General features: G+C 62.6%; 39 protein-coding genes, 5 tRNA genes and 1 pseudogene (1 of these 45 running past the window's edge). 12 read left to right on the forward strand and 33 right to left on the reverse strand.

The features are described from left to right. Positions 1–162: the start of an assimilatory sulfite reductase (NADPH) flavoprotein subunit gene (locus C7I36_RS10120; RefSeq protein WP_106453605.1), read on the reverse strand. 1,638 nt of this gene lie to the left of the window's left edge; 162 of the gene's 1,800 nt are visible here — the first part of the coding sequence; the start codon lies at positions 160–162; the stop codon falls past the left edge of the window. A gap of 125 nt (positions 163–287) precedes the next feature. Next, positions 288–740, reverse strand: coding sequence for a copper chaperone PCu(A)C (locus tag C7I36_RS10125; protein WP_106453606.1), 453 nt, complete (start codon positions 738–740; stop codon positions 288–290). A gap of 84 nt (positions 741–824) precedes the next feature. Here C7I36_RS10125 and C7I36_RS10130 point away from each other — a divergent pair, with 84 nt between their 5' ends. Then, on the forward strand, positions 825–1,577 hold the full coding sequence (locus tag C7I36_RS10130) for an enoyl-CoA hydratase-related protein (protein ID WP_106453607.1): 753 nt from the start codon (positions 825–827) through the stop codon (positions 1,575–1,577). A 63-nt stretch (positions 1,578–1,640) separates the two neighbouring features. Here the strand turns inward: C7I36_RS10130 and rpoC are convergent, their stop codons facing one another. The 14 genes from rpoC to C7I36_RS10200 form a co-directional block, all read right to left on the reverse strand. Continuing rightward, positions 1,641–5,852, reverse strand: coding sequence for a DNA-directed RNA polymerase subunit beta' (gene rpoC, locus C7I36_RS10135; RefSeq protein ID WP_106453608.1), 4,212 nt, complete (start codon positions 5,850–5,852; stop codon positions 1,641–1,643). An 87-nt stretch (positions 5,853–5,939) separates the two neighbouring features. Beyond that, positions 5,940–9,968 (reverse strand): DNA-directed RNA polymerase subunit beta, encoded by a 4,029-nt coding sequence (rpoB, locus tag C7I36_RS10140; RefSeq protein WP_106453609.1) that lies wholly within the window; start codon positions 9,966–9,968, stop codon positions 5,940–5,942. 223 nt (positions 9,969–10,191) lie between these two features. Then, positions 10,192–10,557 carry a 50S ribosomal protein L7/L12 gene (gene rplL, locus C7I36_RS10145; RefSeq protein ID WP_106453610.1) on the reverse strand — a complete coding sequence of 122 codons (366 nt, stop codon included), beginning with the start codon at positions 10,555–10,557 and terminating at the stop codon, positions 10,192–10,194. A 54-nt stretch (positions 10,558–10,611) separates the two neighbouring features. Continuing rightward, positions 10,612–11,115: a 50S ribosomal protein L10 gene (rplJ, locus tag C7I36_RS10150; protein WP_014291231.1), complete on the reverse strand. Its 504-nt coding sequence runs from the start codon at positions 11,113–11,115 to the stop codon at positions 10,612–10,614. 240 nt (positions 11,116–11,355) lie between these two features. After that, positions 11,356–12,054 carry a 50S ribosomal protein L1 gene (rplA, locus tag C7I36_RS10155; protein ID WP_106453611.1) on the reverse strand — a complete coding sequence of 233 codons (699 nt, stop codon included), beginning with the start codon at positions 12,052–12,054 and terminating at the stop codon, positions 11,356–11,358. 4 nt (positions 12,055–12,058) lie between these two features. After that, entirely contained in the window at positions 12,059–12,487 is a 429-nt protein-coding gene (gene rplK, locus C7I36_RS10160; protein WP_106453612.1) for a 50S ribosomal protein L11, read from the reverse strand. A 129-nt stretch (positions 12,488–12,616) separates the two neighbouring features. Continuing rightward, a complete protein-coding gene (gene nusG, locus C7I36_RS10165) occupies positions 12,617–13,159 on the reverse strand; it encodes a transcription termination/antitermination protein NusG (RefSeq protein WP_106453613.1) in 543 nt (180 codons plus the stop codon). A gap of 9 nt (positions 13,160–13,168) precedes the next feature. Next, positions 13,169–13,540 carry a preprotein translocase subunit SecE gene (gene secE, locus C7I36_RS10170; RefSeq protein ID WP_106453614.1) on the reverse strand — a complete coding sequence of 124 codons (372 nt, stop codon included), beginning with the start codon at positions 13,538–13,540 and terminating at the stop codon, positions 13,169–13,171. Between the two features lie 65 nt (positions 13,541–13,605). Further along, positions 13,606–13,682, reverse strand: a tRNA-Trp gene (locus C7I36_RS10175). Between the two features lie 52 nt (positions 13,683–13,734). After that, positions 13,735–14,919: an elongation factor Tu gene (tuf, locus tag C7I36_RS10180; protein WP_106453615.1), complete on the reverse strand. Its 1,185-nt coding sequence runs from the start codon at positions 14,917–14,919 to the stop codon at positions 13,735–13,737. A 98-nt stretch (positions 14,920–15,017) separates the two neighbouring features. Then, positions 15,018–15,093: transfer RNA gene (locus tag C7I36_RS10185), tRNA-Thr, on the reverse strand. A 2-nt stretch (positions 15,094–15,095) separates the two neighbouring features. Further along, positions 15,096–15,170: transfer RNA gene (locus tag C7I36_RS10190), tRNA-Gly, on the reverse strand. Positions 15,171–15,236: 66 nt separating this feature from the next. Next, a tRNA-Tyr gene (locus C7I36_RS10195) sits at positions 15,237–15,321 on the reverse strand. 10 nt (positions 15,322–15,331) lie between these two features. Continuing rightward, positions 15,332–15,407 (reverse strand) — tRNA-Thr (locus C7I36_RS10200). 218 nt (positions 15,408–15,625) lie between these two features. Between C7I36_RS10200 and coaA the strand changes: the two genes are divergently transcribed. After that, on the forward strand, positions 15,626–16,567 hold the full coding sequence (gene coaA, locus C7I36_RS10205; protein WP_106453616.1) for a type I pantothenate kinase: 942 nt from the start codon (positions 15,626–15,628) through the stop codon (positions 16,565–16,567). Positions 16,568–16,592: 25 nt separating this feature from the next. On the opposite strand, the gene birA is transcribed toward coaA, so the two are convergent. The 9 genes from birA to C7I36_RS10250 form a co-directional block, all read right to left on the reverse strand. After that, positions 16,593–17,567: a bifunctional biotin--[acetyl-CoA-carboxylase] ligase/biotin operon repressor BirA gene (birA, locus tag C7I36_RS10210; protein WP_106453617.1), complete on the reverse strand. Its 975-nt coding sequence runs from the start codon at positions 17,565–17,567 to the stop codon at positions 16,593–16,595. Next, positions 17,555–18,583 (reverse strand): UDP-N-acetylmuramate dehydrogenase, encoded by a 1,029-nt coding sequence (gene murB / locus C7I36_RS10215; protein ID WP_106453618.1) that lies wholly within the window; start codon positions 18,581–18,583, stop codon positions 17,555–17,557. Before murB ends, birA begins: the two co-directional genes overlap by 13 nt. Before the next feature lie 54 nt (positions 18,584–18,637). After that, positions 18,638–20,569 carry a DNA topoisomerase III gene (locus C7I36_RS10220; RefSeq protein ID WP_106453619.1) on the reverse strand — a complete coding sequence of 644 codons (1,932 nt, stop codon included), beginning with the start codon at positions 20,567–20,569 and terminating at the stop codon, positions 18,638–18,640. Between the two features lie 55 nt (positions 20,570–20,624). Further along, a complete protein-coding gene (locus tag C7I36_RS10225; protein ID WP_106453620.1) occupies positions 20,625–21,086 on the reverse strand; it encodes a hypothetical protein in 462 nt (153 codons plus the stop codon). Between the two features lie 56 nt (positions 21,087–21,142). Next, positions 21,143–21,733, reverse strand: a complete 591-nt coding sequence (locus C7I36_RS10230; protein ID WP_106453621.1) for a protein-methionine-sulfoxide reductase heme-binding subunit MsrQ — start codon at positions 21,731–21,733, stop codon at positions 21,143–21,145. After that, positions 21,733–22,743, reverse strand: a complete 1,011-nt coding sequence (msrP, locus tag C7I36_RS10235; RefSeq protein WP_106453622.1) for a protein-methionine-sulfoxide reductase catalytic subunit MsrP — start codon at positions 22,741–22,743, stop codon at positions 21,733–21,735. The genes C7I36_RS10230 and msrP overlap by 1 nt, the downstream gene beginning before the upstream one ends. A 62-nt stretch (positions 22,744–22,805) precedes the next feature. Next, positions 22,806–24,146, reverse strand: coding sequence for a sigma 54-interacting transcriptional regulator (locus tag C7I36_RS10240; protein WP_106453623.1), 1,341 nt, complete (start codon positions 24,144–24,146; stop codon positions 22,806–22,808). Next, positions 24,143–24,640 carry a hypothetical protein gene (locus tag C7I36_RS10245; RefSeq protein WP_106453624.1) on the reverse strand — a complete coding sequence of 166 codons (498 nt, stop codon included), beginning with the start codon at positions 24,638–24,640 and terminating at the stop codon, positions 24,143–24,145. The genes C7I36_RS10240 and C7I36_RS10245 overlap by 4 nt, the downstream gene beginning before the upstream one ends. After that, complete coding sequence (locus tag C7I36_RS10250; RefSeq protein ID WP_425445045.1) at positions 24,633–26,075, reverse strand: sensor histidine kinase; 1,443 nt, start codon at positions 26,073–26,075, stop codon at positions 24,633–24,635. Before C7I36_RS10250 ends, C7I36_RS10245 begins: the two co-directional genes overlap by 8 nt. Before the next feature lie 496 nt (positions 26,076–26,571). Here C7I36_RS10250 and C7I36_RS10255 point away from each other — a divergent pair, with 496 nt between their 5' ends. Then, positions 26,572–26,979, forward strand: coding sequence for a CBS domain-containing protein (locus C7I36_RS10255; protein WP_106453625.1), 408 nt, complete (start codon positions 26,572–26,574; stop codon positions 26,977–26,979). Between the two features lie 73 nt (positions 26,980–27,052). On the opposite strand, the gene asnA is transcribed toward C7I36_RS10255, so the two are convergent. After that, the gene (asnA, locus tag C7I36_RS10260) at positions 27,053–28,045 is read right to left on the reverse strand and encodes an aspartate--ammonia ligase (RefSeq protein ID WP_106453626.1); all 993 of its coding nucleotides are present in this window, start codon (positions 28,043–28,045) and stop codon (positions 27,053–27,055) included. 142 nt (positions 28,046–28,187) lie between these two features. On the opposite strand from asnA, the gene asnC reads away from it, so the two are divergent. Beyond that, on the forward strand, positions 28,188–28,658 hold the full coding sequence (gene asnC / locus C7I36_RS10265) for a transcriptional regulator AsnC (protein ID WP_106453627.1): 471 nt from the start codon (positions 28,188–28,190) through the stop codon (positions 28,656–28,658). Between the two features lie 28 nt (positions 28,659–28,686). Here the strand turns inward: asnC and C7I36_RS10270 are convergent, their stop codons facing one another. Then, the gene (locus tag C7I36_RS10270) at positions 28,687–29,157 is read right to left on the reverse strand and encodes a hypothetical protein (RefSeq protein ID WP_106453628.1); all 471 of its coding nucleotides are present in this window, start codon (positions 29,155–29,157) and stop codon (positions 28,687–28,689) included. Positions 29,158–29,339: 182 nt separating this feature from the next. Here C7I36_RS10270 and C7I36_RS10275 point away from each other — a divergent pair, with 182 nt between their 5' ends. From C7I36_RS10275 to C7I36_RS10285, 3 genes are all read left to right on the forward strand, one after another. Further along, the gene (locus C7I36_RS10275; RefSeq protein ID WP_106453629.1) at positions 29,340–30,065 is read left to right on the forward strand and encodes a response regulator; all 726 of its coding nucleotides are present in this window, start codon (positions 29,340–29,342) and stop codon (positions 30,063–30,065) included. Further along, a complete protein-coding gene (locus C7I36_RS10280) occupies positions 30,055–31,422 on the forward strand; it encodes an ATP-binding protein (RefSeq protein WP_106453630.1) in 1,368 nt (455 codons plus the stop codon). The genes C7I36_RS10275 and C7I36_RS10280 overlap by 11 nt, the downstream gene beginning before the upstream one ends. 65 nt (positions 31,423–31,487) lie before the next feature. Beyond that, the gene (locus tag C7I36_RS10285; RefSeq protein WP_106453631.1) at positions 31,488–32,756 is read left to right on the forward strand and encodes an O-acetylhomoserine aminocarboxypropyltransferase/cysteine synthase family protein; all 1,269 of its coding nucleotides are present in this window, start codon (positions 31,488–31,490) and stop codon (positions 32,754–32,756) included. A 28-nt stretch (positions 32,757–32,784) separates the two neighbouring features. Here the strand turns inward: C7I36_RS10285 and C7I36_RS10290 are convergent, their stop codons facing one another. After that, positions 32,785–33,399 carry a LysE/ArgO family amino acid transporter gene (locus C7I36_RS10290; protein ID WP_219899637.1) on the reverse strand — a complete coding sequence of 205 codons (615 nt, stop codon included), beginning with the start codon at positions 33,397–33,399 and terminating at the stop codon, positions 32,785–32,787. A 97-nt stretch (positions 33,400–33,496) separates the two neighbouring features. Here C7I36_RS10290 and C7I36_RS10295 point away from each other — a divergent pair, with 97 nt between their 5' ends. Both C7I36_RS10295 and C7I36_RS10300 read left to right on the forward strand, forming a co-directional pair. Continuing rightward, positions 33,497–34,420: a LysR family transcriptional regulator ArgP gene (locus tag C7I36_RS10295; RefSeq protein WP_106453633.1), complete on the forward strand. Its 924-nt coding sequence runs from the start codon at positions 33,497–33,499 to the stop codon at positions 34,418–34,420. Positions 34,421–34,613: 193 nt separating this feature from the next. Next, on the forward strand, positions 34,614–36,869 hold the full coding sequence (locus C7I36_RS10300; protein ID WP_106453634.1) for a zinc/cadmium/mercury/lead-transporting ATPase: 2,256 nt from the start codon (positions 34,614–34,616) through the stop codon (positions 36,867–36,869). Positions 36,870–36,883: 14 nt separating this feature from the next. Here C7I36_RS10300 and glcF read toward each other — a convergent pair whose 3' ends face one another. Genes glcF through C7I36_RS10315 form a run of 3 tightly spaced genes read right to left on the reverse strand, consistent with a single transcriptional unit; the run spans position 36,884 to position 40,274 of the window. Then, positions 36,884–38,098 (reverse strand): glycolate oxidase subunit GlcF, encoded by a 1,215-nt coding sequence (gene glcF / locus C7I36_RS10305; RefSeq protein WP_106453635.1) that lies wholly within the window; start codon positions 38,096–38,098, stop codon positions 36,884–36,886. Between the two features lie 11 nt (positions 38,099–38,109). After that, the gene (gene glcE / locus C7I36_RS10310; RefSeq protein ID WP_106453636.1) at positions 38,110–39,168 is read right to left on the reverse strand and encodes a glycolate oxidase subunit GlcE; all 1,059 of its coding nucleotides are present in this window, start codon (positions 39,166–39,168) and stop codon (positions 38,110–38,112) included. Further along, entirely contained in the window at positions 39,168–40,274 is a 1,107-nt protein-coding gene (locus C7I36_RS10315) for an FAD-linked oxidase C-terminal domain-containing protein (RefSeq protein ID WP_245880090.1), read from the reverse strand. Before C7I36_RS10315 ends, glcE begins: the two co-directional genes overlap by 1 nt. Between C7I36_RS10315 and C7I36_RS10320 the strand changes: the two are divergent. Further along, positions 40,273–41,982, forward strand: a pseudogene (locus C7I36_RS10320) (L-lactate permease). The gene C7I36_RS10315 and the pseudogene C7I36_RS10320 overlap by 2 nt on opposite strands. 72 nt (positions 41,983–42,054) lie before the next feature. Here the strand turns inward: C7I36_RS10320 and metF are convergent. Continuing rightward, positions 42,055–42,951, reverse strand: coding sequence for a methylenetetrahydrofolate reductase (gene metF, locus C7I36_RS10325; RefSeq protein ID WP_106453637.1), 897 nt, complete (start codon positions 42,949–42,951; stop codon positions 42,055–42,057). 414 nt (positions 42,952–43,365) lie between these two features. Continuing rightward, on the reverse strand, positions 43,366–44,055 hold the full coding sequence (gene csiR, locus C7I36_RS10330; RefSeq protein ID WP_106453638.1) for a DNA-binding transcriptional regulator CsiR: 690 nt from the start codon (positions 44,053–44,055) through the stop codon (positions 43,366–43,368). Between the two features lie 164 nt (positions 44,056–44,219). Here csiR and glaH point away from each other — a divergent pair, with 164 nt between their 5' ends. Continuing rightward, a complete protein-coding gene (glaH, locus tag C7I36_RS10335; RefSeq protein WP_106453639.1) occupies positions 44,220–45,188 on the forward strand; it encodes a glutarate dioxygenase GlaH in 969 nt (322 codons plus the stop codon). Between the two features lie 109 nt (positions 45,189–45,297). Then, positions 45,298–46,509 carry an L-2-hydroxyglutarate oxidase gene (gene lhgO / locus C7I36_RS10340; RefSeq protein WP_106453640.1) on the forward strand — a complete coding sequence of 404 codons (1,212 nt, stop codon included), beginning with the start codon at positions 45,298–45,300 and terminating at the stop codon, positions 46,507–46,509. Positions 46,510–46,648: the final 139 nt, after the last annotated feature.

The raw sequence follows: 46,648 nt of genomic DNA on the forward strand, positions 1-46,648 counted from the left end.
TGCAGCCAGCGGCACACCCTGGGCCTGCTGGCTGATACCGTAGAAATAACCGCTGACCCAGGCCAGCTGGGTGGCACTCAGCTCGGCAGCCACCTGAGTGAGCTTATGGACTTGTTGTTCATTGAGCGGGCTGGCGGCCGCCGCGAGTTCCTTTAAAAGCATGACATTGACTTCCACTTTTCCAGATAAGGGATAGCTTATGCCAGGTCAACGAACAACAATAAAGAATAAAAGATGATTTTTTATATCATCTGGTAATAACGAGCCTGGCTCGCCGGCCCGCGTCCTTAATGGTGCTGGCCATGGGCCGCTTGTGCCTGGTGCCGGATATCCTTCACCGGCAAGGTCAGCTGTTCGGTGTCGCCGTTGTCCCAGCGCAGCTCCAGGCTGACCTCGTCGCCCTCCGCCAAGGGCTGCTTCACGCCCAGCAGCATGATATGCAGGCCACCCGGTTGCAGGCTGACCGTTTCGCCCGCGGGCACGGCTATGCGTTCCACCTCCCGCATCTGCATCACGCCGTCCTGCTCCAGCACGGTGTGCAGCTCCACTTTTTCCGCCTGGGGCGACAGGACGGCAACCAGGGCCCGTTCCTGCTCGCCGCTGTTCTGCAGCCGCATAAAGGCGGCGGTGTTAGGCCCCATGGGCGGAGTGGCCCTGACATAGCCTTCGCTGACGCCCACCTGTGCCCAGCCGGCGCCGCTTAACAAAACCAGGCCAAAGAAGTATCCGAGTTTTTTCATCTGTGATTTCCTTGTGCAGCATAGAGTCCAAAGCTTACCCCAAGGGGAAGGCTCAAACCATGATATAACGCATAAGGAGTCGTGATGAACACAGTGCTCGGACACGATGGCGGCGGAGTCCGCCAGATCCGCCTCAACCGCCCGGAAAAACGCAATGCCCTGGATCTCGCCCACTATCGTCGGCTTGGTGAGCAACTGCACGCCGCCATCGGCGACCCCGAGGTCCGGGTTGTCGTCTTTGCTGCCGAAGGTCCCGACTTTTGCGCCGGCAACGATCTGGCCGATTTTCTCCAGGGCCCCGAACTCGGCCCCGGGCATCCCGTGGTCGAGCTGCTGCATGCGCTGGCGAGCTGCCCCAAGCCGCTGCTGGCCGGGGTACAGGGCAACGTGGTCGGCATTGGCGCCACCCTGCTGCTGCACATGGATCTGGTGCTGCTGGCCGAAGACGCCCGCCTCGCCTTCCCCTTTATCGACCTGGGGCTGGTACCGGAGTTCGCCTCCAGCCTGCTGCTGCCCCGACGTCTGGGCCATGTACGCGCCTGCCAGTTGCTGCTGCTGGGCGACCGCCTTGATGCCGCTACCGCCCTGGACTGGGGCCTGGCCAACCAGTTGGTGGCCACCACCGAGCTGCCGGCAAGGCTGGAGGAGACGGCGCGCCGGCTGGCGGCCAAACCCGCCGCCGCCCTGCTGGCCGGCAAGGCGCTGCTCAAGGCCCCGCTGCAGGCGCAACTGCACAACACCATCGACCGGGAAATCGAGGTATTCCGCCAGGCCCTGGCCGGTGACGAGGCCCGGGCGCGTATCGCCGCCCTGCTGGCTCGGATAGGCGAGCGCTGAACGGCGGACATAAAAAAGGGCTCCCTTGCGGGAGCCCTTGCCTTATCAGCGAGTCGAGACAGCTTATTCGTCGTTGCCGCCGGCGGCGTTCAGCAGATCGGCCAGGCTCTGCTCGGCTTCGTCCGCCGAGATTTGCACCGGCTGCTCCGGCTGACGCCGGGACTGACGGCCCTGATGGTAGGCAAAGCCGGTTCCGGCAGGAACCAGGCGACCCACGATCACGTTTTCCTTCAGGCCACGCAGATCGTCGACCTTGCCGGACACCGCCGCCTCGGTCAGCACCCGGGTGGTCTCCTGGAAGGACGCCGCCGAAATGAAGGATTCGGTGCTCAGAGACGCCTTGGTAATCCCCATCAGCACATGACGGTAGCCAATCAGGCGCTTGCCTTCGGCTTCCAGGGCTCGGTTGGCCTGGCGGATGCGCACCACTTCGGCCTGTTCGCCTTCGATAAAGTCGGAATCGCCGGCGTCCATGATCTCGGCACGACGCAGCATCTGCCGGACTATGGTCTCGATGTGCTTGTCGTTGATCTTAACGCCCTGCAGGCGGTACACCTCCTGCACCTCGTTGACGATGTAGTTCGCCACCGGGCTGATACCGCGCAGACGCAGGATATCGTGGGGAGACTCCGGACCATCGGCCAGGACTTCGCCCTTCTCGACCTTTTCGCCCTCGAACACGTTGAGGTGACGCCATTTCGGGATCATCTCTTCGTAGGCCTCGCCCCCTTCCAGCGGGGTGATCACCAGGCGGCGCTTGCCCTTGGTCTCTTTCCCGAAGGAGATGGTGCCGGAAACCTCGGCCAGGATGGCCGGCTCTTTCGGCTGGCGGGCTTCGAACAGGTCGGCAACCCGCGGCAGACCACCGGTGATGTCCTTGGTACCGCCGGACTCCTGCGGGATACGCGCCAGGGCGTCACCCACGTTGAGCTGGGCACCGTCTTCCAGGCTGACGATGGCGCGGCCGGGCAGGAAGTACAGGGCCGCCAGGTCGGTACCGGGGATGAACACTTCCTTGCCGGACTCGTCCACCAGTTTCACGGTCGGACGCAGTTCCTTACCGGAGCTGGGACGCTCGTTCACGTCCATCACCACTATGCTGGACAGACCGGTCAGTTCGTCGGTCTGGCGGCTGATGGTCACGCCATCGATCATGTCGATGAACTTGATGCGGCCCGCCACCTCGGTAACGATGGGGTGGGTGTGCGGATCCCAGTTGGCCACGATCTGGCCGGCCTGCACGGTTTCGCCGTCGGCTTTTTCCAGCAGGGCACCATAGGGCAGCTTGTGGTTTTCCCGGGTCTGACCCATCTCGTCGATGATGGTCAGTTCGGAAGAACGGGACACGATCACCGTCTTGCCGTCGGCGTTGGTAACGAACTTGGCGTTCTGCAGCTTGACGGTACCGCTGTTCTTGACCTGGATACTGCTCTCGGCCGCCGCCCGCGACGCCGCACCACCGATGTGGAAGGTCCGCATGGTCAGCTGGGTACCGGGCTCGCCGATGGACTGGGCGGCGATAACACCGACCGCCTCGCCCTGGTTGACCAGGTGGCCACGGGCCAGATCACGGCCGTAGCAGTGGGCGCAGACGCCGTGGTCGTTGTCACAGGTGATGACGGAGCGCACCTTGACCCGGTCGACGGAGTTGGCTTCCAGCACGTCACACCACTTCTCGTCGAGCAGGGTATTACGGGAGACCAGCACCTCGTCTTCGCTACCCGGCCTGATCACGTCCTCGGCCACCACCCGGCCCAGCACGCGCTCGCGCAGGGGTTCGACCACGTCACCGCCTTCGATCAGCGGAGTCATCCACAGACCTTCGTAGGTACCACAGTCGTCAGTGGTGATCACCAGATCCTGGGCCACGTCCACCAGACGGCGGGTCAGGTAACCGGAGTTGGCGGTCTTCAGGGCGGTATCGGCCAGACCCTTACGGGCACCGTGGGTGGAGATGAAGTACTGCAGTACGTTCAGACCTTCACGGAAGTTGGCGATGATCGGCGTCTCGATAATGGAACCGTCCGGCTTGGCCATCAGGCCCCGCATACCGGCGAGCTGACGGATCTGGGCGGCACTACCCCGGGCACCGGAGTCGGCCATCATAAAGATGCTGTTGAAGGAATCCTGCAGCTCTTCCTGACCGTCGCGATTGACCACCACGTCCTTCGACAGGTTTTCCATCATCGCCTTGGACACCCGCTCGTTGGCGCTGGCCCAGATGTCGATAACCTTGTTGTAGCGCTCGCCCGCGGTCACCAGACCGGACTGGAACTGGTCCTGGATCTCGCTGACTTCGGCTTCGGCTTCCTCAATGATGTGTTTCTTGGCATCCGGAATCACCATGTCGTTAATGCCGACAGACACGCCGGACAGGGTGGCGTAGTGGAAACCGGTGTACATCAGTTGGTCGGCGAAGATAACGGTGTCCTTCAGGCCCAGGCGGCGGTAGCAGCCGTTCAGCAGCCGGGAGATCTGTTTCTTGCCCATGGCCTGGTCGATCATGCTGAAGGGCAGACCCTTGGGCACGATCAGGGACAGGATGGCACGGCCGATGGTGGTGTCACGGATAGCGGTTTTCTCCACCACGCTGCCGTCTTCCATCTTTTCGAAGTCGGTGATACGCACCTTGACCCGGGCGTGCAGCTCGGCATGGCCGGCACGGTACACCTTTTCGGCTTCCTTGGCGCTGGTCAGCAGCATGCCCTCGCCCTTGCCATTGATCTTTTCCCGGGTCATGTAGTACAGACCCAGTACCACGTCCTGGGACGGGACGATGATCGGCTCGCCGTTGGCGGGAGACAGGATGTTGTTGGTGGACATCATCAGCGCGCGGGCTTCGAGCTGGGCTTCCAGGGTCAGCGGCACGTGCACCGCCATCTGGTCACCGTCGAAGTCGGCGTTGTAGGCCGCACACACCAGGGGGTGCAGCTGGATGGCCTTGCCTTCGATCAGCACCGGCTCGAACGCCTGGATACCCAGACGGTGCAGGGTCGGCGCCCGGTTCAGCAGTACCGGGTGCTCGCGGATGACGTCGTCCAGAATATCCCAGACCACGGCTTCCTCGCGCTCGACCATTTTCTTGGCCGCCTTGATGGTGGTGGCCAGGCCGCGGGACTCCAGCTTGCCATAGATGAAGGGCTTGAACAGCTCCAGCGCCATCTTCTTGGGCAGGCCGCACTGGTGCAGGCGCAGGGTCGGGCCCACGGTGATCACGGAACGGCCGGAGTAGTCGACCCGCTTGCCCAGCAGGTTCTGACGGAAACGACCCTGTTTCCCCTTGATCATGTCGGCCAGGGACTTCAGCGGGCGCTTGTTGGAACCGGTGATGGCACGGCCACGACGGCCGTTGTCCAGCAGGGCGTCGACGGACTCCTGCAGCATCCGCTTTTCGTTGCGCACGATAATGTCGGGCGCGGCCAGATCCAGCAGGCGCTTCAGACGGTTGTTGCGGTTGATCACCCGACGATACAGATCGTTCAGATCCGAGGTCGCGAAGCGGCCACCGTCCAGGGGCACCAGCGGACGCAGGTCCGGCGGCAGCACCGGCAGCACCGTCATCACCATCCACTCGGGCTTGTTGCCGGAGAAATGGAAGGCTTCCATCAGTTTCAGACGCTTGGTGATCTTCTTGCGCTTGGTTTCGGAGTTGGTCTGATCCAGCTCCTCGCGCATGGTGTTGATCTCGCCTTCCAGGTCGATGGCGCGCAGCAGGGCCAGCACGGCCTCGGCGCCCATCTTGGCGTCGAACTCGTCACCCCACTCTTCCAGGGCGTCCAGGTACTGTTCTTCGGACAGCATCTGGCTACGCTCCAGGTTGGTCATGCCCGGTTCGATCACCACGTAGGATTCGAAATACAGTACCCGCTCGATATCGCGCAGGGTCATGTCCAGCAGCAGGCCAATGCGGCTCGGCAGGGACTTCAGGAACCAGATGTGGGCAACCGGGCTGGCCAGCTCGATGTGGCCCATGCGCTCGCGACGCACCTTGGTCTGGGTCACTTCCACGCCGCATTTTTCACAGATCACGCCACGGTGCTTGAGGCGCTTGTACTTGCCGCACAGGCACTCATAGTCCTTGACCGGACCGAAAATCCGGGCGCAGAAAAGGCCGTCACGCTCCGGCTTGAAGGTACGGTAGTTGATGGTCTCAGGCTTTTTGACTTCGCCATAGGACCAAGAGCGGATCATGTCCGGCGAGGCCAGACCGATTTTGATACCGTCAAACTCTTCAGTCTTACTCTGCGCTTTCAAAAACTTAAGCAAGTCTTTCACGTTAGTCTCCTGTGAGGAGTTCTACCTGGGCGCCCCGCCCTTCCGAAGAATGAAGGGGCGCCATTATTTCCGAGGCAGCCTGGTGCCTTAACTTTCTTCCAGCTCGATGTTGATACCGAGGGAGCGGATTTCCTTCAACAGTACGTTGAAGGACTCGGGCATGCCCGGCTCCATGCGGTGATCGCCGTCCACGATGTTCTTGTACATCTTGGTACGGCCGTTCACATCGTCCGACTTGACGGTGAGCATTTCCTGCAGGGTATAGGCGGCGCCGTAGGCTTCCAGCGCCCACACTTCCATCTCCCCGAAACGCTGACCGCCGAACTGGGCCTTACCGCCCAGGGGCTGCTGGGTGACCAGACTGTAGGAGCCGGTAGAACGGGCGTGCATCTTGTCGTCCACCAGGTGGTTCAACTTCAGCATGTACATATAGCCCACGGTGACCGGACGCTCGAAAGCATTGCCGGTACGGCCGTCATACAGGGTGATCTGGCCGGACTCGGGCAGATCCGCCAGTTTCAGCAGGCGCTTGATTTCGTGCTCGCGGGCACCGTCGAAGGCCGGGGTGGCGATCGGCATGCCCTTGCGCAGGTTCTCGGCCAGCACCCGAACTTCGGCGTCGGAGAAGGTGGACAGATCCACTTTCTGGCGGGCGCCTTCACCCAGATTGTAGACTTCCTGAATGAAGTCGCGCAGCCGGGCCAGCTCCTGCTGCTCCTTGATCATGCGATCGATCTTCTCGCCGATGCCCTTGGCCGCCAGGCCCATATGGGTTTCGAGGATCTGACCGATGTTCATCCGCGAGGGTACGCCCAGCGGGTTCAGCACGATGTCGACCGGGGTGCCGTATTCGTCGTGAGGCATGTCTTCAATCGGCACTATGGTGGAGATAACACCCTTGTTACCGTGACGACCGGCCATCTTGTCACCGGGCTGGATGCGACGCTTGACCGCCAGGTACACCTTGACGATCTTCAGCACGCCCGGGGCCAGATCGTCGCCCTGGGTGATCTTGCGACGCTTGTTCTCGAACTTCTTGTCGAAGTCGGCCTTCAGCTCGGCGTACTGCTCGGCGATCTGCTCCAGCTCAATCTGCTTGCCTTCGTCGTCCAGGGCCTGCTCAAGCAGCCTGGCATTGGCCAGCTTCTCGACCTTGTCGGCACTCATGCCGGCGGCGATCAGCACGGAGCGGGCGCGGGCGAAGATGCCGTCCTCGAGGATGCTGAACTCTTCGGTCAGGTCTTTCTTGGCCTGCTTGAGCTGCATCTGCTCGATGTCCTGGGCGCGCTTGTCCTTCTCCACACCATCGCGGGTGAAGACCTGCACGTCGATAACGGTGCCGTATACTGAGTTCGGCACCCGCAGGGAGGAGTCCTTCACGTCGGAGGCCTTCTCGCCGAAGATGGCGCGCAGCAGTTTCTCTTCCGGCGTCAGCTGGGTTTCACCTTTCGGGGTTACCTTGCCCACCAGAATGTCGCCGGGCTTCACTTCGGCACCCACGTAAACAATACCGGACTCGTCCAGCTTGCTAAGGGCAGCTTCACCCACGTTGGGAATGTCGGCGGTGATCTCTTCCGGACCCAGTTTGGTGTCACGGGAGATACAGGACAGTTCCTGGATGTGGATGGTGGTCAGGCGATCTTCCATCACCACCCGCTCGCTGAGCAGGATGGAGTCTTCGAAGTTGTAACCGTTCCAGGGCATGAAGGCCACGCGCAGGTTCTGGCCCAGGGCCAGTTCACCCAGATCGGTGGAGGGGCCGTCGGCCAGTACGTCGCCGCCCAGCACCAGCTCGCCCGGCATCACGCAGGGACGCTGGTTGATGCAGGTGTTCTGGTTGGACCGGGTGTACTTGGTCAGGTTGTAGATGTCGATACCGGCTTCGCCCGGCAACATCTCTTCCTCATTGACCTTGACCACGATGCGGGACGCGTCGACATAGTCGACCACACCGCCACGCTTGGCCACCACGGTTACGCCGGAGTCCACCGCCACGGCACGCTCGATACCGGTTCCCACCAGCGGCTTGTCCGCCTTCAGGGTCGGCACCGCCTGACGCTGCATGTTCGAGCCCATCAGGGCCCGGTTGGCGTCATCGTGCTCCAGGAAGGGGATCAGCGAGGCGGCCACAGACACGATCTGCTGCGGGCTCACGTCCATGTACTGGACCTGATCGGCATTCATGTAGGTCGCTTCGCCCTTGTGACGGGACGGCACCAGCTCGTCCAGCAGGCGGCCTTCCTCATCGGTGGCGGCGTTGGCCTGGGCGATAACAAAGTGGCCTTCTTCGATGGCGGACAGGTAATCCACCTCGTCGGTGATCTTGCCATCCACTACCCGGCGGTACGGAGTCTCGAGGAAGCCATACTCGTTGGTGCGGGAATAGCAGGCCAGGGAGTTGATCAGGCCGATGTTCGGACCTTCGGGGGTCTCGATGGGGCACAGACGACCATAGTGGGTCGGGTGTACGTCGCGCACCTCGAAGCCGGCGCGTTCACGGGTCAGACCGCCCGGGCCCAGGGCCGAAATACGGCGCTTGTGGGTCACTTCCGACAGCGGGTTGTTCTGGTCCATAAACTGGGACAGCTGGCTGGAACCGAAGAATTCCTTCACCGCGGCGCTGATCGGCTTGGCGTTGATCAGGTCCTGGGGCATCAGGGTATCCAGGTCGCCCAGGGACAGGCGCTCCTTCACCGCGCGCTCGACGCGAACCAGGCCCACACGGAACTGGTTTTCGGCCATTTCGCCCACGGAACGGATCCGGCGGTTGCCCAGGTGATCGATATCGTCCACTTCGTCGTTGCCGTTACGAATCGCAATCAGCTGTTTCATCACGTCGACGATGTCGGACTTGGTCAGGGTACCGGGACCATTCAGTTCTTCGCGGCCCAGGCGACGGTTGAACTTCATCCGGCCGACGGTGGACAGGTCGTAACGGTCTTCGGAGAAGAACAGGTTCTCGAACAGGGTCTCGGCCGCTTCGCGGGTGGGCGGCTCGCCCGGACGCATCATGCGGTAGATTTCCACCAGCGCCTCGAGGCGGCTGGAGGCGGAATCGATACGCAGGGTCTCGGACATGTAGGCGCCGTGATCCAGTTCGTTGGTGAACAGGGTCTCGAACTGTTTGAAGCCGGCCACAGACAGGTTGGCCATGGCTTCCAGGCTCAGTTCGCTGTTGGCGGCGACGATCACTTCACCGGTATCGGCGTTGATGTAATCCTTGGCGGAGACCTTGCCGACAGCGTATTCCACCGGCACTTCGATCTGCTCGACACCGGCCTTTTCCAGCTGGCGGATATGGCGGGCGGTAATGCGCCGGCCGGTCTCGACCACGGTCTCGCCGTCGATCATGATATCGAAGGAGGCGGTTTCACCACGCAGGCGCTCGGGCTTGAGCTCCATCATCAGCTTGCCGTCGACCACTTCGAACCTGGTGGTATCGAAGAAGGTGGCCAGGATGTCTTCGGTGGTGAAGTCGAGCGCACGCAGGATAATGGACGCCGGCAGTTTGCGGCGGCGATCGATGCGCACGAACAGGTTGTCTTTGGGATCGAACTCGAAATCGAGCCAGGAACCACGGTAAGGGATCACGCGGGCGTTGTACAAGACCTTGCCGGAGGAGTGGGTCTTGCCGCGATCGTGATCGAAAAACACACCCGGGCTGCGGTGCAGCTGGGAGACGATTACCCGCTCGGTACCGTTGATCACGAAGGTACCGTTCTCAGTCATGAGCGGGATTTCGCCCATGTAGACTTCTTGCTCCTTGATGTCCTTGACAGTGCCGGCGGCGGCTTCTCTGTCGTACAGGACCATCCGCAACTTGACGCGCAGCGGCGCCGAGTAGGTCACGCCACGGATTTGACATTCCTGCACGTCAAACACGGGCTCACCCAGACGATAGCTGACATATTGCAGCTCGGCGGTGCCTGAATAGCTAGTGATAGGGAAAACGCTGCGGAAAGCCGCTTCCAGACCGTACTCGCCTTGAGGATCTGCTTCAATAAACTGTTTGAAGGAGTCAAGCTGGATTGACAGCAGGTAAGGCGTGTCCAAGACCTGGTCACGCTTACCGAAGTCCTTACGAATGCGTTTTTTCTCTGTGTAAGAGTAAACCATAGGGTTCCTCAGCTCGCTGATAAGTGACCCACTCTGCCCAAATGGGACAGCTCTAAAAACACCGTTTTATTCTGATCGGGTCTCTCGACAACACCCGATGGCTGGTACAACGAAGGTCGCAAACGATGTGAAAATTACCTTCATCCCACAGCGCAAAAGGGCCGGTGAATAAAGATTCACCAGCCCTAGCCCGATTGCTCAGGCCGCTAAGCTATAGTCTAGCTTATTTGAGCTCAACAGTAGCACCGGCTTCTTCAAGCTCTTTCTTCAGTGCTTCGGCTTCGCCTTTGCTCAGTTGCTCTTTAACGGCAGTCGGAGCGGCTTCAACCAGAGCCTTGGCTTCTTTCAGGCCCAGACCGGTAGCGCCACGTACGGCCTTGATAACGGCAACCTTGTTGGCACCGGCAGCAGTCAGCATAACGTCGAACTCGGTTTGCTCTTCTACGGCAGCAGCGGCTTCACCGGCAACGGCAACAGCAGCAGCGGCAGAAACGCCGAACTTCTCTTCCATGGCTTCGATCAGTTCAACAACCTGCATTACAGACATTTCTGCAACGGCTTCGATGATTTGGTCTTTAGTGATAGACATGACTCAAATTCCTAATGTTCTGAAGTAGACGGTAATCAAGCAGCCAAACGCGCCTTAGGCGGCTTCGGCTTCTTTCTTGTCGCGCAGGGCAGCAAAGGTACGCACCAGCTTGCCAGCGGAGGCTTCTTTCATGGTCGCCATCAGCTTCGCAATTGCTTCGTCGTAAGTCGGCAGCTTGGCGAGGCGGTCAATGTCGGCCGCGGGGATAAATTCGCCCTCGTAAGCCAGACCTTTCACCTCAAACGCGCTCTGCTCTTTGGCAAAGTCCTTGAACAGACGAGCGGCAGCGCCCGGATGTTCGTTGGAGAACGCGATCAGGGTAGGACCAACAAACACCTCTTTCAGGCATTCGTAGTTGGTCTCTTCCACTGCCAGGCGAGCCAGAGTGTTACGGACTACCTTGAGGTAGATACCGTTTTCACGGGCTTGCTTGCGCAGGGTGGTCATGGCAGCCACAGTCACGCCGCGAGAATCGGCAACGACTGCAGACAGGGCGCCCTTGGCAGCTTCGTTGACTTCAGCAACAATTGCTTTTTTGTCGTCGAGTCTTAATGCCATTGGCTAAACTCCTGGATTCCACCTGGGAAATTCCCAGATTAAACACACGCCTCAGTAACTGAGGCACCAAGGTGGCGAATTCCAGAAGAAAGAAAAATGCTTTCTAACTGGGTCCCGGCACCATCTACGCTGGAAGATTAAGCCTTTCGGCTCCAGCGGTCTTGGACGGGAGTCGAAGCCCCCAACCAAATAACAAGGCGCAAAATTCTACGAGAATCCCTGCGCCTTGTAAATGCTTAATTAAGCAACATCCAGACCGGACTGTTCGATTGCCACACCGGCGCCCATGGTGGTGGACAGGCTGACTTTCTTGATGTACTGGCCTTTGGAAGAAGCGGGCTTGGCGCGCTTCAGCGCCGCCAGCAGGGCTTCCAGGTTGCCTTTCAGCTTGTCGGTATCGAAGTCGACCTTGCCGATGGTGGTGTGAATGATACCGTTTTTATCGTTACGGTAGCGCACCTGACCGGCCTTGGCGTTTTGTACGGCTTCGGCTACGTTCGGGGTCACGGTACCCACTTTCGGGTTCGGCATCAGACCACGGGGACCCAAGATCTGGCCCAGTTGGCCGACAACGCGCATCGCATCCGGAGAAGCGATTACCACGTCGAAATTCATTTCGCCTTTCTTCACCTGCTCGGCCAGGTCGTCCATACCGACCAGGTCGGCACCGGCGGCCTTGGCGGCATCGGCGTTGGCGCCCTGGGCGAACACGGCAACACGCACGTCACGACCGGTGCCGTGGGGCAGCACGGTGGCGCCACGCACGTTCTGGTCGGATTTACGGGCGTCGATACCCAGATTAACGGCTACATCAATGCTTTCGACGAACTTGGCGGTAGCCAGCTCTTTCAGCAGGGCGATGGCTTCGTTGATTTCGTACTCGCGAGTGGCATCAACACGCTCACGGATGGTACGCATACGCTTGGTCAGTTTTGCCATTGTCTTAGCCCTCCACTACCAGGCCCATGGAACGGGCAGAACCTTCGAGGCAACGCACGCGGGCGTCAACGTCAGCACCGGTCATGTCGGGCTCTTTGGTCTTGGCAATCTCTTCCAGCTGAGCGCGGGTGATGGTGCCCACTTTCTCTTTGTTGGGCTTGCCAGAGCCGGACTTGACGCCGGCCGCCTTCTTCAGCAGGTAGGCGGCAGGGGGAGTCTTGGTCTCGAAAGTAAAGGAGCGATCGCTGTACACGGTGATCACCACCGGAGTGGGCGCGCCCTTCTCCAGGCTTTCGGTACGGGCGTTGAACGCCTTACAGAATTCCATGATGTTCACGCCGTGCTGACCCAGGGCAGGGCCTACGGGCGGGCTCGGGTTAGCTGCACCAGCTGCAACCTGCAGCTTGATGTAGGCTTGTACTTTTTTAGCCATTGATAATTACCTCAAAAATGGGTGTTAGCGCCTCGGAGCAGTACTCCTCTAACGGCTCCCCAAGAATAAAAGGGCGGCAAATTGTAGTTCAATTTACCGCCCGTCTCAAGCTCGATGATGGAATAGTACTCAGGTTTTTTCAACCTGGCCGAACTCAAGCTCCACCGGAGTGGAACGGCCGAAGATCAGCACGGATACCTTGACCCGGCTCTTCTCGTAATCCACCTCCTCCACCACGCCGTTGAAGTCGGCGAAGGGGCCGTCGGACACCCGCACTACCTCGCCGGGCTCGAACAGAGTCTTGGGTTTCGGCTTGTCCACCGCGTCCTGCAGACGATTGAGGATAGCGTCGGCTTCCTTGTCGGAAATCGGCGCCGGACGCTCGGGAGTACCACCGATAAAGCCCATTACCCGCGGAATGCTGCGCACCAGGTGCCAGGTGGCATCGTTCATCTGCATCTGCACCAGCACATAGCCGGGGAAGAATTTACGCTCGCTCTTGCGCTTTTGGCCGGCGCGCATTTCCACTACTTCTTCGGTGGGTACCAGTACCTCACCAAACTGATCTTCCATGCCGTGCATCTTGATATGTTCGCGCAGCGACTTGGCAACGCGGCCTTCATATCCGGAAAACGCCTGGACTACATACCAACGCATTCTTTGTTCAGACATGGTGAATCCTTATACTCCGGTAACCAGGTTGACCAGCCATACCAGCAGGCCATCCAGCAAAAACAGGAAGAGGCCTACCAGGGCGGTCACGGCCAGTACGATCAGGGTGGTCTGGATCGCTTCCTGACGGGTGGGCCACACCACCTTGCGCATTTCCAGACGGGACTCCCGGGCGAAGGCAAAGCTGCTCTTGCCCTTTTGGGTCTGATAGGCCAGCAGACCAGCAATACCTACCGCCACTACCACGCCGGCAGCGCGAATGAATACCGCCAGATCACTGTAGAGATAATTGGCGACCACGGCCGCGATCAGAATAATGAAAACCAGACCCCACAGCAGGGTATCTTTCGCCCCGCCCTGGCTCTCGGTGTGTGCACTCATAAGCTACCTGTCTAAATATTCCGAGTCCGTTACAGACGCAAAAACCCCGCTGACGGCGAGGTAAGTGGCAGGGGCGGAGGGACTCGAACCCCCAACCGTCGGTTTTGGAGACCGCCGTTCTACCAATTGGAACTACGCCCCTAATACAACAAAGCCCCTATTATAGGGGCTTTGCAATATGATTGTAAGCGCTATTACTCGACGATTTTGGCAACAACGCCGGCGCCAACGGTGCGGCCGCCTTCGCGGATGGCGAAGCGCAGGCCGTCTTCCATCGCGATGGGAGCAATCAGGCTCACTACCATCTTGATGTTGTCGCCGGGCATCACCATCTCAACGCCTTCCGGCAGTTCGATGGTGCCGGTCACGTCGGTGGTACGGAAGTAGAACTGCGGACGGTAGCCCTTGAAGAACGGGGTGTGACGACCACCTTCTTCCTTGGACAGTACGTACACTTCGGACTCGAACTTGGTGTGCGGCTTGATAGAGCCCGGCTTGGCCAGAACCTGACCACGCTCAACGTCTTCACGCTTGGTGCCACGCAGCAGCACGCCCACGTTCTCACCGGCACGGCCTTCGTCCAGCAGCTTGCGGAACATTTCAACGCCGGTACAGGTGGTCTTGACGGTATCCTTGATACCGACGATTTCAACTTCTTCACCCACCTTGACGATACCGCGCTCAACACGGCCGGTCACCACGGTACCACGACCCTGGATGGAGAATACGTCTTCGATCGGCATCAGGAAGGCGCCATCGATGGCACGCTCGGGATCCGGAATGTAGGTGTCCAGGGCGTTGGCCAGTTCCAGGATTTTCTCTTCCCACTGGGCATCGCCTTCCAGGCCTTTCAGGGCGGAACCCTGGATCACCGGCGTGTCGTCGCCCGGGAAGTCGTACTCGGACAGCAGCTCGCGCACTTCCATTTCTACCAGCTCGAGCAGCTCTTCGTCATCCACCATGTCGCACTTGTTCATGAACACGATGATGTAGGGTACGCCTACCTGGCGGGCCAGCAGGATGTGCTCACGGGTTTGCGGCATGGGGCCGTCGGTGGCAGCAACCACCAGGATGGCGCCGTCCATCTGGGCTGCACCGGTGATCATGTTTTTCACGTAGTCGGCGTGACCGGGGCAGTCAACGTGGGCGTAGTGACGGGCTTCGGTGTCGTATTCAACGTGGGAAGCGGCGATGGTGATACCACGTGCCTTTTCTTCCGGAGCGTTGTCGATCTGATCGTAACCGCGCGCAGTACCACCCATTTTCTTGGCCAGAACAGTGGTGATGGCAGCGGTCAGCGTCGTTTTACCGTGGTCAACGTGGCCAATGGTACCAACGTTAACGTGCGGTTTTGTACGTTCAAATTTTTCTTTAGACATGCTCGTCCCTCTAACTGGTTGGGTGGTGAGCTATACCACGCGAGTCGCAAGTAGGAAGTATATAACAAAAAAGGCTTGAGGGTGCCTGGGCAAAGAAGTGGTGCTGATACCCAGAATCGAACTGGGGACCTCACCCTTACCAAGGGTGCGCTCTACCATCTGAGCTATATCAGCACTGGAGCGGGCAGCGGGAATCGAACCCGCATCATCAGCTTGGAAGGCTGAGGTAATAGCCATTATACGATGCCCGCGATTTTCTTTACTTGAACGACCTCAAACCACTTTTTCAATGCCCGCCATGGGCGACCACTGGAAACTGGTGGAGGGAGCTGGATTCGAACCAGCGAAGGCTGAGCCGTCAGATTTACAGTCTGATCCCTTTGGCCACTCGGGAACCCCTCCGAATTTTAACTGGTGCCGGCAGAAGGAGTCGAACCCTCGACCTACTGATTACAAGTCAGTTGCTCTACCAACTGAGCTATGCCGGCACACGAGCGAGGCGAATTCTAGGGCAAGGCCATGGCCGGATGCAACACCTTTACCGCAAGTTTTTACCTCACCCGGCTCGAACGGGCAAAAAAACGGCAGCCAACCGTACCACCAGCCTCTGTCTTCTCACGACCACAGCCACAGAGGAGGCAGCCACTGCCTTGTTCAGCACCACATATTTGGTGTATCGTCGCCCGGCGACCCACAGGACATTCTGATGAAGACAGACAAATACTCCCCCTATCTGGCCTTTTCCCGCGATACCTGGTCAGAGCTGCGCGACGCCGTACAGCTACCGCTGAGCGAAGACGAACTGCTCCGGCTACGAGGCATGAATGACCGGGTTTCGCTGGCCGAGGTAAGGGATATCTACCTGCCCTTGTCCCGCCTGCTCAATCTGTATATCAAGGCCAAACAACGACGCAACCGGGTACTGGATCAGTTTCTCGGCAAGGAGCCCCACCACGTTCCCTATGTGATCAGCCTCGCCGGCTCGGTGGCGGTGGGCAAGAGCACCACAGCCCGCATCCTGCAGGCCCTGCTGGAGCGCTGGCCCCAGCATCCGCGGGTGGCCCTGGTCACTACCGATGGTTTCCTTTATCCCAATGCCGTACTCGAACAACGGGGCCTGATGCAGAAAAAGGGCTTTCCCCAGTCCTACGACATCCGCCGCCTGGTGCAGTTCGTGTCCGACATCAAATCAGGCAAGCCCAGAGTCACAGCCCCCGTCTATTCACACCTGGTGTACGACATAGTGCCGGAGCAGGAAGCGGTGGTGGAACAGCCGGATATTGTCATCATTGAAGGGCTCAACGTGCTCCAAAGCGGCATGGACTATCCCCACGAGCCGCACCGGGTGTTCGTGTCCGATTTTGTGGATTTCTCTATCTTCGTGGACGCGGACGAACGGTTGCTGAAAACCTGGTATGTGGAACGTTTCCTCAAACTGCGCTCGGGCGCCTTCACCAATCCCGACTCCTACTTTCACCACTATGCACAGTTATCGGAAGAGGAAGCGGTGGCCGTGGCCAGCCGTATCTGGCAGGAGATCAACTACAAGAATCTGAAGCAAAACATCCTGCCCACCAGGGACAGGGCCGAGTTGATCCTCACCAAGGGCAAGGACCACGAAGTTGAGCAGGTGTGGCTCAAGAAGTGACCTGGGTCCTGGGGACATACCATCCCTAATCCCGGCCCTGGGGGCGCAGCGAGACCTCTCCACCCAAAAAGCGCTTTATCTCACCGCCGTCCAGTTCCAGCAGCAGGGCACCCTGATCGTCGATGCCCCGAGCCCGCCCGTGCACCTCCTGCTCCCCCATCAGCACCCGCACCGGCTTGCCGTTGAAGTAATCGAGCCGGTTCCACTGCTCGCGGAAAGCGGCGATGCCCTCCCGCTCGAACCGCGCCAGGTAGCGCTGCAAATAACCAACCAGGGCCACCACCAAGGCGTTACGATCCGTAATTTCGCCCAGTTCGGCCAATTCGGCCCAGGGCTGGTCGATACGCGTCTGCTCCTCCTTGGGTAGCAACAGGTTGAGCCCCACGCCGATCACCAGGTGGCAGGGGCCGCCGGCGGTGCCGGACATCTCCACCAGTATGCCCGCCAGCTTGCGCCCGCCCAGGTAAAGGTCGTTGGGCCATTTCAGTTGCACCCCCTCGAAGCCCCGGGCTTGCAGGGCCTCCACCACGGCGATGCCCACCACCAGGCTGAGCCCCATGGCCGCCGCCATGCCCTGCTCCAGCCGCCAGTACAGGCTCAGAATCAACTGGCCGCCAAAGGGCGAAATCCAGGCGCGGCCGCGCCGACCGCGTCCAGCCGTCTGGCATTCGGCCAGGCAAACATCGCCCTTGTCGAGCCGGGGAATGGCTGCCAGCCAGTGCTGGTTGGTAGACCCGATCACCGGGATCACCTCCACCCGGGATGGCGCCAGCTCGCGCCCAAGCCGTTCGGCGTCAAGCAACTGCAAGGGCACGGCCAGGCGATACCCCTTGCCGCTGACGCTGTAGATATCCAGTCCCAGGTTTTTCAGTACCTGCACATGTTTGCTGACCGCCGCCCGGCTGACCGACAGCGCCTCGCCCAGCTGTTCACCGGAATGAAACTGGCCATCCGCCAGCCGTTTCAGCAGGGCTTCGCGCAACGGCGTCAGTTCAGACATGCAAGTACCTCATCCAGACTGGTTTCCCCTTCCCGCCCTATCATCCTCACCTCCGGCTCCAGGCTAACGCCAAACAGCTGGGCCACTCGCTCCCGCACCAGGGCCGCCAGCCGCACTATGTCTTCGGCGGTGGCGCCGCCCTGGTTGACCAGCACCAACGCCTGCTGCCGGTGCACCGCCGCGCCGCCCACACAAGTCCCCTTGAGCCCGGCTCGGTCGATAAGCCAGCCGGCGGCCAGCTTGACCGCCCCCTCGCCTGCCGGATAACAGGGCAAATCGGGCCAGGCCAGGCGCAGGGCTTCGGCCTGGGCCGGCACCACCTGGGGATTTTTGAAAAAGCTACCCGCATTGCCCAGCACCGCCGGATCCGGCAGTTTGGCCCGGCGGGTGGCGCAGACCTGTTCGAAAATCTGCACCGCACTGGCCCCGGCATCCAATTCCGCCAGGGGGCCATAGCCCAGCACAGGCTGCCAGTCCTTGGGCAGACGCAGGGTCAGGCTGAGGATCAGGTGGTGTTGCGCCTCGTGTTTGAATGCGCTGTCCCGGTAGCCAAAACGGCAATCGGTGGCAGACCAGTGGCGGATTTCGCCGCTGCGCCAGTCAAGGCTTTCAACCGACTCGCAAAAGCGGGCCAGCTCCACGCCATAGGCACCGATATTCTGGATGGGAGCCGCCCCGGCCGTGCCCGGGATCAGGGCAAGGTTTTCCAGCCCCGGCATCCCCCGCTCCAGAGTCAGGCAGACCAGTCGATGCCAGTTTTCACCAGCCTCGGCCCGGATCCGCCAGGCATCCCCGTCGTCGCTCAGGGTCACGCCCCGCAGGCGGTTGACCAGCACCCGACCAGCGTAGGGCGCGGTAAACAACAGATTGGAGCCTTCCCCCACCACCAGTTGCGGCCCCTGCCAATGGCGCAGCGCGTCCAGTTGGGCGCGGTCTTGCAACACCACCAGTTCGGTGGCCTCCTGCTCGAGGCCGAACGTGTTATAGGGAAAAAGGGACAAGGGGCTGCTCGACATGATGGATGGTCCTGAATAAATGCGGGCCAAGTGTACCCCAAGAGCCGGGCCGGGTTAAGCCACGCCCTTGTTCCTGGCGCGCACGCCACCACGCCGGCGCGTCCGGCTGGACGGGGTCGCGGCCTTCAGCCCCCGGAATGACTCGGGCTTAACCTGCCCGAGCAGGCCGGGCAGTTGAGCCTGCAAGGCCTCCATGAACTGACCATAGCTGGCCTGACGGCGGCTGATGGCGTCGAGTGCAGCTTCCCAGCGGGCGGTCATGTCCGGGGTGGTGGCCAGTTCGGGCAGGCTGGCCACCAGCCGGCGGCCGGCTTCGGAGGCTCGGATCTGCCGCCCCTCCCGCACCAGGAAGCCGCGGTTGAACAACAGCTCGATAATACCGGCCCGGGTGGCCTCGGTGCCCAGGCCGTCGGTATCGCGCAGTATTTTTTTCAGCGCCTTGTCGGTTACGTAACGGGCGATATGGGTCATGGCCGCCAGCAGGGTCGCGTCGGTAAAGGGGCGGGGCGGCTGAGTCAGCTTGTCGAGCAGTTCGCCCTCCAGGCACTGCAGCCCGTCTCCGGCCCGCAGCACCGGCAGCCGGGTCTGCCATTCATCGTCTTCATCCTCCCCGGCCTTATCCGTCCGTGCAAACAGTGCCTTCCAGCCGGCCACCTGCTGCTGGCGGGCCCGGGCCACAAAACGTCCACCGGCGATATCCACCTCAATCACCTTTTCGTCAAGCTCCTGGTGCGGATAGAACTGGGCGGCATACTGGCGGGCAATCAGCTCATAAATTTGCCGCTCGGTACCGGACAATCGCTCACCCTCCATCTTGCGGGCGGTGGGAATAATGGCGTGATGGGCCTCGACCCGGGCATCGTTCCAGGCCCGGCCGCGAATGCCGGTATCGGCCTGCGCCGCCGCTGTGGCCAGCGCCGGACAGACGACGGTGATAGCCGCCAGCACCGAGGGGACCTGAGCAAAATGCCCGGTGGGCAGATAACGGTTGTCGGAACGGGGATAGGTGATCAGCTTGTGCCGCTCGTACAAGCCCTGGCATACATCCAGCACCTGCTTGGCGCTGAGCCCGAAACGGCGCGCGGCATCGATCTGCAGCGCCGACAGGTTGTAGGGCAACGGCGGCGGAACGCGCTGGCGCTGGCTCTCGGCGGCGAGCACCCGCCCCGGCTGACCGGTAATGCGGCGTACCACATTTTCGGCCAGGGCACGGGACAATACCCGCCCTTCTTCGTCCTGCCAGGGCTGGCAGGCCTCGCTGGGCTGCCATTTGGCGCGAAACTGCTCGTCATTATCGGTTTGCAGCAGCGCCTGCACTTCATAAAAGGGTTTGGGCTGAAAGTCGGCGATATCCCTGTCCCGGCGCACCACCAGGCCCAGTACCGGGGTCTGCACCCGTCCGACCGACAGCACCCCCTGGTAGCCCTGGCTACGCCCGGCAATGGTGCACAGCCGGCTCATGTTGATGCCATAGAGCCAGTCGGCCCGGGAGCGGGCCAGGGCCGACACCGACAATGGCACGAATTCTCTGTTGGGTCTGAGCTCGGCCAGGGATTTTTTTACCGCCGCCGGATTAAGGTCGCTGATCAGGCAACGCTGCACCCGTTCCCGCTTGGCGGCGGGCACCTTGCAATGGCTGATGACCTCGTCCACCAGCAATTGTCCTTCCCGGTCCGGGTCGCCGGCATGGACTATGGTATCCGCTTCTTTCAGCAGCTTTTTCAGTACCGCCAGCTGCTTTTTGGTGTTGGGTTTGGCCACCAGCTTCCAGTCGTCGGGAATGATGGGCAGGTGCTCACGCCGCCATTGCTTGAAGGCCGGGTCGTAGACGTCAGGCTCGGCCTGCTCCAGCAGATGGCCGATACACCAGCTGACCACGTCGCCGTTGGCCAGGCGGATAAAACCCTCGCCCTTTTGCTGGGGCTTGGGCAACACTTCGGCCAGGGCTCGCGCCAGGCTGGGCTTTTCGGCAATGTAGAGGATCATCGGCGGCGCTGTTTACTGTATAAAAACACAGCTTAGCAGGTAGCGACCGGCGGCTTCAATAATCACCGCCGAGCAGGAATTCGTCCAGCGACTCCACAAGCCAGGGCCAGTCCGCCTCCGGCACCGGCGTGGCCGGGTCTTCGTCCCCTTCGCCGTAGTCGTCCCAATAGTGGGCACGCAGGGCCAGAGGAAAATCCCCGTAGTCCTCCGCCAGGGCACGCAGCGGGCCAAACCAGACGATGCGGGTCAGCCCGGCGGTCAGATCGTTGAGGTACTCCACCAGGGTCTCGGGATCCGGGTACTGTTCGGCCAGCAGCTCGAAGCGCGCCCGGGCCGCCAGGGTCTGTTCCTCGTCCAGCTCACCCAGCTCGGCCAGGTGCTGCAGGTAGTCATGCAGCAGGTAGTGGTAGGCCTGCTCTTCCCCGCCCAGCCACTGGCAACGGGTCTCCTTGCGGCTGATCAGCGACAGCGCCACCCCTTCGTCGAGAAAACACAGGGCCCACAATTGATCGTCCATTCCATACTCCGCAACAGCTCAACAGGGCGCCAGTGTAGCCGAAAGCGGCGGTTGCATCACCGGCGAAAAAGCCGCTCCCGACGCCAGTAGAGCAACCCCAGGCTCAAGGCCAGGTAAAAGGCGGGCTCGATCCAGCCGGACTTGACCGACCACCAGAAATGCACCGGCACCAGCAAGGCAACCAGATAAACGCCCTTGTGCAGACGCTGCCAGCGCGCGCCCAGCCGGCGCTGCCAGCCCTGGGTGGAGGTCACGGCCAGCAGCAGCAGCACCAGCCAGGCCAGCATACCCAGGGTGATAAAGGTACGCTTGACGATTTCGGCACCAATCAACCCCCATGCCAGTTGCAGGTCGAGCAGCAGCCACACCAGCAGATGCAGGCTGGCATAGGCAAAACACCACAGTCCCAGGGCCCGCCGCAACCGCACCAAAGCCCCCAGCCGCAGCCAGCGGGCCAGGGGCGAGATGCTCAGCGTCAGCAACAGCAGGCGCAGCGCCCAGATCCCGAGAAAATGCAGCAGTTCGGGGACGGGATCGCCCCCCAGCCGGCCGGCCGGCAACGCCCACAGCAGCCACAACAAGGGAGCAGCGGCCAGTACGTGGAGCAGGATACGCAGGCGGCGCACCCCAGCGGCATCGAGCTTCATCAGTAGAACTTCCTCAGATCCATGCCCTGATAAAGCGAAGCCACCTCCTCACCGTAGCCATTGAACATCAGGGTTGGCTGGCGTTCGCTGCCGAACAGGCCGCCCGCGCCGATAAAACGCTCGCTGGCCTGGCTCCAGCGTGGATGATCGACGGTCGGGTTGACGTTGGCATAAAACCCGTACTCATGGGCCGCCAGCAGATTCCAGGTGGTGGGCGGTTGCTCCTCCGTCAGGCGGATGCGGACAATGGACTTGATGCCCTTGAACCCGTATTTCCAGGGTACCACCAGCCGCACCGGGGCACCGTTCTGATTGGGCAGTGTCTTGCCGTACATCCCCACCGCCAGCAGGGTCAGGGGGTGCATGGCCTCGTCGATGCGCAACCCTTCCACATAGGGAAAATCGATGCCACCGCCCAGATAGGGCGAGGACTGGCCACGCATCACCGCCGGATTGTGGAGGGTTTCGAAGGCCACGTACTTGGCGCGGGAAGTGGGGCCGGCAGCCTTGAGCAACGCCGCCAGCGGCACCCCCAACCAGGGGATCACCATGGACCAGGCCTCCACGCAGCGATGCCGGTAAATACGCTCCTCCAGCCGCTGCGTCTCCATCCAGGACCAGACGTCCAGGGTTTGGGGCCGGTCCACCTCGCCCTCGATGCGAAGGGTCCAGGGCCGGGTTTTCATCTCGCCGGCGTAACGGGCCGGATCGGACTTGGCGGTACCGAATTCGTAAAAATTGTTGTAGCTGGTGGCCACCCCCTCGTCGGTCCGGGGCAGGTCCGGACGATAGGCCTCGGGCCGTTCATAGGTCAGGGGCTGACCGCCGCCGGTGTTGCCCTCCTTGCCCAGCAGGCCACTCAACACACTGGCACCGGCAGGCAGGCTGAGCGCCGCCGCCCCCAGGCCGAGCCCCAGGCCCTGCAACAGCTGGCGGCGCTGGCGATATACCGGCTCGGGCGTGACCTGGTGTTCCTTGAGTGCCGGGGTGTAACGAATATTGACGGGCATGCGGGCTCCTGATGGACAATGAATTTGTATACAAGGAGCGCCACAATCGGCAAAAAATTTCGTCAGTCCGCCTTATCCTTGTAGGCACCGGCTTCGATGCCATGGCGATTGAGCAGTTTGTAGAAATCGGTGCGATTGCGCCCCGCCAGGGCCGCCGCCTGAGTGACATTGCCTTCGGTCATGCGCAGCACCTTGTTCAGGTAGACCCGCTCGAACTCGGCCCTCGCCTCGTTGAAGGTCGGAAAGTGATCGCCGCTGTCCGCCAGTATGCCTTCCACAAGCTGGGGACCGATCACCGGCGCCGGCGCCAGCGCCACCGCCTGCTCCACCAAATTGAGCAGTTGACGCACATTGCCGGGCCAGTTGGCCGACGCCAGCATGGCCAGGGCCTCGGGCGAAAAGCCGGTCACCCGGGTGGGCTGGCGCTGGCGGATCCGCTCCAGAAAATGGCGGGCCAGCAGAGGAATATCTTCCGGCCTTTCCTTCAGCGCCGGCAACGCCAGGTTGACCACGTTCAACCGGTAGAACAGATCTTCCCGGAACTGCCCCGCCTCCATGGCCGCCACCAGATCCCGGTTGCTGGCCGACAAGATGCGCACATCCGTCCCTATGCCGCGGCTGCCGCCGAGCGGCCTGACTTCCTGCCGCTCCAGTGTACTGAGCAGCCGGGCCTGCAAGGCCGGCGACAGCTCGCCAACCTCGTCGAGAAACAGGGTCCCCCCCTGGGCCGCAAGCAGCACGCCCGGATGATCGGCAATGGCCCCGCTGAAGGCGCCCTTCACATGGCCGAACAGTTCCGACTCCAGCAAGGGTTCCGGCATGGCACCGCAGTTGAGGGCGATAAAGGGATAATCCTGGCGTGGACTGGCATCGTGAATAGCCTTGGCCATGAGTTTCTTGCCGGTACCCGACGGGCCCGTGATCAGCACACTGATATCCAGCGGGGCAATGCGCCTGGCCTGCTCCAGCACCGCCGCCATGGCCGGGCTGCGGGTCAGTATGCTGTGCTGCCAGTCGTCCTCGTCCGCCGGCAACGATACCGCCAGCGCCTCGTTGATGGTCTTGCGCAGGGCTTCCTTGTCGATGGGCTTGGTCAGAAAACCAAACACCCCGGAACGGGTAGCGGTCACCGCATCAGTGATGGAGCCATGGGCGGTCATGATCACCACCGGCAGTCCCACCTGGGCCCGCTGGATACGCTCGAACAGGGCCAGGCCGTCCATCCCGTCCATTTTGAGATCGCTCAGCACCAGATCGGGCCTTTCCCGTTCCAGTTGCTCCAGCGCCTCCTGCCCCGAGGTGGCGGTGGTCACCGCAAACCCTTCGCTGCGCAGCCGCAGCCCGAGCAGTTTCAGCAGGCTGGCGTCGTCGTCCACCAGCAGTATCCTGGCTTTGCGTGTCATTGGCCCGACTCTTGGTATCTGCGTTCGTTGATCTGCTCGTCTATGGTGGCCAGCTCATTGAGCTTGCGGGTCAGGGTGTTGACCTGCTGCTGGCGGTCGGCCACCTGCCGGTTGAGGCTGATCAGTTCCCGATTGTAGGACTGATACACCGCAAAAAATTGCTGCAGGCGGGTATTGACCGCCGGCAACTGCTGGCTGAACAGTTGCTGGGCCTGCTGGCGCTGGGCCAGGCTGGCCCTGGGATGGCTCAGCCATAGGGCCAGCCGGAGCTCGTCCCGACCACCGGCCTGCTGCAACTGGCGCAACTGCCGGCCGCGTTCGGCCTCGTCGCTGGCCATAACCTCGGCCGCCAGTTGCAGCCAGTCGAGCAGTTCCCCGTTGTCCGAAGCCGGACTCCAGGCCGGCTCTGGCTGGGATTTGAACGGCAGGGTCAGAGGCAGCGAACAGCCGCTCAGCGTCAGGGCCAGCACCCCGCACAGCCATATTTTAGTCATTCGTTGTTTCCTTATCGGCAGGCCGGGGCAGGCTGAGTTCGAAACAGACCCAGCCCGGCCGTGTAGAATCCAGCGCAAGCCGCCCTCCCATGCTGATGGCCGCCTCGCGCGCTATGCTCAGGCCGATGCCCGAGCCCTTGAGTACCCCCTTGCGCTCCTGGCTGCCCTGTACGAAGGGTTCGAAAATACGTTCCCTGTCCCGCTCGGGAATGGGTTGGCCACTATTGGCCACGGTCACCAGGTAGGTCGATTGACCGGCACAAGCATGAATGCGGATCTCCCCCCCCGCATCACCGTAATTTACCGCATTGGAGATCAGATTATCCAATACCAGCCGCAGCCGGTGGCTGTCGGCCAGGGGCGGCTCGCCCTCGAGCGCCAGCTCGACCCTGATTCCCTTGTTTTCCAGGGTCAGGCGATGGGCCGCCAGGCTTTCTTCCAGCAACGGGGCCAGCTCAACCGGCTGGCGATACACCTGCACCTGCTGGACCCGGTTATAGTCGAGCAACTGTTCAATCAGTCCCTGCAGACGAAAACTGTTGTGCACCAGCAGTTCGCAGATTTCCTCCTGCTCGGCGGTCAGCGGCCCGGTCACCTTTTCGGCCAACAGGTCGGCCCCCTCCCGCAGGCTGGCCAGCGGGGTTTTCAGCTCATGGGAAAGATGACGCAAAAACTGCAGTTTCTGGGCTTCCAGTTCCCTTAGCCGATGATGCAGCCAGGCCAGCCGCTCGCCCAGTTCCACCAGCTCCGCCGGGCCACGGATGGGCCTTTCGTCCGGCTCCACCCCGGCCCCCAGGCTCTGGATGCGCCGCTCCAACTGGCGCACCGGCCGGATGATAAGGTAAGTAAACAGCAACACCAGCAATAGACTGGCGCCGCCGAGGGCGGCACTCAGCAACCACATCTGCCGGCGCACCTGGGTCACCTGTTCGCGCACCTGGCGAACGCGCACATCGATCTGCTCCCTGGCCAGCCGATCGAGTTCCATGTTGGCCTGGTTGAAGGCATCGAAAATCACTACCTGCTCGCGGATTTGCTCGCCGCTGGCCTGGGCCAGATCTACCAGCAGCACCAGTTGGCGGCGCAGGGATTCATCCAGCGCGCCGGCCTCCACCACCTCGAGCAGGGGCTCCATTTCCTGTCGGTAACGCTCCAGCAGGCGCAGGTAGGACAAACGCAGCTCCGGGGTTTCCAGCACCGCATAGCGGCGGATGGTCCGCTCCATGTCCAGCGCCAGATCGTTCATGTCCGATGCCCGCCGGGTGTCGATAACCGCGTTTTCTATGCCTTCCTGGGCCAGCTGGTTGACCTGCTCCAGGCTGCGGCTGTTCTGGATCACCAGCAGGATCAGCGGCAACAGCACCAGGGTGAAGGCCATCAACACCAGCCGGAGCAGGGAACGCGGGGCAAAACCGGCAATCGCTTTTGACATCATCCACATACTTGTTGATCACGGGAGCGACAGGATAACAAAAGCCCCGCCATACCCGCGCAAAAAAAACCGGTCGGAGAACGACCGGTATGTTAACGAAAACAAAATGTGCCTCCCTGCACGGGTCCGATACCCTCTCGATGCCGCTGCTCGGCAGTATCGAATACCCTGATCAAGGCAACTTCCGGGCCGAACCCCATAATGCCATGAGAATCAAGGACCTGGCTTCCTGGCTTTCAACACCACCGCCGCCAATCGTTACAGGGGGGAAACACATTGTCGGACCTTGAGAAAATTAAAAGTATAAACAATGAGTTGCACTGTCTCTTTTGCCATACAGCCGGCGCCCGGGGACTGGTCGGGCACCGCCGGCCGGCGACAAATACGCTATGCTCATAGCAGGCCGGGCGGAGGCTATCAATCATTCAGGCAACACCGATTGGATCACCATCACAAAGGATGCCACACTCGGTTTATCAATGACTTAAGGAGAATGGCCATGGCAACAGTTAACCAAATCATGCGACACAGCCTGCCGTTGCTGAACGTGGACATGTCGATTTCGGAAGCGCTGGACCGGATGCTCGAATCCGGCCTGAGTGGCCTGCCGGTGGTGGACGCCCAGCGCCACATCATCGGGTTCCTGTCGGAGCAGGACTGCATCCCGACCCTGATCAATGCCAACTACCATTGCGACAGCCGCGCCAAGGTGAGCGACCTGATGCGCACCGAGCCGCTGACGGTCGCCCCGGATACCGACGTATTCGAACTGGCCCGCACCATGGGCGGCGCCAAGCCCAAGCTGTACCCCGTGGTGGAAGGTAAAAAGGTAGTGGGCATGGTTACCCGCCACCAGGTGATGAGCTTTCTCAACAACCAGCTCAAGACCTGCCTGGCCACCTACTGAGCCGGCAGCAAGGCAATAACCAAAGGGCGCCGAGGCGCCCTTCTTGTTTACCAACCGCTGGATGGATACCGGCTCAGAGCAGGCCCTCGACCGATTCGCCGAGGCTGGCTGGCCAGACCCCGCACTGCACCTGGCCGATGTGACCGAGCTGCAGCAGCAGCATGGCCAGCCGCGACTGGCCGATGCCGCCGCCGATGGTCTGGGGCAGCTGGCCCGCCAGCAGGGCCTGGTGCCATTCCTGCCCGGCCCTGTCCTCGTGGCCGGTCAGCGCCAGCTGGCGGCGCAGGGCCTCCTGGTCCACCCGGATACCCATGGAGGAGATCTCGAAGGCATCCTCCAGCACCGGGTTCCACACCAGGATATCGCCGTTGAGGCCGGCAAGGCCATCCTTGCCCGGGCTGGACCAGTCGTCGTAGTCCGGGGCGCGCACGTCGTGGATCTCGCCGTGGCTGAGCTTGCCGCCGATGCCCACCAGGAAGACGGCGCCCAGCTCCCGGGCCACGGCCCGCTCGCGACCCTTGGCGTCCAGCCCAGGATAGCGGGCCAGCAGCTCTTCCGCATGCACCACCTGGATGCGCTCGGGCAGGAAGGGCGTGAGGCCGAATTCGGCGGCGGCCGCCTGCTCGGTACGCTTGATGGCGGCATAAATACGGTTGACGGTGGCCACCAGGAAGTCGGCGTGGCGATCCTGCTCGCTCATCACCTGCTCCCAGTCCCACTGATCCACATAGACGGAGTGGATGGGGCTCAGGCGATCCTCATCCGGGCGCAGCGCCTTCATATGGGTGTAGATACCTTCGCCCGGCTCGAAGCCGAAACGGGCCAGGGTGTGACGTTTCCACTTGGCGAGGGAGTGCACCACCTCGAAGGTGGCTTCGGGAATGGCCTTGACCCGGACCTGCACCGCCTTCTCGGAGCCGGACAGGTTGTCCTGCATACCGTCGCCGAGGCGGCTGAGAATGGGCGCCTGCACCTCCAGCAGATTGAGCTGCTGGGCCAGTTGACCGGAGAAATACTCCTTCACAAAACGAATCTGGCGTTGGCGTTCAATATAGGCTTGTTTCATCTCATCCACCTGGGCTTGCGTTTGGGTTTTGCAGGATAATCAGGGAACCGGAAGCCGAATTCAACAATAGATGGAAAAAACTCTGGCTTTACTTTACATTCGTCAAAAAAGCTTGGCATTTTTGCAGGATAATCATAATTCAATGGAAAAAGGCGACTTTCATTACCGGATCGATAATCTGGACAAATCCATACTGATGGCCCTGATGGACAACGCCCGGGTGCCCTATGCGGAGCTGGCCAAGCGTTTCGAGGTGAGCCCCGGCACCATTCACGTGCGGGTCGAGAAAATGAAACAGGCGGGCATCATCGAAGGCACCCGAGTGCAGGTAAATCCAAAGAAGCTGGGCTATGACGTTTGCTGCTTTATCGGCATCATCCTGAAAAGCGCCCGGGACTATCCCCAGGCGCTGGCCAAGCTGGAACAGCTGGAAGAGGTGGTGGAAGCCTACTACACCACCGGCCACTACAACATCTTTATCAAGGTGATGACCCGCTCCATCGACGAGCTGCAGCACGTGCTGATCAGCCGGCTGCAGCCCATCGACGAGATCCAGTCCACCGAGACCCTGATTTCATTGCAGCAGCCGATCGACCGGGACGTCACCCCCTGAGAGCCTGTTGGAAAGGAGGCGGCAGGCCTCACCCCTGCAGCTTGTTCAGGGCTTCCTGCATCAGCCTGAGGCGCTGCTGCTTGAGCTTGCCGTCGGCGGCGATCTTGTCCAGGGTGGCGGCCTTGAGTTCCGCGTCCTCGATGGCCTGGGCCTTGCTTTCCGCCATCAACTTGTGCAGCAGCATCTGCTGCTCCATGGCTGCCAGGCGCGCCTGGTGGCTGGCGATAAACTGAGCCTTGAGTTCGGGGCTGTCCAGCTTTTCCAGGCGCTCGGACAGTCGCTGCTCGAACCGGGCCGGATCCATCATCCGCTCCATCTGGTGCCGGCCCTGATACTTGCCATGGCGGCCTTCCTTCATGCCCCGCGAGCCGCAGTCTGCCTTCATCTGTCCCTGGTGCCAGCCAGGCTGACCTTGCGGCGTCGTTTCGGCGGCGCCGGCCAGGGCCGGGGCGGCGAGCAGGGTAGCGGCGAGCAACAGGGTGCTGTGTGTGGTTTTCATGGTCGTTCTCCTCTTGGGTATCGTGATGCCGTGTTCAAGTAAAACAGCCCGCTGTCAGCAAACTGTGTCGCGATCCGGCTTTTTTGTAGCAAAATGTGACCTTGTTGCCCGCTGACAAACTTTGACATTCTTTCGTCCCGGGGCGGGCTTATACTGGGCCGGTCAAGGCAGGAGGAGTGAGCATGAACAAGGGCAGGCAGTTGCTGGTGGTGGACGATCACGGCGAAATCCGCGATCTGCTCAAGCGCTTTCTGGAGCAGCACGGCTACCAGGTGCACGGGGTACGGGACGGGCGGGAAATGCGCCAGTATCTCGGCCGCCAGAGCGCCGACCTTGTCATCCTCGACCTGATGCTGCCCGGCGACGACGGTCTGACTCTGTGCCGGGAGCTGCGCGGCCAGGGCAACAATGTGCCCATCATTATGCTCACCGCCATGGGCGAGGATACCGACCGCATCGTCGGCCTGGAAATGGGCGCCGACGACTACCTGCCCAAGCCGTTCAACCCGCGCGAGTTGCTGGCCCGTATCAAGGCGGTGCTGCGCCGCCACCCGGAGTCGGGCCAGGCCGGGCCGGCCGACGAACCCAAGAAAATCCGCTTCAACGACTGGCTGCTGGACCTGGCCCGGCGGGAGCTGGTCGACGCCCAGGGGGTAACCATCAGCCTGAGCACCGCCGAATTCGACCTGCTGCGAGTCTTTATCCAGCACCCCAACCGGGTGCTGAGCCGGGATCAGTTGCTGGACATGGCGCGGGGCCGGGAGGCCCAGGCCTTCGACCGGGCCATCGACACCCTGGTCAGCCGGCTGCGGCGCAAACTGGAAGCGGATTCCCGCAACCCGGCCCTGATCAAAACCATCTGGGGCGGCGGCTACATGCTGGTGGCCGAGGTCAGCCATGGGGAGTAAGCGGTTGCGCTACTGGCTGGGCAGCCTGACCGGCCAGGTGATACTGGTGGCCCTGTTCGCCCTGGTGCTGGTGCAGCTGTTCAGCGTACAAATCTACCGCCTGGAACGGGAGGAAACCCTGGGCCTGGTCAACAGCCGCTTTACCCTGCAGCGACTGATTGCGGTCACCCGTCTGCTCAACGAGTCGCCGCCCGAGCTGCATGACGAAATCCTGCGCGCCAGCCGCAGCGAAACCCTGCTGCTCACCCTGGATCGGGAACGCCCCCGGGTGGACGGACGGCGCGGCAACTTCGAGCGCATCGTGCGCGGCAAGCTGGACTATCCCCCACACCTGGCCATCCACATCAGCGCCGAAACCGAACACGGCCGTCCGCCACCGCACCTGCAGCGCGACCCCAGGCCTTTGCGCCGCCCCCCCCTGCCCGACATCCGCCTCTATGGCGCCATCGAGCTGGCCGACGGTCGCTGGCTCAACTTCACTTCCCTGCTGGATCGGGAAACGCCGGGCTGGTCCGGCAAGGCGGTGCTGTCGCTGGTGCTGCTCGCCGCCCTGCTCACCGGTCTGATGATCTGGCTGTTGCAACGCACCACCCGGCCGCTGAAGGAGCTGGCCCGCCAGGCCGAGCGGCTCGGCCGGGGCGACAAGGCCGAGCCCGTCGCCGAGACCGGCCCCCGGGAGATCCGGGAAACCCTGTCCGCCTTCAACCGCATGCAGGACCGGCTGGATCGCTTCGTGTCCGACCGCACCCGTATGCTGGCGGCCATTTCCCACGATCTGCGCACCCCCATCACTACCCTGCGCCTGCGCAGCGAGTTCCTGCCCGAGGGGGAAGACAAGCAAAAGCTGCAGGACGGCCTGCGCCAGATGGAGCAGATGCTCAATGCCACCCTGCAGTTCGCCCGGGAGGACGGCCTGGCCGAGCCGGTGCGGGATCTGGATCTGCCGAGCCTGCTGGAAAGCCTGTGCGACGACCTGCAGGACAACGGCCACCGTATCAGTCTGGAGGAACAGCAGGCCGTCATCTACCGGGGCCGGCCCACCGCCCTGCGCCGGGCGCTGCAGAACCTGCTGGAAAACGGGGTCAAGTACGGCGGCCAGGTGGAAGTGCGGCTGCTGGCCGAGAAGGAGGCGGTGCGCATTCTCATCCGCGACTTCGGCCCCGGCATCCCCGAAGAACAACTGGAAGAGGTGTTCAAGCCCTTCATCCGGCTGGACAGCGCCCGCAACCTGGAAGACGGCAGCGTCGGCCTGGGCCTGGCCATAGCGCGCACCCTGATCCACCAGCACGGCGGCGAGCTGAGCCTGGCCAACCACCCCAGGGGCGGCCTGCTGGTGACGGTCACCCTGCCCCGCTGACGGCTTTACAGGGGATGACAAAGTTCCTAGAGTGAGGCTTCAACCGAGCACAAGGAAAGGACCTCATGAAAGACGAAACCATGGCCATCCACCACGGCTACAGCACGGACCCCACCACCAAGGCAGTGGCCACTCCCATCTACCAGACCGTGGCCTACGAGTTCGACAGCGCCCAGCACGGCGCCGACCTGTTCAACCTGGAGGTGCCGGGCAACATCTATACCCGCATCATGAACCCCACCAACGACGTGCTGGAGCAACGGGTGGCGGCCCTGGAAGGCGGCATCGCCGGCCTGGTGGTGTCGGCAGGCAGCGCCGCCATTCACTACGCCCTGCTCACCCTGGCTAAAAACGGCGACAACATCGTCACCACCCCCCAGCTCTACGGCGGCACCTACACCCTGTTCGCCCATATGCTGCCGAGCCTCGGCATCGAGGTGCGCTTCGCCGAGGATGCCAGCCCCGCCGCCATCGCCAAACTCATCGATGACAACACCAAGGCGGTATACTGCGAGAGCATCGGCAACCCGGCGGGCAACGTGGCCGACATTAAAGGCCTGGCCGACGTGGCCCATGCCGAGGGCGTACCTCTGGTGGTGGACAACACCGTGGCCACTCCGGTGCTGTGCAAGCCCATCGAGTTTGGCGCCGACATAGTGGTGCACTCGCTCACCAAGTACATCGGCGGCCACGGCAACTCCCTGGGCGGCATTATCGTCGACAGCGGCAAGTTCCCCTGGGCCGAACACAAGGAACGCTTTCCCCAGTTCAGCAACCCCGAGGCCGCCTACCACGGTGTGATCTACAACGAGGCCTTTGGTCCCGCCGCCTTTATTGCCCGGGCCCGCACCGTGCCCCTGCGCAACACCGGCAGCGCCCTGGCACCACTCAACGCCTTTCTGCTGCTGCAGGGGCTGGAGACCCTGTCCCTGCGCATGGAGCGCCATGTGGACAACACCTTCAAGGTGGCCGAATACCTCAAGGCCCACCCGGCGGTAGACTGGGTCAACTACGCCGGCCTGGAAGATCACCCGGATTACCAGCGCGCCCAGCAGTTTATGAAGGGCAAGCCCTCCGCAATACTGTCATTTGGCCTGAAGGGCGGTTACGACGCCGGTGTGCGCTTCTACGATGCGCTCCGGCTTATCAAGCGGCTGGTGAACATCGGCGACGCCAAGTCCCTGGCCTGCCATCCGGCCTCCACCACCCACCGCCAGATGACCGCCGCCGAACAGGCCCAGGCCGGGGTCAAACCGGAAATGATCCGGCTGTCCATCGGCATAGAGCATATCGACGACATCATCGCAGATCTCGCCCAGGCCCTCGAGGACTGATCCGGCGGAGGCGCTCCGGCGCCTCCTTTTATGCCATCAACCCCAGCGCCAGCTTGCCGGCCAGCAGCCACATCAGGGTGCCGATGGTGGCGTCCATCACCTTTTGCACCACAGGCCGGCCGAGCCAGGTGCTCATCCGCGCCGCCGCCAGCGCCAGGGTGAAGAACCAGATCAGCGAGGCGCTGATGCAGCCCAGGGCAAAGGCCCACTTGTGCTCCTCGGCGAAGCCCCCGCCCACCGAGCCCAGTATCATCACCGTCTCGATATAGACCTGGGGATTGAGCAGGGTCACCGCCAGCACCCCGATAATCACCGCCTTCAGTCCCCGTTCCCGGCCATCCAGCGCCAGCGCCTGCCCGTGGCGGAACACCCGGCGCCAGCAATGGGCACCGTAGAGCAGCAAAAAGGTCATGCCCGCCAGGCTGATGCCCCAGTACAGCAAGCCGTGGGCCTGCAGGGCGGCACCGCCGCCGAACACGCCCAGGGTTATCAGCAGCACGTCGAACAGGCCGCAGATGGCCGCCACCAGCAGGTGGTGCTGGCGCCGTATGCCCTGATTGAGCACGAAGGCGTTCTGCGCGCCGATGGGAATAATAAGCCCCGCCCCCAGGGTGAAGCCTTGTATCCAGGGTAACCAGTACATGATCTCGCTCCGTTTCGCTTTCTCGACTGGCGGCCAGACTAGAGCGCCCCTAGAATTAAGTAAAACTAATAAAAATTGAGGTTAATAAGAAATTTTAATGAACGAACTGGACTATAAGCTGCTGGCCGCCCTCGACCAGGTGGTGAGCGAACAAAGCTTCGAGGGTGCCGCGCGCCAGCTGCACCTGACCCAGTCGGCGGTGTCCCAGCGCATCAAGCAGCTGGAGCAGCGCCTGGCCCAGCCCCTGCTGGTGCGCGGCCAGCCGCCCCGCCCTACCGAAGCGGGCCAGCGGCTGCTGGCCCACTACCGTCAGGTCAGCCAACTGGAAAGCGCCGTGATGGCGGATCTGCTGCCGGACGCGCCGCAAAAACCCCTGGGCGTGACCATCGCCACCAACGCCGACAGCCTGGCCACCTGGCTGATCCCGGCGCTCACCCCGCTGCTGCACAGCCACCCCATCGAGCTCAACCTGCTGATCGAGGACGAGTCCCGCACCCTGGACCGGCTCAGGAACGGCGAGGCCTTCGGCGCCATCAGCATCAACGCCGAGCCCCTGCCCGGCTGCCGCTGCGATCCCCTGGGCCAGATGGACTACCTGCTGGTGGCCACCCCCGGCTTCCGGGCGCGCTACTTTGCCGACGGCCTGACCCAGGACACCCTGCGCCGGGCGCCGGCGGTGGCCTTCGACCAGAGGGACGACATGCACGAGCGCTACATAACGCGCCACTTCGGCCTGCCCCCCGGCAGTTACCCCTGCCACGCGGTGCGCTCTTCCGAGGCCTTCGTGGCCATCGCCCGGGCCGGTGCCGCCTACTGCCTGATCCCCCGGCTGATGATCAGCGAGGATCTGGCGGCAGGCCGGTTGATCGAATTGCATCCCCAAGGCCACCTGATCCAGCCCCTGTACTGGCACCGCTGGCTGCTGGAACGGGGAGTGCACAAGCTGCTGTCGCGCCGGCTGATCGAGCATGCCCGCACCGTACTGCCGACTATTGACTCTGGAGGTGACTCCAGGGTCTAAACTCCGGGTAGAGTCCAATACCATCAGTTGGGTGCGAGCAAGCCTGACTGCCGCCACACTAACACGCAGCAAAAAGTGTCGCCCTGTATGCTCGGCGATGGCGTCCATGCCATCGACGGTTGGTTTAGGCAGCAGCCAGCCCCTCCGGCAACGAATGGTATGACGACAACTGCGCCACCATCAGGAGATCACCATGGGACACTGCTGTCACCACCATCATTCCAAGGAACATGCCGCCGGACATCGCCACCATGCGGGCTGCGCCCCCCGTAGCGAACCGGCCCCCTGCGGCGCGGTCCCGACCGCCGCCGAGACGGCACAAGGGCCGGACGGACCGCCATCCGACGAGGAGGACGACAGGCGGGGCAGTCGCCACCACTGGCGCATCGCCGGCATGGACTGCCCCAGCTGCGCCGCCAAGATTGAAACCGCGGTGCGCCGCCTGCCCGGGGTACAGAGCGCCGAGGTGCGCTTTGCCACCGAGCGCCTGCTGGTGCGGCTCGCTCCGCCGGGCAACCCCGCCGAGGTGGAGCAGGCCATCATCGCCGCCGGCTTTACCCCCCTGACGGCGCCCCGCGCCCCCCTCCCGGCCCCGACGCCCTGGTGGCGCAGCCAGCTGGACATCCTGACCCTGCTGGCGCTGATGCTGGCCGCGGCCCTGTCCGGCCTGTTGTCTCCCCCCCTGGGCCAGGCGCTCTTTACCCTGGCCACCCTCTGGGGGCTGGTGCCCATCGCCCGCCAGGCCTGGCGCCTGGCCCGCAGCGGCTCCCCCTTCTCCATCGAGACCCTGATGACGGTGGCCGCCACCGGCGCCCTCTTCCTCGGCGAGACCGCCGAAGCGGCCATGGTGCTGCTGCTGTTTATGGTGGGAGAAAAGCTGGAAAGCCTGGCCGCCAGCCGGGCCCGCAAGGGCGTCAAGGCGCTGATGGCCCTGGTGCCGGAACAGGCCCGGCGGCTCACCGCCGATGGCCCGGTGGAAGTGGGTGCCGCCGAACTGGTGCCGGGGGATCGCATCGAGGTGCACCCGGGCGGGCGGCTGCCGGCGGACGGCGAGCTGCTGACCCCGCTCGCCGCCTTCGACGAGAGCGCCGTCACCGGCGAGTCGCTGCCGGTGGAGCGCAAGGAGGGCGAACGGCTGGCCGCCGGCAGCCTGGTGGTGGACGTGCCGGTGCAATTGCGGGTGACCTCCGAACCGGGCGACAACACCGTGGATCGCATCCTGCACCTGATGGAGCAGGCCGACGCCAACCGGGCGCCCATCGCCCGCTTTATCGAGCGTTTCAGCCGCTGGTATACCCCGGCCATGATGCTGGCCGCCCTGCTGGTGATACTGCTGCCGCCCCTGGCGTTTGGCGCCGACTGGCAGACCTGGATCTACCGGGGCCTGGCGCTGCTGCTGATCGGCTGCCCCTGCGCCCTGGTGATCAGCACACCGGCGGCGGTCACCTCGGCCCTGGCCGCCGCCACCCGGCTGGGGGTGCTGATCAAGGGCGGCGCCGCCCTGGAGCAACTCGGCCGGATTGATACCCTGGCTTTCGACAAGACCGGCACCCTGACCCAGGGCAGGCCGGCCCTGAGCGAACTGAAGGCCTATCCGCCCGCGGAACACCGCCAGGCCCTGGCCCTGGCCGCCGGCCTGGAGGCGGGCTCCCACCATCCTCTGGCCAGGGCCTTGGTGGCCGCCGCCGAAGAGCGGGGACTGGCGCCCGCCAGCGTCGACGACAAACGCACCCTGGCCGGGGCCGGCATGGAAGGCCGCTGGCAAGGCCAGGCGATGCTGCTGTGCAGCCCCGCCCACCTGCCGGACGCCTGGCTTACCCAGGAACAGCACCGGGATCTGGCGCGGCTGCGAGCCGGCGGCCATACCCTGGTGGTACTGGCGCTGGGACAAAGCGTGCTGGCCCTGTTCGCCCTGAACGACCGGCTGCGGGACGATGCCGAAGACGGCATCGCCACCCTCAAGGCCCTGAATATCGACTGCCTGATGCTGACCGGGGATCACGACCAGGCGGCGGCGCGCATCGCCGGCCAGCTCGGTATCGGCTACCGGGCCGGGCTCAGGCCCGAGGACAAGCTGGCGGAAGTGGAGCGGCTCGGCCGGACCCACAGCCTCGCCATGGTGGGAGACGGCATCAACGACGCGCCGGCCCTGCGCCGGGCCAGCGTGGGCATCGCCATGGGCCAGGGCACCGACGTGGCGCTGGACAACGCCGACGTCGCCCTCAGCCACAACCGGCTGACCGGGCTGGCGGACGCCATCCGCCTGTCCCGCGCCACCCACGCCAACATCCGCCAGAACGTCACCCTGGCGCTGGGGCTCAAGGCCATCTTCCTGGTCACCAGCCTGACCGGTCTCACCGGACTCTGGCTGGCGGTGCTGGCCGATACCGGCGCCACCGCCCTGGTCACCCTCAACGCCCTGCGGCTGCTGAGGTTCCGGGGCGGCTGAGCCCAGCTCCGGGCTCAGTCCTCGGGCTCAAGCAGCTCTATCCAGTGCTTCACCGGCACCTCAGCCCGACTGGCCAGGTGCAGCTGGCAGCCAACGTTGGCGGTGACGATCTGCTCCGGGTTTCCTTCGGTCAGCACCGCCAGTTTGTTGGTCAGCAACCGCTGGCTGAGTTCGGGTTGCAACACCGAGTAGGTGCCCGCCGAACCACAGCACAGGTGGCCGTCCCTGACCGGCGTCAGTTCCACACCGGCGTTTAGCAGTATCGTTTCGACCCGCCCGCCCAGCTTGAGTGCATGCTGCAGGGTGCAGGGGCAATGCACCGCCGTCTTGCGGCCCCGGCCGGCCAGATCCAGCAGGGACAGATCTTCCCCCTCCAGCACCTCGCTCAGATCCCGTGCCAGTTCGCTCACCCGCTTCGCCTTGTGGGCATAGGCGGGGTCTTCCCTGAGCTTGTCGCCGTATTCCCGCACCATGGCGCCGCAACCGGAGGCGCTGATCACTATGGCCTCGGCCCCGGCCTCGATATGGGGCCACCAGGCATCGATATTGCGCCGCATAAACCCCAGCCCTTCCTCATGGGCGGACAGGTGGTAGCTGACCGCGCCGCAACAGCCGGCCTCGGGCGCGGCGAACAGGCTGATGCCGAGCCGGTCCAGCACCCGCGCCGCGGCCACATTGGTATTGGGGGTGGCGCTGGCCTGGGCGCAACCGGCCAGCACCAGCATGGTGCGCCGGTGGCGCCGCGCCGGCCAGGACCGGACGGACCGGGAAGGCGGCACCTTGGTCGCCAGGGACGCCGGCAACAATGGCCGGGCGAACCGGCCCAGGGCCAACAGCGCGCCGAACCGGGACGGATAAGGCAGCACCTTGCGCAGCAGCCAGCGCAGCAGCCGTTGCCCGGCGGGTCTTGCCAGCTGCTCTTCCACCATGCCGCGACCAATCTCGGCCAGGCGGCCGTATTGCACCCCGGAGGGACAGGTGGTTTCGCAGCTGCGACAGCTCAGGCAACGGTCCAGGTGGGTGCGGGACTTGTCGCTGACCTCCCCGCTTTCCAGCAGTTGCTTGATCAGGTAAATGCGCCCGCGCGGGCCGTCCCGCTCATCCCCCAGTTCCTGATAGGTGGGGCAGGTGGCGGTACAGAAGCCGCAGTGTACGCAGCTGCGCAGAATCGACTCGGCTTCCTGGATCTCGGGGTGGTTTTGATATTTCACATGAATGTGGGTTCGCATGATGTCGTCCTTTACAGCCAGCGGTAAAGCCGGCCCGGATTAAACAGGCCGTCCGGATCCAGCGCCGCCTTGAGCCGGCGCTGTAGGGCCTGCATGGGGGCCGGCAGCCGGTGCAGCACCTCGCCGCTGCGGTCACCGCCCCGGTAAAGGGCCACCTGGCCGCCCGCCACCTCGGCCAGGGCTTCCAGCCCGGCCTGATCGAAATCGCCCCTGAGCCAACGCTGGCTGCCACCCCAGTCCAGCAGCCAGGCCGCCTCGGGCAGGGCATGAGCGGCGGTGGATCGCACCGAAAAACGCCACAGGGGCTCGTCTCCGGCGAAGAAAGCAAGCCGCTGCTCACGCAAGTCACGCCAGAAGTCATCGCCTTGCTCCAGCACCTCGCCCGGCCACTGGCGGGCCGTGCCCTGCACCGCGCCGGCGGCGCCGGACAGGCGCAGGTAAAGCCGGTTATCGAGCCAGCAGGCGGCGGTGAGTGGCCGGGGCTGCCCCGCCAGGCGGTTCATCTCGGCGATGGCCTCAGCCGCACCCAGCTCGCGCACCAGGGTGAGGCTGAGAGCGGGCCTGGGCATGACCTTGAGGCTCACCTCGGTCATGATCCCCAGGGTGCCCATGGCGCCGGCCTGCAGCCGGGACACGTCGTAGCCGGCCACGTTTTTCATCACCTGGCCGCCGAAGCGCAGCAGCTCTCCCCGGCCATTGATAAGCTTGAGCCCCAGCACCTGATCCCGGATGGAACCACACCAGGGCCGGCCCGGTCCCGACAGGTGGCAGGCCAGGGTTCCCCCCAGTGTCGCCCGGCCATCGAACAGCGGCGGTTCGCAGGCCAACATCTGGCCGTGTTCGGCCAGGGCCGCATCGATCTCGGCCAGCGGAGTGCCGGCGCGGGCGGTCAGCACCAGCTCCACCGGCTGGTAACTGACAATGCCCCTGTGGCCGGCCAGTTCCACCGGCTCACCTTCGACGGCGCGGCCCATAAAGGCCTTGCTGTTGCCGCCCACCAGGTTCAGCCTGTGGCCATCGGCCCGGGCCTGACGCACCCGTTCGGTCAGTTGCGAGGTCAAATCCTGCATCAGTGCACCTCCTTGTGATCCAGCGAGCGGTATTCCTGGCAGTGCTTGAGCAGGGGGATGCCCTTGCCCGGATTGAGGGTGCCGAGCGGATCGAAGGCCGCCTTGATGGCGTGGAACTGGGCCAGCTCCTGTTCGTTGAACTGCACCGCCATCTGGCGGATTTTTTCGATGCCGACACCGTGTTCGCCGGTGATGCAACCGCCCACCGCCACGCACAGTTCCAGGATCTTGCCGCCGAACTCCTCGGTTTTCTCGAATTCGCCGGGCACATTGGCGTCGAACAGGATCAGCGGATGCAAATTGCCGTCACCGGCATGGAAGACGTTGGCCACCTGCAGGCCGTAGTGCGCCGACATCCGTTGCATTTCGGTCAGCACATGGGCCAGCTGGCCGCGGGGAATGGTGCCGTCCATGCAGTAGTAGTCGGGCGAAATCCGGCCCACGGCGGGAAAGGCCGACTTGCGCCCCTTCCACAACAAGGCGCGCTCCGCTTCGCTCTGGGACACCCGCAACGAGACAGCCCCCCGGTCACGAAAGATGGTTTCCACTTGTTCGATATACTCCCATACTTCTTCCGCGGTACCGTCCAGCTCGCACAGCAGCAATGCCTCGGCCCCGACCGGGTAACCGGCCCCGGCAAAGGCCTCGGCGGCAGCAATGGCGTGGCGGTCCATCATTTCCAGCCCGGCGGGAATGATGCCCTCGGCGATCACCGCCCCCACCGCATCACCGGCCTGCTGGACGCTGTCGAAACCGGCCATCACCACCTGGGCCCGCTCCGGCAACGGCAGCAGCTTCACCGTGACTTCGGTGACCACCCCCAGCAGCCCTTCCGAGCCGGTCAACAGCGCCAGCAGATCCGGGCCCTGGCAGTCCAGACCGTCGCTGCCCAGCATCAGCCGCTCCCCCTCGACGGTCAGGATTTCGACCTTGAGCAGGTTGTGCACGGTGAGTCCGTACTTGAGGCAGTGCACGCCACCGGAGTTTTCCGCCACATTGCCGCCTATAGTACAGGCGACCTGGGAAGAGGGATCCGGCCCGTAATAAAGGCCATGGGCCGCCGCCGCCGTCGCTCCGGCGCTCATCTTGAAAAGGAATTGAAGCATGATATCCAACACCCTGTTAGCCTTGCTCGCGTTCTCGCCGATACTGCTGGCGGCCGTCCTGCTGCTGGCGCTGCAGTGGCCCGCCAAAAAGGCGATGCCCTTAGCCTTCGGGCTGACCGTCGTCATCGCCCTGTTCGTGTGGGACATGTCGGCTACCCGTATCCTTGCCTCCAGTCTGCAGGGCATCGTCATGTCGTTGTCCCTGTTGTGGATCATTTTCGGCGCCATCTTGCTGCTCAACACCCTGAAGCATATCGGTGCCATTGCCGCCATCCGCAATGGCTTTACCGCCATTTCCCCCGACCGCCGGGTACAGGCCATTATTGTCGCCTGGTGTTTTGGCTCCTTCATCGAAGGTGCTTCCGGCTTCGGCACCCCGGCGGCGGTGGCCGCCCCCTTGATGGTGGCGCTCGGTTTCCCCGCCCTGGCGGCGGTGCTGATGGGCATGATGATCCAGAGCACACCGGTTTCCTTTGGCGCCGTCGGCACCCCCATAGTCGTGGGTGTCACCGGTGGTCTCGACACCCAGGCCATGGCGCCGGGCCTGGCCAGCGCCGGCGCCGGCTCCGACTGGGCCGCCTACCTGCAACTGGTTACCGGCAATGTCGCCGTGCTCCACGCCATTACCGGCACCCTGATGCCGGTACTGATGACGGTCATGCTGACCCGCTTTTTCGGCCGCAATAAAAGCTGGAAAGAAGGACTGGACATAGTGCCCTTCGCCCTGTTTGCCGGCCTGGCCTTCACCCTGCCCTACGCCCTCACCGGCCTGTTGCTGGGCCCGTAATTTCCCTCGCTGATCGGCGGACTGATCGGACTGGCGATAGTGGTGACGGCGGCGCGCAAAGGGTTTTTGATCCCCGCCAGCCACAGGGATTTTCCGGAAGAAAAGGACTGGCCCGCCGAATGGCTGGGTTCGGTCAAGATCGACACCGGCAACCTCAAGGGACGGCCCATGGGCCTGGCGCTGGCCTGGTTCCCCTATGTGCTGCTGCCTGCGCTGCTGGTATTGAGCCGGACCAATGACACCGTCAAGGGCTGGCTCAACAGCCTGAGCTTCAACTTCAACCACATCCTCGGCGAGGCGGGCGTGAGTGCCGGCATCCAGCCGCTCTACCTGCCCGGCGGCCTGCTGCTGCTGGTGGCGCTGATTGCAGCCCTGCTCCAGTCCCGCTCCCTCACTCCCCTGGGCAAGGCCATCGGCGAGTCCGGCAAAACGCTGGTCGGGGCCGGCTTCGTGCTGCTGTTTACCGTGCCCATGGTACGCATCTTCATCAATTCCGGAGTTAACGCCGCCGATATCGCCAGCATGCCGGTAATGACCGCCAACTTTGCCGCCGAGCTGATGGGCGGCCTTTTCCCCGCCGTGAGCGGGGTGATCGGCGCCCTGGGGGCCTTTATCGCCGGCTCCAACACCGTGTCCAACCTGATGCTGGCCCAGTTCCAGTTCGAAACCGCTCAGGCCCTGGGGCTGTCTACCGCCATGATGGTGGCGCTGCAGGCGGTGGGCGCTGCCGCCGGCAACATGGTAGCCATCCATAATGTGGTGGCGGCCTCGGCCACCGTCGGCCTGCTGGGACGGGAAGACACCACACTGCGTAAAACGGCACTGCCGACCCTCTACTACCTGGTTGTGCTCGGGTTGCTCGGCATGGGCGCCATCTACCTGCTGGGGGCTTCGGAACCGCTGATGGTCACCGCCGGCTGAGCCCGAAAAAACCAACAAAAAGCCCCCTCCGGCCAGGGCCGGCGGGGGCTTTTTATTTTGATGGAGTTAGGATCAGCCGGCGATCCGGGGCCGCACACCCAGGGTATGGCAGATGGCGTAGGTCAGCTCGGAGCGATTCAGGGTGTAGAAATGAAAATCCTTCACCCCTTCCTGGCTCAGCACCCGGACCTGATCGATGGCAATGCTGGCGCCTACCAGGTTACGGGTGTTCTGATCGTCCTCCAGCCCGTGAAAGCGCTGGTGCATCCAGCCCGGGATCTTGACGTTGGAGAAACCGGCAAATTTGATCAGGGTCTGGTAGTTGGACACCGGCAGTATGCCCGGCACGATTTCCACGTCGATACCTATGGTCACGCAGCGATCGCGAAACCTCAGGTAGGACTCAACATCGAAGAAAAACTGGGTGATGGCCCGGTTGGCACCCGCCTCGACCTTGCGCTTGAGGTTGAGCAGATCGGCCTGGGCACTCTTGGCCTCCGGGTGCACCTCGGGGTAGGCCGCCACCGAGATATCGAAGTCGGCTTCCTCCTTCAGCAGGCCCACCAGATCGGCGGCGTACATGTCCGGCTTTTCCATGCCCTGGGGCAGGTCGCCGCGCAGTGCGACTATCTTGCGGATACCGCTGTTCCAGTAGTCCCGGGCAATGGCGCGCAGCTCGTCACGGCTGGCATCGATGCAGGTCAGGTGCGGGGCCGCCACCAGGCCGGTCTTGTCCTGGATGTCCTTGATCACCTTGTGGGTACGATCCCGGGTGCCGGAGTTGGCGCCGTAGGTCACGGAGACAAACTTGGGCGCCAGCGTTTTCAACCGTTCGATGGAGTGCCACAGGGTCTGCTCCATCTGCTCGCTGTTGGGCGGAAAGAACTCGAAAGATACATTGATATCGCCGTTCAGTTCGGCCAGCGACTGGTTGAGCGCCTCGACGTGACGCGCGCTGTGAAAACCCATGATTGTCTCCTGATGACTAATAATTAACGTGATTCATTCATGCCTTGATGCTGGCTCGGGCCGCGCGGATTTCTTCCCAACAGCGGCTCGCCGCCGAAAAGCCTTCTCCACCCCAAGAGCACATTGCAATTGTCGGCGATGGCCGACAGGGGGAAACCCCGGGTTGCGTGGCAAAAACATGATTCTCTCCGTGCCCTCATCGGCAACAAAGACGTTTAGACGTCCGAATGGCTGTATATTTACACGTCTGAACTTTCGCAGGCAAGGAGTTCCTTGAAAAAAGTGACAAACTCTAAGTCGTTAGCACTTAAAAGCACATATGGAAGAGAGGAACTCCCGCCGGCGGGAGTTATGACCAAAACCGGGCAACAAGGAGAAAACAGCGGCGGGATCGGTCGCCCGATCCCGGAAGGCTCAGCGTACGCCCTGCTCGGCCAGCACCTGGGTGATGATGGAGATGGGGCTGTGCAAATGCTCGCGCATCATGGCCGCAGCCTGGGGGTTACGGGCCAGTATGGCGTCAAGCAAGGCCTGGTGTTCCCGCTGTTTTTCCGCCAGCGCCTGCTCGCTGAATACGGTGCGTTTCAGCCAGAGATGGCGATAGCGGGCAGCCTGGTCCATCAGTGTCTGACGCACCACCAGCAACTGGGGTGAACGACAGCCGGCAGCCACCGCCCGGTGAAACGCCTGGTGGCGGGCATCCCACTGGTTCAGTTGATCTTCCACCGAGTCCAGGTGGGTCACCTTGGCCAGGGCATGATGGGCCGCCACCACCCCTGCCTCCCACAGATCGTCCCCCCGGGCCATGGCCAGCTCCACAATCAGGCCTTCCAGTTGGGCCCGGGCATCGTAGATGTCTTTCAGCTCGGCCACCGACATGGGGCTGACCCGGAAGCCGCGCTGGCTCTCGGCGGTGACCAGCCGCTCCGACACCAACTGGGACAAGGCTTCCCGCAGGGGACTCACGCCCAGGCCATAACGACTTTTGAGGGTGCTCATCAGCAGCTTTTCGCCCGGGCCGAAGTGGCTTTGGATGATGTCCTCTTTCAATTGCTGGTAGGCGGTGCGCGCCAGGTTCTCGCGTGGCGCCTCTGGGTTGCTCATGCTCGGTTCCTGCATCGATGTAGTGGGCCGATTATAACGAAATTGCTACGGAGATCATAAAATCAGCACCATTCATTGACAAAAATCAAAAATGTCGACATTTTATAGATACAGCGACATTAACTCGCTCTGACACCCACACGTGAGATAAAAAGGAAGCCATCATGTCCAACGTTGCCACCGCCGACTTCGTCAACCACAAATACCAGGGCTTCAGCCTGGCGCCGTCTGCCCAGTCCGACCGCCTGCTGGAGCTTCGCTTCGACGAGAAAACCGTCAAGTCCTTCCTCGACGCCACCGCCGAATGGCCGATCCAGGCGCTGGAATACAAGTCCTTCCTGCGTTTTCGCGTGGCCCAGGTCCTCAACGATCTGTGCGGCCAGGCGCTGCAGCCGCTGCTGATCAACACCCTGGTCGACCGCAACACCGGCGCCCTGCTGATCACCCCGGAAGGCCTGAACCAGGTGGAGCAGGCGGAAGACATGGTCAAGTTCACCACCGCCGTGGCCCACCTGTTTGGCCGCTCCAACTTCGACGCCATGAGCGGCCAGTATTACGCCCGCTTTGTGGTGCAGAACCAGGACAACTCCGACAGCTACCTGCGCCAGGCCCACCGGGTGATGGAGCTGCACAACGACGGTACCTTCGTCGAGCAGGACACTGACTATGTGCTGATGCTGAAAATCGACGAGCAAAACATGGAAGGCGGCAACTCCCTGCTGCTGCACCTGGACGACTGGGAACACCTGGAGCGCTTCTACGCCGATCCCATGGCCCGCCGGGTGATGCGCTGGGCCGCACCGCCCAGCAAGAACACCACCAAGGACGTCTATCACGCCGTGTTCGACACCGATCGCAGCGGCCAGCCCATCATGGCCTACATCGACCAGTTCGTGCAGCCCAAGAACTACGAAGAGGGCGTCTGGCTGGCGGAACTGTCCGACGCCATTGAGACCAGCACCAAACAGCTGTCGGTGCGGGTACCCACCGGCTCCTTCCTGCTGATCAACAACCATTTCTGGCTGCACGGTCGCGACAAGTTCATTGCCCACGAGGGCCTGCGCCGGGAGCTGATGCGCCAGCGCGGTTACTTCACCCATGCCAAGACCCTGAAGAACCCGAGACAGGGCTGACAAGATTGACAAGGTGCCGGCCATGGCGGCACCTTGGTGCACTAACAAGGCAACTTACGCCGGGGCCCGTCTCCGGCTTTTGCCTCTCTAACTACAGGTGGACAGAGCAGTGTTTGATTTCATCATCATCGGCGGCGGCATCGTGGGCATGTCGACCGCTTGGCAACTGAAAAAGACCTACCCCGACAGCAGCATGCTGCTGCTGGAGAAGGAGTCGGGCCCGGCACGGCACCAGACCGGCCACAACAGCGGCGTAATCCACGCCGGCGTCTACTACACCCCGGGCATCCTCAAGGCCAAGTTCTGCCTGGAAGGCAACCGTGCCACCAAGGACTTCTGCCGCGAGCACGACATCCCCTTCGACGAGTGCGGCAAGCTGCTGGTCGCGACCAACGAGCTGGAAATGGATCGGATGAAGGCCCTGTGGGACAGGAGCGAGGCCAATGGCCTGGAACGCCATTGGTTGAGCGCCGCCGAGCTGAAGGAGCGCGAGCCCAATATCACCGGTATGGGCGGCATTTTCGTGCCCTCCAGCGGTATTGTCAGCTATACCCAGGTGACCGCGGCCATGGGCCGGGAATTCGAGCGCCTGGGTGGAGAAATCCGCTATAACACCGAAGTGACAGGGCTTAAGGAAGAGACCAGCCAGGTGGTGGTACAGACCAGCCAGGGCGAAGTCCAGGGTAAATACCTGGTATCCTGCTCCGGCCTGATGGCCGATCGGGTGGTACGCATGCTGGGCATTGAGCCCGAATTCAAGATCTGCCCCTTCCGCGGCGAGTACTACCTGCTCAAGCCCGAGCACAACCAGATAGTCAACCACCTGATCTACCCCATCCCGGATCCGAACATGCCCTTTCTCGGCGTGCATTTAACCCGGATGATCGACGGCACCGTCACCGTGGGCCCCAACGCGGTCTTGGCGTTCAAGCGGGAGGGCTACAACAAGAGTGATATCTCGCTGAAGGATACCCTGGAAATGTTCACCTACCCGGGCATCCTCAAGGTATTGATGAAAAACCTGAAGCCGGGCCTGATGGAAATGAAGAATTCGCTCAACAAGGCCGGTTATCTGGAGCTGGTGCGCAAATACTGTCCCAGCCTGAAGGTAGAGGACATGACGCCCTATCCCGCCGGGATCCGTGCCCAGGCGGTGTCGAAGGATGGCCGGCTGGTGGACGATTTCCTGTTCGTCAACACCAAGCGTACCATCAACGTCTGTAACGCCCCTTCCCCGGCGGCCACCTCCGCTATTCCCATCGGCGGCTATATCGTCGACAAGGTCAGGGAGCAGGTGGAACTGCCCGCCGCCGTGGCCTGAGCCCATGGTGTAAAATATCGAGTAGGGTGAGGCGTTACCGCCTCATCCCTCTCACAGAACCGTACATACGGGCCACGTATACGGCTCATGCCATTAACTTACCCCGAACTCGGGGACAGTGATGCCGGTTTTGACCTTC

Source organism: Zobellella taiwanensis, assembly GCF_003012795.1.
In the GTDB taxonomy this organism is placed as follows: domain Bacteria; phylum Pseudomonadota; class Gammaproteobacteria; order Enterobacterales; family Aeromonadaceae; genus Oceanimonas; species Oceanimonas taiwanensis.

Coding starts and splice junctions, on each gene's coding strand:
- C7I36_RS10125 (WP_106453606.1), bottom strand. CDS start 740: ATGAAAAAACTCGGATACTTCTTTGGCCTGGTTTTGTTAAGCGGCGCC.
- C7I36_RS10130 (WP_106453607.1), top strand. CDS start 825: ATGAACACAGTGCTCGGACACGATGGCGGCGGAGTCCGCCAGATCCGC.
- rpoB (WP_106453609.1), bottom strand. CDS start 9,968: ATGGTTTACTCTTACACAGAGAAAAAACGCATTCGTAAGGACTTCGGT.
- rplL (WP_106453610.1), bottom strand. CDS start 10,557: ATGTCTATCACTAAAGACCAAATCATCGAAGCCGTTGCAGAAATGTCT.
- rplJ (WP_014291231.1), bottom strand. CDS start 11,115: ATGGCATTAAGACTCGACGACAAAAAAGCAATTGTTGCTGAAGTCAAC.
- rplA (WP_106453611.1), bottom strand. CDS start 12,054: ATGGCAAAACTGACCAAGCGTATGCGTACCATCCGTGAGCGTGTTGAT.
- rplK (WP_106453612.1), bottom strand. CDS start 12,487: ATGGCTAAAAAAGTACAAGCCTACATCAAGCTGCAGGTTGCAGCTGGT.
- nusG (WP_106453613.1), bottom strand. CDS start 13,159: ATGTCTGAACAAAGAATGCGTTGGTATGTAGTCCAGGCGTTTTCCGGA.
- secE (WP_106453614.1), bottom strand. CDS start 13,540: ATGAGTGCACACACCGAGAGCCAGGGCGGGGCGAAAGATACCCTGCTG.
- tuf (WP_106453615.1), bottom strand. CDS start 14,919: ATGTCTAAAGAAAAATTTGAACGTACAAAACCGCACGTTAACGTTGGT.
- coaA (WP_106453616.1), top strand. CDS start 15,626: ATGAAGACAGACAAATACTCCCCCTATCTGGCCTTTTCCCGCGATACC.
- birA (WP_106453617.1), bottom strand. CDS start 17,567: ATGTCTGAACTGACGCCGTTGCGCGAAGCCCTGCTGAAACGGCTGGCG.
- murB (WP_106453618.1), bottom strand. CDS start 18,583: ATGTCGAGCAGCCCCTTGTCCCTTTTTCCCTATAACACGTTCGGCCTC.
- C7I36_RS10220 (WP_106453619.1), bottom strand. CDS start 20,569: ATGATCCTCTACATTGCCGAAAAGCCCAGCCTGGCGCGAGCCCTGGCC.
- C7I36_RS10225 (WP_106453620.1), bottom strand. CDS start 21,086: ATGGACGATCAATTGTGGGCCCTGTGTTTTCTCGACGAAGGGGTGGCG.
- C7I36_RS10230 (WP_106453621.1), bottom strand. CDS start 21,733: ATGAAGCTCGATGCCGCTGGGGTGCGCCGCCTGCGTATCCTGCTCCAC.
- msrP (WP_106453622.1), bottom strand. CDS start 22,743: ATGCCCGTCAATATTCGTTACACCCCGGCACTCAAGGAACACCAGGTC.
- C7I36_RS10240 (WP_106453623.1), bottom strand. CDS start 24,146: ATGACACGCAAAGCCAGGATACTGCTGGTGGACGACGACGCCAGCCTG.
- C7I36_RS10245 (WP_106453624.1), bottom strand. CDS start 24,640: ATGACTAAAATATGGCTGTGCGGGGTGCTGGCCCTGACGCTGAGCGGC.
- C7I36_RS10250 (WP_425445045.1), bottom strand. CDS start 26,075: ATGATGTCAAAAGCGATTGCCGGTTTTGCCCCGCGTTCCCTGCTCCGG.
- C7I36_RS10255 (WP_106453625.1), top strand. CDS start 26,572: ATGGCAACAGTTAACCAAATCATGCGACACAGCCTGCCGTTGCTGAAC.
- asnA (WP_106453626.1), bottom strand. CDS start 28,045: ATGAAACAAGCCTATATTGAACGCCAACGCCAGATTCGTTTTGTGAAG.
- asnC (WP_106453627.1), top strand. CDS start 28,188: ATGGAAAAAGGCGACTTTCATTACCGGATCGATAATCTGGACAAATCC.
- C7I36_RS10270 (WP_106453628.1), bottom strand. CDS start 29,157: ATGAAAACCACACACAGCACCCTGTTGCTCGCCGCTACCCTGCTCGCC.
- C7I36_RS10275 (WP_106453629.1), top strand. CDS start 29,340: ATGAACAAGGGCAGGCAGTTGCTGGTGGTGGACGATCACGGCGAAATC.
- C7I36_RS10280 (WP_106453630.1), top strand. CDS start 30,055: ATGGGGAGTAAGCGGTTGCGCTACTGGCTGGGCAGCCTGACCGGCCAG.
- C7I36_RS10285 (WP_106453631.1), top strand. CDS start 31,488: ATGAAAGACGAAACCATGGCCATCCACCACGGCTACAGCACGGACCCC.
- C7I36_RS10290 (WP_219899637.1), bottom strand. CDS start 33,399: ATGTACTGGTTACCCTGGATACAAGGCTTCACCCTGGGGGCGGGGCTT.
- C7I36_RS10295 (WP_106453633.1), top strand. CDS start 33,497: ATGAACGAACTGGACTATAAGCTGCTGGCCGCCCTCGACCAGGTGGTG.
- C7I36_RS10300 (WP_106453634.1), top strand. CDS start 34,614: ATGGGACACTGCTGTCACCACCATCATTCCAAGGAACATGCCGCCGGA.
- glcF (WP_106453635.1), bottom strand. CDS start 38,098: ATGCGAACCCACATTCATGTGAAATATCAAAACCACCCCGAGATCCAG.
- glcE (WP_106453636.1), bottom strand. CDS start 39,168: ATGCAGGATTTGACCTCGCAACTGACCGAACGGGTGCGTCAGGCCCGG.
- C7I36_RS10315 (WP_245880090.1), bottom strand. CDS start 40,274: ATGCTTCAATTCCTTTTCAAGATGAGCGCCGGAGCGACGGCGGCGGCG.
- metF (WP_106453637.1), bottom strand. CDS start 42,951: ATGGGTTTTCACAGCGCGCGTCACGTCGAGGCGCTCAACCAGTCGCTG.
- csiR (WP_106453638.1), bottom strand. CDS start 44,055: ATGAGCAACCCAGAGGCGCCACGCGAGAACCTGGCGCGCACCGCCTAC.
- glaH (WP_106453639.1), top strand. CDS start 44,220: ATGTCCAACGTTGCCACCGCCGACTTCGTCAACCACAAATACCAGGGC.